General features: G+C 36.3%; 55 protein-coding genes, 1 tRNA gene and 4 pseudogenes. 31 read left to right on the top strand and 29 right to left on the bottom strand.

All coding sequences use genetic code 11. The annotated features are described in order from the left end of the window. Nucleotides 1-125 precede the first annotated feature (125 nt). Nucleotides 126-746 carry a YktB family protein gene (locus ACHABW_RS13570; RefSeq protein WP_435755800.1) on the top strand — a complete coding sequence of 207 codons (621 nt, stop codon included), beginning with the start codon at nucleotides 126-128 and terminating at the stop codon, nucleotides 744-746. Nucleotides 747-966: 220 nt separating this feature from the next. On the opposite strand, the gene ACHABW_RS13565 is transcribed toward ACHABW_RS13570, so the two are convergent. Beyond that, the gene (locus ACHABW_RS13565; protein ID WP_110936494.1) at nucleotides 967-1,245 is read right to left on the bottom strand and encodes a UPF0223 family protein; all 279 of its coding nucleotides are present in this window, start codon (nucleotides 1,243-1,245) and stop codon (nucleotides 967-969) included. 249 nt (nucleotides 1,246-1,494) lie between these two features. Here ACHABW_RS13565 and ACHABW_RS13560 point away from each other — a divergent pair, with 249 nt between their 5' ends. After that, nucleotides 1,495-2,973, top strand: a complete 1,479-nt coding sequence (locus tag ACHABW_RS13560; RefSeq protein WP_435755808.1) for an aminotransferase class I/II-fold pyridoxal phosphate-dependent enzyme — start codon at nucleotides 1,495-1,497, stop codon at nucleotides 2,971-2,973. A gap of 75 nt (nucleotides 2,974-3,048) precedes the next feature. On the opposite strand, the gene ACHABW_RS13555 is transcribed toward ACHABW_RS13560, so the two are convergent. After that, on the bottom strand, nucleotides 3,049-4,194 hold the full coding sequence (locus tag ACHABW_RS13555; protein ID WP_435755799.1) for a M23 family metallopeptidase: 1,146 nt from the start codon (nucleotides 4,192-4,194) through the stop codon (nucleotides 3,049-3,051). Between the two features lie 25 nt (nucleotides 4,195-4,219). Then, the gene (locus tag ACHABW_RS13550) at nucleotides 4,220-5,122 is read right to left on the bottom strand and encodes a polysaccharide deacetylase family protein (RefSeq protein WP_435755798.1); all 903 of its coding nucleotides are present in this window, start codon (nucleotides 5,120-5,122) and stop codon (nucleotides 4,220-4,222) included. A gap of 247 nt (nucleotides 5,123-5,369) precedes the next feature. Between ACHABW_RS13550 and ACHABW_RS13545 the strand changes: the two genes are divergently transcribed. Beyond that, nucleotides 5,370-6,884, top strand: a complete 1,515-nt coding sequence (locus tag ACHABW_RS13545) for a glycine betaine uptake BCCT transporter (protein ID WP_435755797.1) — start codon at nucleotides 5,370-5,372, stop codon at nucleotides 6,882-6,884. A gap of 196 nt (nucleotides 6,885-7,080) precedes the next feature. Then, nucleotides 7,081-7,497: a hypothetical protein gene (locus ACHABW_RS13540; RefSeq protein WP_110936497.1), complete on the top strand. Its 417-nt coding sequence runs from the start codon at nucleotides 7,081-7,083 to the stop codon at nucleotides 7,495-7,497. Nucleotides 7,498-7,783: 286 nt separating this feature from the next. Here the strand turns inward: ACHABW_RS13540 and lpdA are convergent, their stop codons facing one another. The 5 genes from lpdA to ACHABW_RS13515 all read right to left on the bottom strand — a co-directional run bounded on the left by lpdA (nucleotide 7,784) and on the right by ACHABW_RS13515 (nucleotide 13,758). Next, nucleotides 7,784-9,193 (bottom strand): dihydrolipoyl dehydrogenase, encoded by a 1,410-nt coding sequence (lpdA, locus tag ACHABW_RS13535; protein ID WP_110936498.1) that lies wholly within the window; start codon nucleotides 9,191-9,193, stop codon nucleotides 7,784-7,786. Nucleotides 9,194-9,195: 2 nt separating this feature from the next. Next, nucleotides 9,196-10,497, bottom strand: coding sequence for a dihydrolipoamide acetyltransferase family protein (locus tag ACHABW_RS13530; RefSeq protein ID WP_435755796.1), 1,302 nt, complete (start codon nucleotides 10,495-10,497; stop codon nucleotides 9,196-9,198). An 89-nt stretch (nucleotides 10,498-10,586) separates the two neighbouring features. After that, nucleotides 10,587-11,564 (bottom strand): alpha-ketoacid dehydrogenase subunit beta, encoded by a 978-nt coding sequence (locus tag ACHABW_RS13525; RefSeq protein ID WP_110936500.1) that lies wholly within the window; start codon nucleotides 11,562-11,564, stop codon nucleotides 10,587-10,589. A 3-nt stretch (nucleotides 11,565-11,567) separates the two neighbouring features. Next, nucleotides 11,568-12,656 (bottom strand): pyruvate dehydrogenase (acetyl-transferring) E1 component subunit alpha, encoded by a 1,089-nt coding sequence (gene pdhA, locus ACHABW_RS13520; RefSeq protein ID WP_110936501.1) that lies wholly within the window; start codon nucleotides 12,654-12,656, stop codon nucleotides 11,568-11,570. A 448-nt stretch (nucleotides 12,657-13,104) separates the two neighbouring features. Next, nucleotides 13,105-13,758 carry a YkyA family protein gene (locus ACHABW_RS13515; protein WP_435755795.1) on the bottom strand — a complete coding sequence of 218 codons (654 nt, stop codon included), beginning with the start codon at nucleotides 13,756-13,758 and terminating at the stop codon, nucleotides 13,105-13,107. A gap of 234 nt (nucleotides 13,759-13,992) precedes the next feature. Here ACHABW_RS13515 and ACHABW_RS13510 point away from each other — a divergent pair, with 234 nt between their 5' ends. The 5 genes from ACHABW_RS13510 to ACHABW_RS13490 all read left to right on the top strand — a co-directional run bounded on the left by ACHABW_RS13510 (nucleotide 13,993) and on the right by ACHABW_RS13490 (nucleotide 18,442). After that, nucleotides 13,993-14,181, top strand: a complete 189-nt coding sequence (locus tag ACHABW_RS13510; protein ID WP_110936503.1) for a YjcZ family sporulation protein — start codon at nucleotides 13,993-13,995, stop codon at nucleotides 14,179-14,181. Between the two features lie 241 nt (nucleotides 14,182-14,422). After that, a complete protein-coding gene (def, locus tag ACHABW_RS13505) occupies nucleotides 14,423-15,004 on the top strand; it encodes a peptide deformylase (RefSeq protein ID WP_110936504.1) in 582 nt (193 codons plus the stop codon). 419 nt (nucleotides 15,005-15,423) lie between these two features. Next, the gene (locus tag ACHABW_RS13500) at nucleotides 15,424-15,636 is read left to right on the top strand and encodes a DNA-dependent RNA polymerase subunit epsilon (protein WP_110936505.1); all 213 of its coding nucleotides are present in this window, start codon (nucleotides 15,424-15,426) and stop codon (nucleotides 15,634-15,636) included. Nucleotides 15,637-15,639: 3 nt separating this feature from the next. Further along, complete coding sequence (rnjA, locus tag ACHABW_RS13495) at nucleotides 15,640-17,304, top strand: ribonuclease J1 (protein WP_110936506.1); 1,665 nt, start codon at nucleotides 15,640-15,642, stop codon at nucleotides 17,302-17,304. 193 nt (nucleotides 17,305-17,497) lie between these two features. Beyond that, on the top strand, nucleotides 17,498-18,442 hold the full coding sequence (locus ACHABW_RS13490) for a DUF4349 domain-containing protein (protein WP_435755794.1): 945 nt from the start codon (nucleotides 17,498-17,500) through the stop codon (nucleotides 18,440-18,442). A gap of 286 nt (nucleotides 18,443-18,728) precedes the next feature. Here the strand turns inward: ACHABW_RS13490 and ACHABW_RS13485 are convergent, their stop codons facing one another. Continuing rightward, the gene (locus tag ACHABW_RS13485) at nucleotides 18,729-19,397 is read right to left on the bottom strand and encodes a potassium channel family protein (protein ID WP_110936508.1); all 669 of its coding nucleotides are present in this window, start codon (nucleotides 19,395-19,397) and stop codon (nucleotides 18,729-18,731) included. Nucleotides 19,398-19,619: 222 nt separating this feature from the next. Here ACHABW_RS13485 and ACHABW_RS13480 point away from each other — a divergent pair, with 222 nt between their 5' ends. Further along, nucleotides 19,620-20,459, top strand: a complete 840-nt coding sequence (locus ACHABW_RS13480; protein WP_435755793.1) for a mechanosensitive ion channel family protein — start codon at nucleotides 19,620-19,622, stop codon at nucleotides 20,457-20,459. An 86-nt stretch (nucleotides 20,460-20,545) separates the two neighbouring features. Here the strand turns inward: ACHABW_RS13480 and ACHABW_RS13475 are convergent, their stop codons facing one another. The 6 genes from ACHABW_RS13475 to ACHABW_RS13450 all read right to left on the bottom strand — a co-directional run bounded on the left by ACHABW_RS13475 (nucleotide 20,546) and on the right by ACHABW_RS13450 (nucleotide 25,670). After that, nucleotides 20,546-20,788: a YkuS family protein gene (locus ACHABW_RS13475; RefSeq protein ID WP_110936510.1), complete on the bottom strand. Its 243-nt coding sequence runs from the start codon at nucleotides 20,786-20,788 to the stop codon at nucleotides 20,546-20,548. Nucleotides 20,789-21,041: 253 nt separating this feature from the next. Next, nucleotides 21,042-22,184: an N-acetyldiaminopimelate deacetylase gene (locus tag ACHABW_RS13470; RefSeq protein WP_435755792.1), complete on the bottom strand. Its 1,143-nt coding sequence runs from the start codon at nucleotides 22,182-22,184 to the stop codon at nucleotides 21,042-21,044. A gap of 2 nt (nucleotides 22,185-22,186) precedes the next feature. Next, nucleotides 22,187-22,906, bottom strand: a complete 720-nt coding sequence (dapD, locus tag ACHABW_RS13465; RefSeq protein ID WP_435755791.1) for a 2,3,4,5-tetrahydropyridine-2,6-dicarboxylate N-acetyltransferase — start codon at nucleotides 22,904-22,906, stop codon at nucleotides 22,187-22,189. A gap of 104 nt (nucleotides 22,907-23,010) precedes the next feature. Further along, a complete protein-coding gene (locus ACHABW_RS13460; RefSeq protein WP_435755790.1) occupies nucleotides 23,011-24,063 on the bottom strand; it encodes an HD-GYP domain-containing protein in 1,053 nt (350 codons plus the stop codon). A gap of 41 nt (nucleotides 24,064-24,104) precedes the next feature. After that, nucleotides 24,105-25,193 (bottom strand): mechanosensitive ion channel family protein, encoded by a 1,089-nt coding sequence (locus tag ACHABW_RS13455; protein ID WP_435755789.1) that lies wholly within the window; start codon nucleotides 25,191-25,193, stop codon nucleotides 24,105-24,107. 45 nt (nucleotides 25,194-25,238) lie between these two features. Then, nucleotides 25,239-25,670: a universal stress protein gene (locus tag ACHABW_RS13450; protein WP_435755788.1), complete on the bottom strand. Its 432-nt coding sequence runs from the start codon at nucleotides 25,668-25,670 to the stop codon at nucleotides 25,239-25,241. A gap of 121 nt (nucleotides 25,671-25,791) precedes the next feature. Here ACHABW_RS13450 and ACHABW_RS13445 point away from each other — a divergent pair, with 121 nt between their 5' ends. The 6 genes from ACHABW_RS13445 to ACHABW_RS13420 all read left to right on the top strand — a co-directional run bounded on the left by ACHABW_RS13445 (nucleotide 25,792) and on the right by ACHABW_RS13420 (nucleotide 29,827). Next, nucleotides 25,792-26,448, top strand: coding sequence for a potassium channel family protein (locus ACHABW_RS13445; protein ID WP_435755787.1), 657 nt, complete (start codon nucleotides 25,792-25,794; stop codon nucleotides 26,446-26,448). A gap of 16 nt (nucleotides 26,449-26,464) precedes the next feature. After that, a complete protein-coding gene (locus tag ACHABW_RS13440; protein WP_435755786.1) occupies nucleotides 26,465-27,160 on the top strand; it encodes an ATP-binding cassette domain-containing protein in 696 nt (231 codons plus the stop codon). A 434-nt stretch (nucleotides 27,161-27,594) separates the two neighbouring features. Then, the gene (locus tag ACHABW_RS13435) at nucleotides 27,595-28,035 is read left to right on the top strand and encodes an Hsp20/alpha crystallin family protein (RefSeq protein ID WP_435755785.1); all 441 of its coding nucleotides are present in this window, start codon (nucleotides 27,595-27,597) and stop codon (nucleotides 28,033-28,035) included. Nucleotides 28,036-28,039: 4 nt separating this feature from the next. Beyond that, nucleotides 28,040-28,393 (top strand): YppG family protein, encoded by a 354-nt coding sequence (locus ACHABW_RS13430; protein ID WP_435755784.1) that lies wholly within the window; start codon nucleotides 28,040-28,042, stop codon nucleotides 28,391-28,393. A gap of 87 nt (nucleotides 28,394-28,480) precedes the next feature. Further along, the gene (gene nfsA, locus ACHABW_RS13425; RefSeq protein ID WP_435755783.1) at nucleotides 28,481-29,233 is read left to right on the top strand and encodes an oxygen-insensitive NADPH nitroreductase; all 753 of its coding nucleotides are present in this window, start codon (nucleotides 28,481-28,483) and stop codon (nucleotides 29,231-29,233) included. Nucleotides 29,234-29,362: 129 nt separating this feature from the next. Next, on the top strand, nucleotides 29,363-29,827 hold the full coding sequence (locus ACHABW_RS13420) for an S-ribosylhomocysteine lyase (protein WP_183040898.1): 465 nt from the start codon (nucleotides 29,363-29,365) through the stop codon (nucleotides 29,825-29,827). Nucleotides 29,828-29,939: 112 nt separating this feature from the next. Here the strand turns inward: ACHABW_RS13420 and ACHABW_RS13415 are convergent, their stop codons facing one another. Both ACHABW_RS13415 and ACHABW_RS13410 read right to left on the bottom strand, forming a co-directional pair. Continuing rightward, nucleotides 29,940-30,365 carry a GNAT family N-acetyltransferase gene (locus ACHABW_RS13415; RefSeq protein WP_435755782.1) on the bottom strand — a complete coding sequence of 142 codons (426 nt, stop codon included), beginning with the start codon at nucleotides 30,363-30,365 and terminating at the stop codon, nucleotides 29,940-29,942. After that, nucleotides 30,365-30,880 (bottom strand): YjcG family protein, encoded by a 516-nt coding sequence (locus ACHABW_RS13410; protein WP_435755781.1) that lies wholly within the window; start codon nucleotides 30,878-30,880, stop codon nucleotides 30,365-30,367. Before ACHABW_RS13410 ends, ACHABW_RS13415 begins: the two co-directional genes overlap by 1 nt. A gap of 385 nt (nucleotides 30,881-31,265) precedes the next feature. Here ACHABW_RS13410 and ACHABW_RS13405 point away from each other — a divergent pair, with 385 nt between their 5' ends. From ACHABW_RS13405 to ACHABW_RS13390, 4 genes are all read left to right on the top strand, one after another. Next, nucleotides 31,266-31,826, top strand: coding sequence for a phosphatidylglycerophosphatase A family protein (locus tag ACHABW_RS13405; RefSeq protein ID WP_435755780.1), 561 nt, complete (start codon nucleotides 31,266-31,268; stop codon nucleotides 31,824-31,826). A 145-nt stretch (nucleotides 31,827-31,971) separates the two neighbouring features. Then, nucleotides 31,972-32,151 (top strand): hypothetical protein, encoded by a 180-nt coding sequence (locus ACHABW_RS13400; protein WP_110936524.1) that lies wholly within the window; start codon nucleotides 31,972-31,974, stop codon nucleotides 32,149-32,151. 74 nt (nucleotides 32,152-32,225) lie between these two features. Continuing rightward, nucleotides 32,226-32,300 (top strand) — tRNA-Val (locus ACHABW_RS13395). A 129-nt stretch (nucleotides 32,301-32,429) separates the two neighbouring features. Then, on the top strand, nucleotides 32,430-33,350 hold the full coding sequence (locus ACHABW_RS13390; protein ID WP_435755779.1) for a tyrosine-type recombinase/integrase: 921 nt from the start codon (nucleotides 32,430-32,432) through the stop codon (nucleotides 33,348-33,350). A 640-nt stretch (nucleotides 33,351-33,990) separates the two neighbouring features. On the opposite strand, the gene ACHABW_RS13385 is transcribed toward ACHABW_RS13390, so the two are convergent. From ACHABW_RS13385 to ACHABW_RS13360, 6 genes are all read right to left on the bottom strand, one after another. Beyond that, nucleotides 33,991-35,061, bottom strand: coding sequence for a DNA/RNA non-specific endonuclease (locus tag ACHABW_RS13385; protein WP_435755778.1), 1,071 nt, complete (start codon nucleotides 35,059-35,061; stop codon nucleotides 33,991-33,993). A 175-nt stretch (nucleotides 35,062-35,236) separates the two neighbouring features. Beyond that, nucleotides 35,237-36,346 (bottom strand): SAP domain-containing protein, encoded by a 1,110-nt coding sequence (locus ACHABW_RS13380; protein ID WP_435755777.1) that lies wholly within the window; start codon nucleotides 36,344-36,346, stop codon nucleotides 35,237-35,239. Between the two features lie 95 nt (nucleotides 36,347-36,441). Further along, nucleotides 36,442-37,689: an RES family NAD+ phosphorylase gene (locus tag ACHABW_RS13375; RefSeq protein WP_435755776.1), complete on the bottom strand. Its 1,248-nt coding sequence runs from the start codon at nucleotides 37,687-37,689 to the stop codon at nucleotides 36,442-36,444. 652 nt (nucleotides 37,690-38,341) lie between these two features. Continuing rightward, complete coding sequence (locus tag ACHABW_RS13370; protein WP_435755775.1) at nucleotides 38,342-38,926, bottom strand: recombinase family protein; 585 nt, start codon at nucleotides 38,924-38,926, stop codon at nucleotides 38,342-38,344. 621 nt (nucleotides 38,927-39,547) lie between these two features. Beyond that, the gene (locus tag ACHABW_RS13365; RefSeq protein ID WP_435755774.1) at nucleotides 39,548-40,051 is read right to left on the bottom strand and encodes a hypothetical protein; all 504 of its coding nucleotides are present in this window, start codon (nucleotides 40,049-40,051) and stop codon (nucleotides 39,548-39,550) included. A gap of 86 nt (nucleotides 40,052-40,137) precedes the next feature. Then, a complete protein-coding gene (locus ACHABW_RS13360; protein WP_435755773.1) occupies nucleotides 40,138-40,515 on the bottom strand; it encodes a hypothetical protein in 378 nt (125 codons plus the stop codon). Between the two features lie 401 nt (nucleotides 40,516-40,916). Here ACHABW_RS13360 and ACHABW_RS13355 point away from each other — a divergent pair. Further along, nucleotides 40,917-41,168 (top strand): annotated as a pseudogene (locus ACHABW_RS13355) (recombinase family protein); the annotation flags it as partial. 483 nt (nucleotides 41,169-41,651) lie between these two features. Here the strand turns inward: ACHABW_RS13355 and ACHABW_RS13350 are convergent. Then, nucleotides 41,652-42,308 carry a Pycsar system effector family protein gene (locus ACHABW_RS13350; RefSeq protein WP_435755772.1) on the bottom strand — a complete coding sequence of 219 codons (657 nt, stop codon included), beginning with the start codon at nucleotides 42,306-42,308 and terminating at the stop codon, nucleotides 41,652-41,654. Between the two features lie 165 nt (nucleotides 42,309-42,473). Here ACHABW_RS13350 and ACHABW_RS13345 point away from each other — a divergent pair, with 165 nt between their 5' ends. The 3 genes and pseudogenes from ACHABW_RS13345 to ACHABW_RS13335 all read left to right on the top strand — a co-directional run. Next, on the top strand, nucleotides 42,474-43,967 hold the full coding sequence (locus ACHABW_RS13345) for an adenylate/guanylate cyclase domain-containing protein (RefSeq protein WP_435755771.1): 1,494 nt from the start codon (nucleotides 42,474-42,476) through the stop codon (nucleotides 43,965-43,967). Nucleotides 43,968-44,000: 33 nt separating this feature from the next. Next, nucleotides 44,001-44,774: an adenylate/guanylate cyclase domain-containing protein gene (locus ACHABW_RS13340; RefSeq protein ID WP_435755770.1), complete on the top strand. Its 774-nt coding sequence runs from the start codon at nucleotides 44,001-44,003 to the stop codon at nucleotides 44,772-44,774. Between the two features lie 488 nt (nucleotides 44,775-45,262). Continuing rightward, nucleotides 45,263-45,423: pseudogene (locus ACHABW_RS13335) on the top strand (DUF4317 family protein); the annotation flags it as partial. Nucleotides 45,424-45,832: 409 nt separating this feature from the next. Here ACHABW_RS13335 and ACHABW_RS13330 read toward each other — a convergent pair. From ACHABW_RS13330 to ACHABW_RS13310, 5 genes are all read right to left on the bottom strand, one after another. After that, entirely contained in the window at nucleotides 45,833-47,464 is a 1,632-nt protein-coding gene (locus ACHABW_RS13330) for a nucleoside hydrolase-like domain-containing protein (protein WP_435755769.1), read from the bottom strand. 327 nt (nucleotides 47,465-47,791) lie between these two features. Continuing rightward, a complete protein-coding gene (locus ACHABW_RS13325) occupies nucleotides 47,792-48,973 on the bottom strand; it encodes a hypothetical protein (protein WP_435755768.1) in 1,182 nt (393 codons plus the stop codon). Nucleotides 48,974-49,374: 401 nt separating this feature from the next. Further along, a complete protein-coding gene (locus tag ACHABW_RS13320; protein WP_435755767.1) occupies nucleotides 49,375-49,965 on the bottom strand; it encodes a GIY-YIG nuclease family protein in 591 nt (196 codons plus the stop codon). Between the two features lie 612 nt (nucleotides 49,966-50,577). After that, a complete protein-coding gene (locus ACHABW_RS13315; protein WP_435755766.1) occupies nucleotides 50,578-50,823 on the bottom strand; it encodes a hypothetical protein in 246 nt (81 codons plus the stop codon). A gap of 142 nt (nucleotides 50,824-50,965) precedes the next feature. After that, nucleotides 50,966-51,346 carry a hypothetical protein gene (locus ACHABW_RS13310; RefSeq protein ID WP_435755765.1) on the bottom strand — a complete coding sequence of 127 codons (381 nt, stop codon included), beginning with the start codon at nucleotides 51,344-51,346 and terminating at the stop codon, nucleotides 50,966-50,968. Nucleotides 51,347-51,774: 428 nt separating this feature from the next. Here ACHABW_RS13310 and ACHABW_RS13305 point away from each other — a divergent pair, with 428 nt between their 5' ends. The 7 genes and pseudogenes from ACHABW_RS13305 to ACHABW_RS13275 all read left to right on the top strand — a co-directional run bounded on the left by ACHABW_RS13305 (nucleotide 51,775) and on the right by ACHABW_RS13275 (nucleotide 57,628). Then, nucleotides 51,775-52,254 carry a tyrosine-type recombinase/integrase gene (locus ACHABW_RS13305; RefSeq protein WP_435755764.1) on the top strand — a complete coding sequence of 160 codons (480 nt, stop codon included), beginning with the start codon at nucleotides 51,775-51,777 and terminating at the stop codon, nucleotides 52,252-52,254. Nucleotides 52,255-52,263: 9 nt separating this feature from the next. After that, nucleotides 52,264-52,688, top strand: a pseudogene (locus ACHABW_RS13300) (tyrosine-type recombinase/integrase). 14 nt (nucleotides 52,689-52,702) lie between these two features. Further along, entirely contained in the window at nucleotides 52,703-52,828 is a 126-nt protein-coding gene (locus tag ACHABW_RS13295; protein WP_435755763.1) for a hypothetical protein, read from the top strand. Between the two features lie 1,749 nt (nucleotides 52,829-54,577). Then, nucleotides 54,578-56,038, top strand: a complete 1,461-nt coding sequence (locus ACHABW_RS13290; RefSeq protein ID WP_435755762.1) for an MFS transporter — start codon at nucleotides 54,578-54,580, stop codon at nucleotides 56,036-56,038. A 70-nt stretch (nucleotides 56,039-56,108) separates the two neighbouring features. Continuing rightward, nucleotides 56,109-56,204: pseudogene (locus ACHABW_RS13285) on the top strand (Gfo/Idh/MocA family protein); the annotation flags it as partial. A 509-nt stretch (nucleotides 56,205-56,713) separates the two neighbouring features. Then, complete coding sequence (locus ACHABW_RS13280; protein WP_435755761.1) at nucleotides 56,714-57,028, top strand: phage integrase SAM-like domain-containing protein; 315 nt, start codon at nucleotides 56,714-56,716, stop codon at nucleotides 57,026-57,028. Nucleotides 57,029-57,070: 42 nt separating this feature from the next. Next, nucleotides 57,071-57,628 carry a tyrosine-type recombinase/integrase gene (locus ACHABW_RS13275; protein ID WP_435755760.1) on the top strand — a complete coding sequence of 186 codons (558 nt, stop codon included), beginning with the start codon at nucleotides 57,071-57,073 and terminating at the stop codon, nucleotides 57,626-57,628. Nucleotides 57,629-57,671 lie beyond the last annotated feature (43 nt).

Raw genomic sequence — 57,671 nt, 5'->3', positions numbered from 1 at the left:
AAAACATTTTTCTACTGTATTATTACCAAAATAAATGAGGGAATACATTATTACTATCAAAACTAACTAAGGAAAAGGTTATTCCTTCCTAGCTACACCAAATTATATGGAAATGAGGGTATATTATGAGTTTTAAAGGATTTGGTAAAGAGGATTTCACTTCGTTTGAATTTAAAGGCCTTGAAGAACGTATGGCGGCAATTCAGGAAAGAATTCAACCGAAATTCAAAGCAATTGCAGAGGACATAACAGATGATCTATCTTCAAAAGTTGGCCATGACATGTATTTACATATCGCAAGACATGCCAGACGGAAAGTAAATCCCCCAGCTGATACTTGGTCTGCCTATTGTCATAATAAGCGAGGGTATAAACAACATCCGCATTTTCAGATTGGATTATTCGATGATCATGTATTCATCTGGTTGGCTTTTATTTATGAATTACCAAATAAAACAGAAATTGCAACCCGATTTCTAGAAGATATAGAATCAATAACTGAAACGATACCGAAAGATTTTGTTATCTCTGAAGATCATATGAAGAAACATGCAGAGCCATTAGAGACAATTGATCTGGAAAAAACGTTAACTCGTTTTCGTGATGTAAAAAAAGGCGAGTTTTTAATCGGACGTCAAATTGATGCAAATGATTCCCTCCTTGGAAATGGGGAAGAATTTATCAAATGTGTAAAAGATACATTTGATACCTTAACCCCTTTATACAAAATGGCATTACGAGAATAAGCTCTGACCGAGTTTGGAGTTTAGCAGTGTCTGCTTACACGACACTGCACGTACTTTCATATATCGGATAAAGCAAAAATAGAAGTTACTCCTGTAGGTTGGGAGTGACTTCTATTTTTAATGTACTTATTAGACACTGCTGAGCATTGGTTATTTAAGGCCCAGAGCCTGCAGTAAATTCAAGTGCCAGCCCGAAATAACATACGAGTTACCACAGCATTTATTTTAAATTAATAACTTTTAAATCGCTATTTTCTCTAGCCATTTTAATTGTGTGGTAAGCTGATTGACCTGATTGCTCTTGATAATCTTTAAAATGTTGTTTTTCTTCTGACTGAGACGGTACAACTTTTTTATATTTTTGGTATTGATCTAAAAGTATTGATCGGTCTACTCCTTTTGTATAAGCAGCATCAATCAAATCAAAAAAATGTACGACGTCTATTACCTCGTCTTTAGACCAATCAATAGAGATTGGCAAATTAATATCTTTATCCATTCATTCCTACTCCCTTCCAAAGCTTCTGGGTTTCTGATATACTTCATTTTGTTTCTATTTCTTCAATTATCATATAACATAGAAGAAAAATAGTATAATCCTGATAGCTTCAATGCAATATTTTAACAGTAACAAAGGATGATTTAAATGAAAAGAGGTTCTTTACAACAGGGCTGAATTAATACCTTGTAATAGGACAAACCTCTTATCGTAACTTACTTTAAACTTGAGGTGAAAGAAGTGTCATATATTCGTCGACAGCAACAGACTCCACTTTTTCATGGGGTACTTAACCATGCTAAATCTTTACCGGTCCAATTTCACATCCCAGGTCATAAACACGGAACCGGAATGGACCCTGAATTCAAACAATTTATGGGAGATAACGCTTTATCCATTGATTTAATAAATATTTCTCCACTAGATGATCTGCATCATCCTCATGGAATTATAAAAGAAGCGCAAGAACTTGCTGCTGAGGCATTCCATGCAGACCATACATTTTTCTCAGTACAAGGTACAAGTGGTGCGATTATGACTATGATCATGACAGTTTGCAGCCCTGGGGACAAAATAATTGTCCCCCGAAACGTGCATAAATCAATTATGTCCGCAATCATATTTTCTGGAGCTACACCAATTTTTATTCATCCCGAATTGGATGTTACTTTAGGGATTTCGCACGGAATTACAGTATCATCCGTGAAAAAAGCCATCGAGGCAAATCCTGATGCCAAAGGAGTTCTTGTGATAAACCCCACTTATTTTGGCGTAGCTGCAAATTTAGAGGAGATTGTCCGTTCTGCCCATGAATACGATATTCCCGTCCTTGTAGATGAAGCCCACGGTGTCCATATTCATTTTAGTGACAAGCTTCCATTGTCAGCGATGCAGGCTGGTGCCGATATGTCTGCTACGAGCGTTCATAAACTTGGAGGTTCTCTCACTCAAAGCTCTGTTCTAAATATTCGGGGAGATTACATTTCCTCTTCCCGTGTTCAAAGTATCATTAGTATGCTTACGACAACTTCCACTTCCTATATCTTATTATCCTCTCTAGATACCGCCAGAAGACATTTGGCAATAAGAGGGGAAGCTCTATTGGACGAAGCAATAAAACTCGCAGAAGCAGCCAGAGAGGAAATAAATCGGATTCCTGGTATTTACTGTCCGGGTAAAGAAATGCTTGATGATCATGCCATTTATGATCTTGACCCAACTAAATTGATTATCTCAATCAAAGACTTATCTATTAATGGTTACGAAGTGGAAAACTGGCTGAGGGATAAAGCGAATATCGAGGTCGAGCTTTCTGATTTGTATAATATCCTTTGTATCGTGACTATTGGTGAGACTAAAGAAAATATAACCGTTTTAACAGATGCATTAAAAGAATTATCAGTCCAATATTTTGATGCTTCCAACCGTAATTCAGAAAGATCTGATGTTGAAATCCCGAATATTCCAATTCTATCTTTGTCTCCACGTGAAGCATTTTATGCAGATACAGAGTTGGTAAAACTGGACGAATCAGCAGGCCGCATTAGTGCTGAATTTATTATGATCTATCCACCAGGTATCCCAATATTTATTCCTGGTGAAATTATTGAACATGACAATTTACATTATATTTCAGAAAACATTAAAGCAGGGCTGCCAGTGCAAGGACCCGAAGATGCTACTTTAACTTATATTCGAGTCATCAGTGAACGAAAAGCAATTCTATAATTCTTAACTCTTAACAATAAACAGAAAAAACATAGACATCAGAAATTTCTCTGATGTCTATGTTTTTTATATCTTTTAGCGAAACAATTGGCTTAAAATATCATGAGCTTCTTCCAATGAATATGGTTCCCAGAATAACTCTCCATAAATTAGTAAGTCTTGATGTAGGTGGAGTCCACTTCCATCGTCATCCATTGCTCCACTTGTTCCAGAATTCCCAACATACCCAATAACAGTCTCTTCATCGACTTTTTGTCCTAATTCTAACTCCTCAGGTATCGAATCAAGGTGTGCAAAACGACTCATTACACCATCCTCGTATTGCACCCACACTTGTTTTCCTCTTAATCGATCCAGTATATATTCAGGTGTGTATCCTACTTCTCCCGCTACATCTAAATCCTCGTTTCTAATTTCGTGGGAAGGATAATCATCAAAGTCAGCATCTACTCTCACAACCACTCCATCAGCCATTGCACGAATAGGGGTATCTGTAGTTATCTCAGTACCCGTCGAATAACCATACCAGTCAAATCCCTCATGATAGCCATTACGATAAATACGAGGAGCACCAGGAAGATGACTCTCAACTGTACTAACACTGGCATTTTCAATAGGCTCTTGCAGAAATGACAAATATTCGACCATTTCAGACACGGAAAGAGAAGAGATATCTACCTCAGTTTGTCCGGTCGATGCCCAAGCATCTATTACTTCATCTTCCCAAGTAAATGAAAGTAGTTCTTCCTCTTCTTCATACGTATACTCGGTCTCCAAGCCTTGTTCGATAAACCCTTTTGATACATAAGGATCTCCATCTATTTCTTTTAAAGTAATTTCATCTGAAGGGATATATACCCCATCTACTTCCATCACTGGCACTTCGTAAACAAAATAAAATTCTCTTCCCTCTATTTCTAAAGTCAACGATTTATCAGTACTATTATATTCAAAGTCTCCACCGAGATTCTCTGTAATCTCTTCCACTGATAAATAAACTTCCTCATCTCCCTCAATAGAATGAGTCTTAAATTCTTGTTTTCCTTGCTCAACGTTATTACTTTCTTGATTCAAATCTGGAACCTCATTATTCTTTTCATTGTTCGAATTGTTTTGATTAGAAGCCCCATCAGGTATCTCTGTTTGTTCTTCTGGTTGTTCCTGATTTTGACACCCTACTAACGTCGTTACGAAAAATAGGGTAATAAGACATTTCTTCATCGTACTGTAATCCCTCATCTCAACTCTATTTTATAGCGTCAGGGTCTACCATTTCATACCCTTTGTCACGAAGACCTGAAACTATATCTTCTAGCGCATCTTTAGTAAATTCTCGGTCATGCATAAGCAAGTTTGCACCGCTTCTTAATAATTCGGTTTCGACCATTATTTTGGCGATAGCTTCTTTATTCATGTATTCCGCTTCCCAATCATAACCGTAAGACCAGTTCATCGTCTGCATATTTTCTTCTTCCAAAACTTCCATCATATAATCTGTATCGGCTCCATGGGGCGGGCGGAAAAACCTCGGCCTTTCGCCTGTTACTGCCTCAATCTCGTCATTAAGCTGAACAATTTCATCATATTGTTCTTCTTCCGATATATCACGTAAATTTGGATGAGTCATCGTATGATTACCTATCTCAAAACCAAGATCATAGATTTTCTGTAATTGTTCTTTCCCTTCATCAGACTGAATAAAATGACCATTCACAAAAAAGATAGCCGGTGCTTCTAATTCCGCTAATATTTCGGCCATTTCTGCACCATGACTGTCAGGAGCATCATCAATTGTAAGTAAAACAACTTCTTCTGAAGCATCGTCAATTGGTTGAACAGAAAAATCATTTGGATTAATTTCATATTCAGGAACCACTTCTTCCTTCTCAGTGGTGTTATCTTCAGCGGTGCTGTTACTATTACTATTTGTACTGTTTTCTTCAAGGTCAGTGTTTGTGTCATTTAATTCGTCGGAGTTATTACCGTTCGAATCGATTGTTTCCTCGTCACTATCTTCTAGTTCATTCGATTCATTCACTTCAACAGGCTCGTTATTAAGAGATTCCTCATCAACTTCTTCATTGTTTCCGCAAGCCGTTACGACACCAGCCAGCATTAAACTAACACTTATGAATACAAATCGTTTCAATTTTACCCCTCTTTTCAGTATCTCTAAATATCACCTTCAAATTTTACCATAATTCAACACAAAAATGTATCGTTCTTCTAGCACATCTTATCTATACTATATTGTATCAAATTATGAAATATAAATTGATTAATTATGATAACCAGCGGGCACTATAAAGATGGTTAGTATACCTTCACTATGATTCCCATAAATATTCCATTAATAATCAGTCACGAATTTAAAAAATTAATGAAAGGGTGATTACATGAAGAAGCTTACACCAGTGTTCATGATTTCAGTCATCATTTCTCTTGCTTTTATTTTATGGGGAGTGATAAATCCTGAAAATTTAGAAGGTGTAACAGGAGAAATACAAGGTTTTATAACTGATCAATTTGGTTGGTTTTATTTATTAGCAGCAACGGGTTTTCTTGCTTTTGTGATATTTCTAGTTTTTAGCCCGTATGGGAGAATTAAATTAGGAAAACAGGATGAAGAACCCGACTACAACTACATAACTTGGTTTTCCTTCCTTTTTACAGCAGGTATGGGTATAGGTTTAGTTTTTTGGGGTGTATCTGAACCGATGTACCATTTTTACGAGCCTGCACCTTCGGAAAATATTGAAAGTCAATCCATTCAATCTGCGGGATATGCGTTAAGATACGCCTTTTTTCACTGGGGGCTTCATCCATGGGCCATCTATTCTGTCGTCGCTTTAACACTTGCTTACTTTAAATTCAGAAAAGGAACCGCAGGAGTTGTTAGCGCAGCATTTGAACCTCTTCTCGGTGATAGAGTTAATGGTGTCATCGGAACAACTATCAATGTTATTGTTGTTTTCGCTACCGTCTTTGGTGTCGCTACCTCTCTTGGGTTCGGAACGGCTCAAATCGGTGGTGGAATATCAAATTTATTCGGTATTGATAATACCACTGGTTTACAAGTGATCATAATTATTGTTGTAACATTCTTATACATGCTGTCTTCTCAAACGGGTTTAGATATCGGTATACGAATTTTAAGTAAGACTAACATATATTTAGCTATTATTTTGATGTTGTTCTTATTATTCTCCGGACCGACAAACTTCATTATGAATTCATTTACACAGACTTTAGGTGGCTATGCTCAAAGCTTAGTTAGAATGAGTTTCCAATTAGATACATTCAATATGGAATCCACCTGGGTTGAGGATTGGACAATTTTCTACTGGGCTTGGTGGATTGCATGGGCACCTTTTGTTGGAACTTTCATCGCTCGTGTTTCAAGAGGCCGAACAATTCGTGAATTTATCATTGGTGTCATTGCTGTACCAACAATATTTGGAGCACTTTGGTTTTCTGTTTTTGGCGGAACAGCGATCCACCTCGAGTACATTCAAGGAATTGATGTCATGGGTGTGATGGAAGAATCCGGGATGGAAACTGCTCTCTTCTTTGTCTTACAGCAATATAATTTTGGGTGGATAATGTCGTTTGTAGCAGTTTTACTTATCGCATCTTTTTTTATTACATCAGCAGATTCTGCAACTTTTGTATTGGGAATGCAAACAACAAACGGAAGTATGAATCCTGCCAATTCAGTGAAATTTGTTTGGGGCATTATTCAGTCTGCTACTGCCGCAGTCCTTCTTTTGGCTGGTGGATTGGAGGCCTTACAAACCGCTTCAATCATTGCGGCCTTCCCTTTTGCAATCATTATGATCTTCATGATTATCAGTTTGATGAAAGCTTTAAGGAGAGAGACCATACCGGAGAGAAAAAAATACAAAAAATGATTCTTGGTAGAAGATCCAACAAAAGTTCACAAAAAATCTTCAACACAATAGATGGCTAATTTCTATTAGATTACATTATTTGTTCGAGGTATCATTTATATAACATTTTGATTACGACAAAGTATTCATATATTGTATATGGTAATATTAGGGTATCTTAAGTACCAAATCCGTTTTTAATTATTGGAGGCTAATTTTGTTTAAGCGACTTATTCCCTTTATTGCTATTACACTTATGCTGGTTTTTGTTTCAAGTTGTAACCAACAGTCAACAATTAGTACAAGTTATCCTTTCCTGGAAAATTCTAAAGAAGACAATTCTCCGGTGACTATTTTATTTTCTAATGAACATGATGATATAAATTCCGAACATGATTATTACGATGCACTAATTAATTTTCGACAAGATCATCCTAATAAACTTTCTCAACTAAATATTATCTCAAATGATGACGAAGAGATTGTAAATTACTTTGATATCAAATCGTTTCCAACATTATTAATAGTTGATGATTTAGAGGTAATCATGCAAATAGATGGACAACATGATTTCCAGTCTATCTATAACAAATTGAAAGTAAACCTATTAAGCCTTAAAGAACGAGCCTCTTAACTTTAATTTCCGCACGCCTGATAAGACGTTCCTAATAGACTTCAAAAAACTGCGCTCATTTGCTCTGCACAAGCAATAACTGTAGACCCACCACACTGGGAAGAGCGTTACTTTACGGAGGAGGAGACGTGTTATTTTCCCGAAGAGGCCTGACATTGCTTCAGGAAAGCAATCGTCTGGAGCATCTCTGTTCGATGGAAAACAACAAATCTCTTATAAACCGGTAATTTTATAAATTCCTGACTTATTAAAAATGCCACCCAAATTGGGTGGCATTTTTTTACTTTTATTTTACTATATGAATTGGCATTCCTAATGCTACTTCAGCAGTTTCCATCGTGATTTCTCCTAGTGATGGGTGTGCATGAATTGTCAAAGCAATATCTTCAGCAGTCATTCCTGCTTCTATTGCTAAACACGCTTCAGAAATCATATCAGAAGCATTTGTACCTGCAATCTGAACCCCTAATACTAAACCATCTTCTTTTCTAGTGATCATTTTCAGGAATCCTTCAGATTGATTTAAAGATAATGCTCTTCCATTTGCTTGGAAAGGGAATTTTGAAGCTACATAGTCATATCCCTCTTCTTTAGCTTGTTTCTCATTAAGACCAACACTAGCAAGTTCTGGACCTGAGAAAACAACTTCAGGAATCGCAGTATAATCGATCTCTGCTGGTTCTCCAGCGATTGCTTCAGCAGCGACTTTAGCTTCATAAGAAGCTTTGTGCGCTAATGCCGGACCATGTGTAATGTCACCAATTGCATAAATATGAGAAGAAGAAGTACGGCATTGCTTATCAATTTTGACTAAGCCTTTTTCATCTAGTTCAACACCAGCTTGTTCTAAACCAAGCTCGTCTGTATTAGGCTTTCTGCCGACTGTAACTAGAAGATAATCACCTTCAAATTCTTCTTCTTTTCCGTTAATTTCTGCTTTAACTTTAATACCTGTATCTGTTTCTTCCATTTCTTTTGCCATTGCTTCTGTTTTAATCGTCACACCTGCTTTTTTCAAGCGTTTAACAACAAGTTGACTCATTTGTTTTTCAAATGTAGGTAAGACTGATTTTGTACCTTCAAGAATGGTTACTTCAGAACCTAGATTAGCATATGCTGAACCTAGCTCAATTCCAATATAGCCTCCGCCAATGACAATAAGCTTCTTAGGAACCTCGTCCAAAGCCAATGCACCTGTGGAAGAAACGACACGTTTACTCCACTTAAATGCAGGAATTTCAATCGGAGTAGAACCAGTTGCTACAATACAATCATTAAACTTATATGTTTGAGAACTTTTCTCGTCCATAATTTTAACTGTACTATCGTCAACAAAGTATGCTTCCCCACGAACTACTTCTACTTTATTTCCTTTAAGTAAGCTTTCCACGCCCCCAGTCAACTTGTCGACTACAGAACCTTTCCAGGCTTGTACTTTTGAAAAGTCTAACTTTGCTTCTCCAACAGTAATTCCCATATCTTCTGAGTTTCCTGCGTCGTGGTAACGATGTCCTGCTTCGATCAAGGCTTTAGATGGGATACAACCTACATTTAAACAAACGCCACCTATTGTCCCTTTCTCAACAATTGTTACCTTTTTCCCTAATTGTGCTGCGCGAATGGCAGCCACATATCCCCCTGGCCCAGAGCCAATGACGAGCGTATCTACTTCTACCGGAAAATCTCCTACTACCATGTTTACCCCTCCATTACAAGTAATTGTGGATCGTTTAACAAACGCTTTATATGGTTCAACGCATGCTGAGCTGTTGCACCATCAATGATACGATGATCAAAGCTTAATGACAAGGCTAACACTGGAGCAACGACTACTTCTCCATCTTTAACCACAGCTTTTTCAGCGATGCGACCAAGCCCAAGAATTGCTACTTCCGGATGGTTGATGACTGGTGTAAACCATTGACCACCTGCGGATCCGATATTTGTAATTGTTGTAGAAGCACCTTTCATTTCTGCAGATGATAAAGAGCCTTCTCTTGCTTTAGTAGCAAGCTGATTAATTTCATCAGAAATACTGAAAATATTTTTTCGGTCTGTATCTTTTACTACAGGAACCATTAATCCTTTTTCAGTGTCTGCAGCAATTCCAATATTGTAATAATGTTTATGAACAATTTCTTCTGTAGCATCATCTAGAGAAGTGTTTAACATTGGGAACTCACGAATAGCAGAAGTTAATGCTTTCACCACATAAGGTAAATACGTTAACTTAATACCTTTTTCTTGTGCTACTGGCTTGAATTGCTTACGATGAGCAACTAAATTTGTTACTTCAATTTCATCCATTAAAGTAACGTGAGGCGCAGTGTGCTTGGAATTAACCATAGCTTTAGAGATAGCTTTTCTAATTCCGGACATCTTCTCACGCGTTTCAAGTTCTCCATTCTCAGGCTTGTATGCAGAGACTGATTTCTTCTCAGATTTCGCTGTATCAGCTGATTCCTCAACTGTTTCAGGCTGAGAATCCCCAGAAAGGTATGACTCGATATCATCTTTTAACACACGTCCGTTTTTACCCGAGCCGTTTACTTTACGGATGTTTACTTCTTTTTCACGAGCAAATTTACGGACTGACGGCATTGCAATTACTCTTGCACTTTCGTCAATTTCTTCTTCGTTTGCTGCTTTTTCTTTCGGAGCTTCTTCTTTCTTTTCCTCTTTAGAAGAAGTATTTTCCTCGGATTTCTCCTCAGCTTTCTCTTCCTCTTCATCTCCACCATGCGCTTCTGCCGGTTGCTCCGCATCTGTTTCAAATGTAATAATTACGGTTCCAACAGTTGTAACAACACCCTCTTCAACATGGAGCTTTTGAACAACACCATCTACAGGAGAAGGAATTTCTACAACAGCTTTATCGTTTTGTACTTCACATAAAACGTCGTCCTCTTTAACTTCATCGCCTTCTTTTACCTGCCACTTAACGACTTCACCTTCGACAATACCTTCCCCGATATCAGGAAGTTTAAATTCATATGCCATTATTTTTTGCCTCCAATTCTTTCTTATCTTTTCATACAGAACAAGGAGGAACAAATTTCTTCTTCCTCCCTTTTGAAAAATATATCTATTTAAAATTCAATAATGTATTTTGCTTTTTTAATCACATCTTTATGATTAGGTAACCAAGTATCTTCAGCTGATGCAAATGGGAACACAGTATCTGGTGACGTTAACCGAAGGACCGGCGCTTCCAAACTAAGGATTGCTCGCTCATTTATCTCTGCGACTACTTGTGCAGCAATTCCTGCTTGCTTCTGCGCTTCTTGAACTACCATTGCCCGATTTGTTTTTTCCACAGATTTGATAACTGTCTCAATATCAATTGGGCTTACTGTACGTAAATCAATTACCTCCGCTGAAATACCATCCTTTTCAAGCTCTTCCGCTGCTTTAAGAGAAGTATGAACCATCGCACCATATGTAATAATAGTGATATCTGTCCCTTCTCTTTTCACATCTGCTTTGCCTAAAGGAATAGAGTAATCATCTTCTGGAACCTCTTCCCGGAACGATCGGTAAAGTTTCATATGTTCTAAAAACACAACTGGATCATTACTGCGAATAGAAGAGATCAATAATCCTTTCGCATCATAAGGTGTAGAAGGAATAACTACCGTAATCCCAGGTGACTGAGCCATTAAACCTTCCAAACTATCTGCATGAAGCTCAGGTGTCTTTACGCCACCACCGAAAGGAGAACGAATTGTAACCGGAGAATGATACGTTCCACCAGAACGATAACGCATGCGTGCAAGTTGGGCGACAATGGCATCGAATGCTTCGAAAACGAAACCGAAGAATTGAAGCTCCATTACAGGACGAAAACCAGTTACACTTAAACCTACTGCTAATCCACCGATTCCAGATTCAGCTAGAGGCGTATCAAATACACGATCTTCCCCATATTCTTTTTGTAGTCCTTCTGTAGCTCGGAAAACTCCTCCGTTTTGCCCTACATCTTCCCCGAAAACGAGTACTTTCTCATCGTTTTTCAGTTCGACTCGCATTGCATCAGTTATTGCTTGAATCATAGTCATTTGCGCCATAGCTTACTTCGACTCCTTTTCTTTATATTCGTTCATTTGCTCCTCTAAATTTGCTGGAAGATCTTCTCCCATAATTCCAATTAAGTCCGTAACTTTTTGTTTCGGAGCACTATCTGCTTCTTTAATAGCTGCTTTTATATCTTCTTTAGCCTGATCGACTACTTTGTTTTCATCATCTTCCGACCATAGATCTTTCCCTTCCAAATACTTTCGGAAACGGACAAGAGGATCTTTCTTTTCCCACGCATCATCTAACTCAGAAGTACGGTATCTAGTTGGGTCGTCTCCTGCCATTGTATGAGGTCCATAACGGTAAGTCAGAGTTTCAATTAGTGTTGGACCATTATCTTCCAATCCACGTTTTCGAGCTTCTTTTGTTGCTGCATAAACTGCAAGTATGTCCATTCCGTCAACTTGTACTCCATGAATACCTGCTGCTACTGCTTTTTGTGCAATAGTTTTTGCAGCAGATTGTTTTTCAACAGGCACTGATATGGCAAAACGGTTATTCTGCACAATAAAAATTGCAGGAGAATTAAACGCACCAGCAAAGTTCATTCCTTCGTAGAAGTCGCCTTGTGAAGCCCCACCATCACCCGTGTAAGTAACAGCAACTGCATCTTCTTTATTCTTTTTAAGACCCATTGCTACACCAGCAGTTTGCGTGATTTGTGCACCGATAATAATTTGAGGCATCATTACTCTCACGCCTTCTGGCATTTGACCACCCATAAAATGACCACGAGACCATAAAAATGCTTGTGCTAAAGGAACACCATGAAAGTGAATTTGTGGGATGTCACGATATCCTGGTAAAATCCAATCATTCTCCTCTAAAGCAAACTGCGATCCAATCATTGAAGCTTCTTGACCGGCTACTGGAGCATAGAAACCTAAGCGCCCTTGACGATTAAGTGAAATCGCTCTCTGATCCCATATACGTGTATATACCATTCTTGTCATTAATTCCTTAAGCTCGTCATCAGAAAGCTCAGGCATTGCTTCTTCATTAACTACTTTCCCTTCCTCATCGAGGATTTGGAAAGTTTGGAATTGATCCTCTACTTGTTGTAGTTCTTTCGTTTTTTCCATGAATCTTTTCACCTCATCCTTTCTAATCTTAGAAATATCTTTTAAAATAAGTCTCTTGAATCACTACTAACTAAGATACCCAAATTCAATTAAACCATGTGATACGAAACCGATAATTAAATATATAGTGGTTGTATACCCTTTTTCAGAGGTATTAATCCATTGTCTTTACGACAATTCCACACCTTCTGTAATAGTTTCATTTTTAAATTTATGATACAACCCTCTATTTACAATTTAAAGTTTACACAAGTTAATTTGATTCGTCAACGCTTTTGAACTAGCTTTCATTGAATTTTATCGCTTAATATTATAATTTTTTTCAGTTACATTGTTTAAACTGTTATAGAATTATTAGTAGGTCTGTTATATATCATTAACTTGTTCAATTCATCACAAGTTGATATAAAAAAAGATGACTTTCGTCATCTCAAAAAAAGTAACTTTATTATTCAAAATTAATATCTAAGTCAGATGCTTCATAGAAAGCAACTTTTGCTTCATTATAGGAAGAAGTCAATTCATTAAATTGATCATTTAAAGAAGTGATTTGAGAATAAGATTCATTTACGATCTCATGCTGTGCCTGAAGGTCTTCCACTTCTACATCTTCAGTCTTCGCCATCTCATATAATGTAATATCATCTTCAATGGAAGCCATATACACTTCATGTAATTCTTGATAAACATCATATCTTTCATCCATAACCTGAATTAATTCTTCTCCATGAGTTTTTTGCTCAGCTTCTTCTTCATCAATTTCTTCAACATGTGGTTCAATTTCTTGAAAAACCGTGTAAGATTCTTCAATCAACTCATATTCCTCTTCCATTATCGTTCTTCTTGATTCAGCAGAGGCAATAGCTTCATCTGCTAATAGCTCAATTTCTTCAACTGACGAGAGAGTTAACATTTCTGTATATAGTTCAGCTTCATTTTGTTCAGCTTCAGTTAAAGGTCCTTGCTTGGTCTCGATGTCTTGTTCTATTTGAACTGACTCTTCTAAGGGTTCAAACATTAATTCTGCCGGTTGTTCATTCGTACAACCAGATAGAATTATTAAGGTGACTACCATCACCAAAACGATATATAAATTTTTCAAAAAAAGCCCCTCCTAAAAATAATCAAACGAAATTGTCATCCATTTATCAAGCTACCCTATTTTCTCTATTTTGACAAGATATTTTTTGAAGCTGGGTATAATATCCTGTTTTTCATTCCTTGATGAAGAATCCTCTTTTTCTAGGCATATATCCATTCCATCTCTGGTCTAATGCATACCATGTTATTACGCCGCTCAACAAAGACGGCTGACGATTAAAAAGGAGGATTTATTATGTATGGATACGATGGTTGTTGCGACCCTTGCGGATATGGATCACAAGTTGCTGGTGCTGGGTATGGTCATCCAGGTGCAGTTGCTGGTGCCTATGCCCCGGCTGCAGGCGCAGGAAAAGGCTTTGCTCTAATTGTGGTGCTTTTTATCCTATTAATTATTGTAGGAGCATCTCATTTCCACTGCTAAATCGCATATTCTGGAGAAAGCGAGTTAAAATGACTCGCTTTCTCTTTTCTTTCGCTTGAAAACTGGGTATGATAGGAGAAGAGGAGTAAATGGAACTCTTATCAGGTTTAGTCGAAGCAAGATTACTCCTTTAATTAGTGAAAATACTCCTCTAGCCAGTATTTTATCTATTTTAATTAAATAATACATAATTGGTATTATGTTATTATCATATTTTTTAAGTGTATAGGAGGACACAAATATGTTGACAATGGAAGATATCATAAGAGAAGGACATGCAACATTGCGGCAAGTTGCAGAGCCAACGGATATACCACCTAACGAAGAAGATAAGAAAACATTGCAAAGCATGATGGACTTCTTACTACATAGTCAAGATCCTGAAATTGCTGAGGAATATAACTTAAGACCTGGAGTAGGGATTGCTGCACCACAAATAAACATTCCCAAAAGAATGATCGCTGTCAGAACAACGAATCATAAAGATGAATTAGAAGAATATGGGTTATTTAATCCTAAAATTATCAGTCATTCAGCAGAAACAACGTTTCTTGAGAGTGGTGAAGGCTGTCTTTCTGTTGATCGTGAAATAACCGGAACAGTTCCGAGGTACTCACGGATCAAAGTAGAGGGCTACGATTTAAATGGAGAAAAAGTTGTGAAGAGATTTCGGGGATTCTTGGCAATTGTGTTCCAACACGAAATTGATCATTTAAATGGGATTATGTTCTATGACCGAATCGATGAAGATGATCCTTACAAGGAAACTCTTCCTCCAAAGGAAGTCATTAATAGAACTGAACATGAAGAGCCCCTTTCTTAAAGTAAAGGAAGGGTTTTTTTATGGAAGCCATTAAATCTTTGGTTTATATTATTCATAGCTATTAGCCATATAACCTTTAGATTAGGGCGAATTATTCTATTTTAAGAGTAAATACTGCCGTCTAATTAGACATCAAACTTGAATTGCAAGGGAACAGGGTTTAAAATGTTGAAAAGGTGGAGAGAACGATTATTGAAAAGTTACGAAGGGTTTATTTATTAGCTGATTCTACTATTTATTTCATCTTTTTTCAGATCGGAACTGAAAAAAGGAGGAAAATTTTGAAATCCTATCTAATTCATCGGTAACTCGGCATATATTCAACGCTTTCATAGGATCACTGAGCTTGAAAACGTATGAAGAAAAGTTAAAAGAGTCCTATACTATAAATTTATTAATATGAAAAAGGAGAGGATCTAATGATCTTTAAAGTGTTTTATCAGGATACATTAAACGAAGTACCTGTAAGAGAGAGAACAAATTCATTATATTTAGAAGCAGCATCGGAAGAGGAAGTACGTAAAAAGTTAACAGGTAAGGAATATAATATTGAATTTGTGACCCCGTTATCAGAAGAATCACTCGCATACGAAAAAGAAAACAATCTTGATTTTAAATTGGAGAATTTTTAAGGCATGAAAGCAAAAAATCATCAAGTTGCAATATTTGCCCTAGGGGGTCTGGGTGAAATTGGAAAAAATATGTATGCTGTCCAATTCCAAGATGAAATTATTATTATTGATTCTGGAATCAAATTTCCGGAAGACGAATTATTAGGAATTGATTATGTTATTCCTGATTATACGTACTTAGTTAAAAATGTAGACAAAATAAAAGGTTTATTTATTACTCATGGTCATGAGGATCATATCGGTGGAGTCCCATATCTTCTTAAAGAGATTAATGTGCCAATTTACGGTGGTAAACTTGCTTTAGCATTAATTCGAAATAAATTAGAAGAGCATGGACTGCTTCGTACAGCCCAATTACATGAAGTTGCAGAGGAAGACATCATTAAATTCCAAAAAACTTCTGTATCATTTTTCAGAACAACGCATAGTATTCCTGATTCATTCGGAATAGTTGTAAAAACACCATCAGGAAATATCGTTCAAACTGGTGATTTTAAATTCGATTTTACGCCTGTTGGCGAACCTGCTAACCTTTCTAAGATGGCAAAGATTGGTGAAGAAGGTGTTTTATGTCTTTTATCAGATAGTACAAACAGTGAAGTACCTGGTTTCACAATGTCAGAAAGAAAAGTAGGAGAAAGCATCGATGCAATATTCCGGAAAGTAGACGGTAGAATTATATTCGCTACGTTTGCCTCAAATATGTATCGGCTGCAACAAGCAGTAGAATCTGCCGTCAAATACCAACGAAAAGTTGCTGTATTCGGGCGCAGTATGGAGTCAGCTATTAGAATTGGCCGTGAGCTTGGTTATATCAAAGCTCCAGAAAGTACATTTATTGAGACCTCCCAGCTAAATAAAATTCCAGCGGAACAGGTTTTAATTTTGTGTACTGGAAGTCAAGGGGAACCTATGGCTGCTCTATCAAGAATCGCGCACGGGACTCACCGTCAAATTCAAATCATCCCCGGCGATACTGTTGTATTCTCTTCCTCACCTATTCCGGGAAACACACTTAGTGTGAGCAAGATCATCAACCAACTATTCAGAGCAGGTGCTGAAGTTATACATGGTTCCCTTAATGACATCCACACTTCTGGTCATGGAGGGCAAGAAGAACAAAAACTGATGCTTCGTTTAATGAAACCGAAATACTTTATGCCAATTCACGGGGAGTATCGCATGTTAAAAATGCACACGAAACTCGCACAGGATTGTGGTGTTCAAGAAGAAAACTGTTTTGTAATGGACATTGGAGATGTACTAGCCCTTGATAAGAACGAGGCTAATCTTGCTGGTAAAATTCCTTCCGGTTCAATTTATGTTGACGGTAGTGGTATTGGAGATATTGGTAACATTGTTCTAAGAGATCGTCGTATTTTATCAGAAGAAGGGTTAGTTGTTGTGGTTGTAACCTTGAACATGAAGGAATTCAAAGTAGCTTCTGGTCCTGATATTATTTCTCGCGGGTTTGTATATATGCGAGAGTCAGGTGATCTAATTAATGAAGCCCAGAAAAAACTTGCTGTTCACTTAAATAACATGATGGGAAATAAAACAACGCAGTGGTCTGAAATTAAAAATGAAGTGACAGATACTTTAGGACCTTTCCTATATGAAAAAACAAAACGTAAACCTATGATTTTACCAATTATTATGGAAGTTTAATCTAATTCAAATGGGACAAGTATCCCATTCATACGAATACGGCATGAACTCGAATACTCGAGAATTTGTGCCGTATTTTTAAGTTTATCGCTTTCCCCCTCCCTTCCATTACCTTTTATTCCCTTCGAATTGTAACTTTCTCGCCTTACTTACGACTATATATAGAAATAGTGAATGAGGAGGCGAATGAATCGTGACTAAGCTAGAATCACTGCGCAAATCTCTCTTTATTTTTTCATTACTACTTCTGTTCCTCTCTGCTTGTTCCAATGAAGGCTCTGAAACTAGTGCAAACGAAGCAGCAGATTCGGAAAGTCAAAATGTCGGTCTAGATAATTTCGACGACAATTCATCAGTAAGTATGGAAGAATCGGAGACTGGCACTCAAGATCAAGATACGGATAGAGTATTGAATACGGAAACATCACAAAATTTCGATCAAATGATCATTTACACTGGAGAACTATCAATAATCGTCGATAATTATACAGACACACAATCACTTATCGAAGAGGAAATTGCTCAATATGGTGGATTTATCGCGGAAACTTCGGTTTACCAACACGGTGAAAATGAAAGTCAATCTGGGTATATAACTGTAAGAATTCCACAAAAGTATTTCTACCCATTTTTAAATGAATTAGAAGCAAATAGCATAGAAGTATTAGAGAAATCAACGAACGGAAACGATGTTACCGAAGAATTTGTAGATTTAGATTCGCGGTTAAAATCTAAAGAAATAGTTGAAGAACGTCTAACATCCTTTTTAGAAAATGCTGAAAATACCGAAGACTTACTAGTAATTTCACAAGATTTATCTGAGGTTCAAGAGGAGATAGAACAGTTAGTAGGTAGAATGAATTATCTGGAGGATCGAGTATCCCTCTCAACTGTTACTGTTCATATGGAAGAAAGAGCCGTGAATGTTTCTTCACTGCATGATCGTGAAACATTAAACACACTAGAGCGTGCCCAAAGTTTATTTATGGACACGATAAATACACTTATAACAATTTTTTCACGACTATTCGTATTTGTAATTGGTCTTTCCCCTATCATCGTTCCTTTAATTATTGTGGGATTCGGGGTCTTTTTGTTAAAAAAGAGGCAAAAGAAAAATAAAACTGATCAAATATAACCTCTCTAAATGTATCTTCGCAGTATTTTATAAATTATGATGTATGTAAAGTAAAAAAGTGTGGAAGTTTCGCTCATTGCATCAAAAGGGCACTGAAATCGCAAAATAGACTTTTCAGTGCTCTTGGTGTACTTCCTAAGGAGACTCAAGCATTGCCCGGGGAAGCGAACGCCTATAGCGTATTCGAGCACTCCTGAAAGAAATAAAACAACACTCTTGAGAAAACAGACTTACTAAAAAATAGCTATCTATTTGTATTTTTTATTGAGCTTAACTTACTAAATGATTAATCCTCATCATCAAACAGATCTTCTTCCATCCGATTAATATCCTCATCGGCTCCAATAACGATAATAATATCACCCTTGCGTAAGTCTTGAGTCGCATCAGGAGAAACATTTATTTCTTCATCTCTTTTTATCGCCATGATATTACATCCATATTTAGCTCGAATATTCAAGTCAATCAAGGATTTCCCATGAACAGACTGTCCTGCCATTAATTCAACAATACTATATTCATCGGATAACTCTAAATAATCCAGAACGTTTTTAGAAACAATATTGTGAGCAATTCTTATTCCCATATCTCTTTCTGGATGGACCACTTTATGTGCTCCAATTTTGTTAAGCACTTTTTCATGGTAATCATTTTGAGCCTTTACAGTTATGTGTTTCACACCTGCCTCAACTAACATGAGGGTTGTTAAAATACTTGATTGAATATTATCTCCTATTGCAACAATCACATGGTCAAAGTTACGTATACCTAAACTCTTTAGTGTGTTCTCTTCCGTTGTATCAGCTACAACAGCGTGGGTAGCTATGTTTGCAAATTCATTTACTTTGTCTTCATTCAAATCAATCGCTAATACTTCCATCCCCTGCTCACTTAAAGACTGACATATACTCCCACCAAATCTCCCTAAACCTATAACAGCAAATTGTTTTTTCATTCTCTTCCTCAGCCCTTCTCTTTACTTCTATTTATATCATAACCGAGAATTACCACTCGTTTCAATGAACTTATCTCATAGAAATATATGCCGGTTACGCCACCCTATAAATTCCTGTTTAAAACAACAAAATTTAGCGTTAAATCAAAAATGTTTAACGAGTATTCCCATTGTGGTAAACTGTAACATGCAAACTATAGAGAATACGAAAGGAGAATACATATGTCGGAATGGATTGAAGCAATTAATTGGACAACCATAGGCACGAAAGCTTTAATAGTCTCTTTACAGTTAATCGGGATTCTTATCGTCTTTTTCATTGTACGTGCAATTGGGAACAAATTTATTTCCTCAAGTTTCACCAAAATGAGTACACAACGAAATATCTCAGGAGGTCGCGCTAAAACTCTTGAAAAACTAACTAGTAATGCTTTTTCTTATGTTCTTGTATTCATACTCATTACTCTAATTGTAGGTATTTTTGAATATGATGTGACAGCACTCATTGCAGGTGCTGGTATTGTTGGTCTTGCAATTGGTTTTGGAGCCCAAGGACTTGTCAGTGATGTCGTTACTGGTTTTTTCATCTTGCTTGAAAAGCAGATTGAAGTAGAAGAATATGTCACTGCAGCAGGACTTGATGGTATTGTAGAAGAAGTCGGACTAAGAACTACTAGGATTCGTGGATTTGATGGCACTGTTCACTATATTCCTAACCGTGAAATAGGCAGCATCAGCAACCACTCACGGTCTAATATGAGAGCCTTAGTAGATATTGGCATTGGATACAGTGAAAATATTGACGAAGCCATTGTCGTCCTTCAAGCAGCTTGTGACCGTGTGGCAGCAGAAGACGAACTTATTTTAGAAGGTCCAAATGTTCTTGGTGTGAATAGCTTAGGCGACAGTGATGTCGTTATAAGAATTCTTGCCAAAACCGCTAATATGGAACAATGGGGTGTCGAACGTAAATTACGCAAAGCAATGAAAGAGGCACTAGACGCAAATAATATTGAAATTCCATTTCCACATCAAGTCAATGTGCAAAAAGAAGAAAAGTAAGATAAAAAGGGTCAAACACTTTTTAGATGTTTGACCCTTTTTCTTTAGGGATGATGTATAAAATTTTTGTTTCATGCTGTCTGATACTATTTTACTTTACTCTCTACAAGCTCACACACTTCATCCGCCGTTAGACCTTCTGCTGAAATTACAGATGCTTGTGTTTTAGTATCTGCCATCCCCATCATGTTATCGTGCTGACCAGAAACTACACAACAATCACAATTCGCGGCGTCCTGATCACTGTGAAGGGCAACTACCTGGTGTCCTCGTGCTTGTAAAGCCTGTTCTACATCTGTTAAAGATTCTTCTACTCCAACCTTCGCCATAATAATTCCTCCTTTATTTTACATAACGTAGTATGTCTCTATCAATCATTCTTATACGATGATAGCTAAAAGGTTAAAGGAAAAGGCTGTTTCTTTTAGATTGTTGTTTTAATTAGTGCAGTGTAGCGCTCGAATTCGCTAAAACCGATGCTATGTTTCTTCCATTGCCAGCAGAAGTAACCATCTTTCGCTTCTTCGTTAACTTCTATGAAAACAACCAAGGTGAAACATAAACCTTTACAAAGTAACTCAATTAATTGGATGTTCGAGATTCAAGAAAGTCCACCATGTAATTCACAGCGATTGATAAAGAAGCTTCGTCTGCATTCAGTTTAGAAGAATGTAAACCATGTTCACTATTTACCCCCAGCCAAAACATTAATCCTGGAATTTCTTCTAGGAAATAACCAAAGTCTTCTCCAGTCATCGCCTTATCGCATCGTTTAAACGTAATCGGCGAATAGTTTTCTGCAAATGAAATGAACGAATCAGTTAATGTATGGTCATTGTAAACCTGACAATAATTGGACCCGTAATCAATAGTTGTCTTACACCTGAATGCAACTTCTAATCCTTTCGCTAATCCTTCAATTCTCGCTTTAATATCTTTCATCGATTCTAAAGATAATGTCCGAATTGTTCCTTCGATTCGCGCATTTTCAGCGATGATATTTTGCTTAGTCCCGGCTTCAACCTTACCGATTGTGACAACGGCAGAGTCAAGAGGTGAGATGTTCCGTGCAACAATTGATTGAAGCTGAGTAACAAAATGACTTGCGGCCACAACCATATCTTCCGTCTTATGCGGGTAAGCAGCATGCCCGCCCTTTCCTTTGAAATCAATAAACAATTCACTTGTATTAGCAAACAAAATCCCCGGTTTTGTAGCAATAGTTCCTACTGGTAGTTCTGGTGCGATATGTAGAGCGTAAATTTCATCCGGTTTCCAAATCCTGAATTGTTCTGAAGCCAAAATCGGCTTTGCCCCTCCTGGACCTTCTTCTGCAGGTTGAAAAATAAATACAAGATTTTGCGCAGGTTGATTTCGAGAAAAATGTTCCACTAGAGCCAAAGCGATAGTCATATGAAGGTCATGACCACATGCATGCATTCGCCCTTCATGTTGAGAGGAAAACGTTGAAGATGTCTCTTCAATTATTGGTAATCCGTCTATATCAGTACGGTAACCTATTGTCTTTGATGGATCTATTCCATCTATTTTTACGAGTACACCAGTTTCCCATGTCTGAGTGTGCAGAAACTTTTGCGGACATTTTTCTAACACCTGCAAAATAAACTGTTGTGTTTTAAATTCTTGAAAACCAAGCTCTGGAATTTGATGAAGCGCTCGGCGGCGGGCCACCAAGCGCTCTTCTAATGCTTTATCATAACTCATGTTTATTCCTTATTTAACTTTCTAAGCTCTTGTTTAATTTCAGTTTTTCCCTTCGTACGATCATCAATTTCTTTTATAACACGTGCTGGAGTTCCGGCAACAACAGTATTAGGTGGTACGTCCTCTGTAACAATTGCACCTGCTGCTACTACAGCACCTTTACCTACTGTGACACCTTCAAGAACTACTGCATTAGCTCCTACAACAACGCCATCTTCAATAATTACAGGTTTTGCAGAAGGTGGTTCAATCACACCAGCAAGAACTGCGCCAGCTCCGATGTGACAATTCTTTCCTACCGTTGCTCGTCCTCCAAGTACAGCGTTCATATCAATCATAGTGCCTTCTCCAACTACAGCACCAATATTGATTGAAGCACCCATCATAATAACGGCAGAATCTCCAATCTCAACTTGTTCACGAATAAGCGCACCTGGTTCAATACGGGCATGAATATTTTTCATATCCAATAATGGAATCGCTGAATTACGTCGATCATTCTCTACGACAAAATCTTCAATTTTTGATTCATTGGTTTTAAGCGATTCTTGAATCTCTTTCCATTCACCAAAAAGAACACCAGTATTTCCTTGGATAAATGATTTTGTTTCCTTACCAAAATCAATACCCTCTAAATCTCCTTTAATATGTACTTTCACAGGTGTTTTTTTCTCACTATTAGAGATAAAACTAATAATTTCATTTGCATCCATTTGTTTCATTGATTATTCCTCCTCAGTATATCTGCATTCTTTTTCATCATAGACATTTCAGCCACAAAATGCAATTCATTAGCAATATGTAAAAAAGTTCCAAATAATTTTACTTATGTAAATACTTTTGTAATGAATGTTGTGGTTTGTTTCGCTAAATCAACCTCTTTAAAACTGAAATCATCTCCATCCGATCGATATGTCCTGACAATTGGCCGCTGCGGTAGTCCTTTATGTTGTCCAATTACTACTCCTATAGAGCCATCATTTAATTTCACTTGGATACCCGTTGGATAAAAAGCGACACATCTTAAAAACTTCCACACTACCTGGTGATCATATCGTATATTCGTGAGACCCATAATACGTTCACACGCTTCATGTGGAAACAAAGACATACCATCCTCCCCGTTAGAAATCAGATGATCGTAATCGTTAGCAACGGCTACTATTTTAGATAAGAAGTTAATGTCTTTTCCCTCCATACCTCTCGGTTCACCACTTCCATCTACATTTTCATGATGTGTGAGAGCTATGTGTGCAGATACAGTGCTTATTTCCTGGACTTTTCGCAAGGTATTAAATCCTTTCCAAGAATGGTGCTTCATTAATTCATCTTCAGAAGAATACCCCACAGGGATATCTCTTTTTTTCACTTTCCCTTGCGTTTTTCCAATATCATGAAGTAATGCACCTACCGCGAGATCCTGAATACGCGCCTTAGCTAGACCAATCTGAACACCTACCATAACTGAGATGATGCAGACATTCACTAGGTGGACAAAAAGATTATTATCTTTTGTTCGAATATCTGTTAAATGAAGAAGAACATCAGAGTTTAACATGACCTCATCAATCATTTTCCCAACAATTAAACTGATTTCTTTTCCATTTATCTCTTTGTCGGCTTGGATAAACTGGATGGTTTCCGCTAATGCTGTGATTGCTTGTCTTTTTGTTGTTTCAGAAACAACTTCTTCTATTTCAATATTTTCAAACCTATCATCTTGCACAAAAACCGAGGATACACCCATTAAACGCAATTTTGATAAAAGTCCTATTGTCAATGTTACTCCTTCACTCAATAGAATTCTTCCGTCATCTGCAAATATATGCTTCCCAAGCTTTTCACCTTGTTCAATTTTATTTATGGACGCATACCTCATAGCAGATCCCCCTCTTGCACTAATCTTTTATCAGCTTCAAATTACATTTGATTTTCTTCTTCATCTTTATTATTTTCTGATTGCATTGATTGCATATAAATACTTCTGCTTGGAAAAGCAACAGAAACTCCTTCGTCCTCTAATATTGCCATAATCTCTAAATTAATATTTTCTTTCACTTCCATATGTTCTAGCCAAGCTGTAGTCTTCGTGAAAAAGTAAATCATAATATCCAAGCTACTATCATTAAACTCATTAAACCTGACAATAATCGTTTCCTGGTCAATATCATCTCTCACTTTAAGCAGATTATCAATTCTCTCTGTACACCTTTTCACTTTATTTCTCGGCGTAGAATACATAATACCCAAATCAAAGCTAACTTGCCGTTTTCTCATAGAAGACCAGTTTTGAATCGCTTCGTTCGCTAAAGTGGAATTAGGTACCACGATGATCGTATCCGCAAATGTTCTAATATTTGTACTTCTAAAGTTAATATCTTCGACTATTCCCTCCACAGTTGGGGTGCTAATCCAATCCCCTAACGTGAAAGGTTTCTCCGTGATAATTATAACGCCACCAAAGAAATTACCGATAGAATCCTGTGCTGCCAATGCAAATGCCAATCCACCAAGACCAAGTCCAGCAACAAATCCATTCACATTATAGCCCCACACATCAGCGATAATACTAATTGCCATCGCGATCACAGCAAAGCGGACAAGCTTTGACAAAAAAGGTAAAACGATCTGATCAAATTTTATATCGAGTCGCGCACCTACTCTTGTAAAAATAGTAGAGGATGAAGCGGAAATATTATAGATGCCCCAAGCAATATGACCAATAATAAGTGTACGAAAAACCCTATAAATAGTGTAATCAAAAGTTTCAGGAGTAGGCAGGTAATAAAAAGCCGTAAATAAACCAATCGCTACAAAAAATGATCTCAAAGGTCGTTCGAATGCCAGTAATCCACTTGTCAGAATGTCTGTTGGCGCTTTCTTGGAAAAAGCCAAAATTAATTTAAATATGTAGGTCGTAAAAAGCTTCCTAAACAGCAAAAATAAAAAGAAAATTCCTATTGCAATAGAAATCTCCTGCCACGTTAACGCTAAAAACCAATAATTCATCTGCTTACTCCTTTAGTTGCGATAATCCTATACAAGATACATTTATTATAATGAATCCTTTCTATCTGGCACAATTGTAACTGGACAAGGTGACAAGTGAAGAACACCGTAGGTGACACTTCCTAGTATGGCACTTACTGCAGGTCCATTGCCCCTAGATCCCATAATAATTGTAGTTGCTCGTTTTTCTTTTGCCAGTGTCGTAATTTCAATGGAAGGGATACCCACTCTAATTATTGTTTCAAATGGTATCTTACCTTCAATAATTCTGATCGCCTCACTTAATTGTTGCTTCCCTAAGGTAAGTTTCTCTTCTGTCCATCTATCCATACCAATACCCTCAGAGAAAGATTGTCCATCATTCTTAGGTTGTACATTTAATAATAATAATTCTTCTTTTAAACTCAAAGCAATAGTAACGGCATAGTCTAAGGCGTGATGTGAATGCTGAGACCCATCTATCGGAACAATTATCATTTCGTACCCCTCTTCTTCATATAGTTAATACTAATACCTAAATATTAACTTGAAACGTTTAGACTGTAAATGATATACTTTTACCTCATTGATATAAACGAATGATGAAGAGGGAAAACTAATGAAAAAACAATTTGCCATTATAGGATTAGGAAGATTTGGAACCAGTATCTGTAAAGAACTCTATCACTTAGGCCATGAGGTTTTAGCCATCGATAAGAATCAAAAAAAATTGGACGAAGTAAAGGGTTTTGCTACACACACATTGAATGTAGATGGTACAGATGAAAGTGCATTACAGAAAGTTGGAATACGCAACTTTGAACACGTCATTGTAGCAATTGGTGAGGACATCCAAGCCAGTATTTTGTGCACCCTTCATTTAAAAGACTTAGACGTCAGAAAAGTATGGGCCAAAGCGCAAAATGATTATCATCATAAAGTACTTGAAAAAATTGGCGCCGATCGTATTTTCCATCCAGAGAAAGACATGGGAAACCGTATTGCTGAATTCTTAACATCCGAAAAAGTAATTGATTACATTGATCTCTCTGCCGAATACAGCATTGTCGAAATACTTGCAACGAATAAAGTCAATGGAAAAACGATTGTCGATTTAGATGTCCGCGCAAAATATGGCTGTACAATCATTGCTATAAAACAAAAAGGAAAAGTTGATGTTACACCTAACCCTATGGATCCTTTGTACGCTGGTGATATCATTGTTGTTATAGGAAATAAACGGGATCTAAGACGTTTCCAAGTTAACGCGTTATAACTTTTAGGAGGGATTCATGATGATTGCTATTAAATTAACCAACATTTTAAAGCGATTTATACACGGGTCCGAGACGACATTATTGTTCAAGGACTTAAACTTATCCGTAAACGAAGGTGAACTAGTCGTCATTTCAGGTGATGAAGGTACAGGAAAATCAACTTTACTCCGAATGATAGCAGCAATGACTCCCGCTAATAAAGGAATCGTGCAAGTTTTTGGAGAAGATGTCGTAACAATAAAGAAACGAAGCGATTGGCGAATGAAAAACATAGGTTATATTAATGATGAAGGGCTCTTAACGCCTTTTCTGACAGCCAAACAAAATTTACTAATGGATATTAAGGAAGACTCTCCTGAGTATAAAGATCAAGAGCAAAAAGCTATAAACATATTAACTCAACTTGGTTTTTCAACAGAAAACTTTAATGATACTATTGAAGGTCTTGATGATAAACATCAGGTCCTTGCTATAATTGCACGTATATTGATGACAGGTCCAAAGTTAATCTTAGCTGATGAGCCTTTGAAGTCGCTAGAGGGATCCGAAGGCGCTGGCATTTTAGAAGAATTACTTACATTTGCGAAACAAGAGCAGACTACCGTAATTATTTGTACAGATGATCCGGCCATATCTTCCAAAGCAGATCGTCATTATAGGATTGAAAGCAACAAGCTTGTAGAAAAGAGTAAACAAGAGCCGGTACTTTAATTACATTACTAAGAAGCCCACTAACTAACGGTGGGCTTCTTTTTAGCTACCACTATAAAAAATAGCAAGTATAGTAAATATTGTATAAGAAATTACCACTACACCCGCACCTATTAACAGTACAATGATAATCCCCTTTTTCAGTTTTTCCAATCTCATCCACACCCTTTTTATTCCCTTTGGTTTTCCTAGTTCTCTCTCCATTATGCCAACATTTGAACAAAAAAGAAAGAAAAGAGACAAGCATATGAAACGGGCTTTCAAACTCTCGGACTTTAGCGTAAATCTAGATCATAAAGAAACCACATTCAATGCTCTTTTACTCTAAAAATCCCTTCCATGAATTCACCGTAAATTAAGTTTATTGCCCACTCTTTTTTGGTTGGTCTTGCATATTGTATCAGAGGAGAAACCGCTAAGTGAGGTGAAAGAGAATGAGTAAAGATAAGAAAGATTTTAATAAACCTATTCAAGAGCAAGCATTCGGAGATATTTTAAACTCCATGGATTCTTTTTTTAATCAAGCAATAAATCATTTTCAAACATCGCGACCAATTGCTGTTCATCAATATGAGACTGCAGATAATTTCATTATTGAAGCAGAGTTACCAGGAATTAAAAAAGAACAAGTACAATTAGATATTTTTCAAAATAATATTAAAATTAGCATTCACGATGAAGAAGCACGGGAAAGACAGGACAAAACAAACAACATTTCTCAACAAGCTTTTAGATACCAGCGCTCAGATCGTATCATATCGCTGCCATTTGCAATCAACGAAACGGATCTAAAAGCAAACTTATCGCAGGGATTATTAACGATTAAAATACAAAAAAAGCGTAAACGAATTCAAATTGATTCAAAGGAGGTATAATCCAATGTTTTTCCCAAAGCAATCTTACCCACCTTATCATCAGCATAACTTCTATCGACCACATCCCTATCACCAAATGAATAATGCCCCTCCTGCTTATCAACAACCTCCACCGCAGTTCTATCAAGCAGGTCCAAGTGGTCGATGGGGATACAATGCTCAAATCGGGAATTATTCGGGCTATCCCCCTCAGCCTCAGCAAGTGAGTAAGACAGCAAAACTCATGAAAGCATTTCAAACAGCAGAAGGGAAATTTGATTATCAAAAAGCTTGGACGACAATGGACCAGGTAGTGAAAACTGCTAACCAAGTCAGCCCCATCGTAAAACAAGTTGGCAGCTTTTTCACCCGTCCATAGAACAGGAGGCAAAAGCCTTCTGTTTTTGCATTAATGGAGGTAGATAATCATTATGTGCTAAAATAATATCGAAGGAGTTGATAAAGTTTGTTAAATGACACGATTAAAACGATATTAAGTCACCGCTCGATACGAAAATTTACGGATGAATCCTTAAGTGATGAACAGATCAAACTACTCGTTGAATCTGCTCAGATGGCTTCCACCTCGAGCTTTATTCAAGCCTATACGATCATTGGCGTGGAAGACCATTCTAAGAAAAGGAAACTTTCAGAGCTAGCAGGTAATCAGCCTTATGTGGAAACTAATGGGCACTTTTTTGTATTTTGTGCTGACTTATACCGACACCGTGTCGGTTCTGAACTAGAAGAGACGAACGTAGAAGATTCTTTGGAATCGACGGAGAAATTCATGGTATCCCTTATCGATGCTTCACTAGCTGCTCAAAATGCTGCTATTGCTGCTGAGTCCATGGGTCTTGGAATTTGCTACATAGGCGGATTAAGAAACGATATTACAAAAGTTTCGGAACTTCTAAATCTACCTGACTATGTCATCCCATTGTTTGGACTGGCTGTTGGAGTACCAGCAACTAAATCAGATCAAAAACCGCGCTTACCTATCGAAAATATTTATTATAAAGATGCTTATCCTTCAAATAAAGACGCAGTTACAGAGGGCCTTCATCATTATAATGATATAATATCCGATTATTATCATAACCGCACCAGTGGAAAAAGAAGTGATCGGTGGACAGAGCAAGTATCACAAATGCTAAGTCAGCCATCACGTCCAGATATGAAAGACTTTGTTAATAAAAAAGGGTTTATGAAATCATAGAATTCTGATAAACTCATTAGAACCTGGCTTTCAATATTGAACTGATATTTAAAAACCTCATTTCATGATTAAACCGCTTGATAATGAGTAAAAATATTACACGATACTATTTTGAGGAGGAATACACACATGGTTAAAAAAATGAATGTTGAAAGTTTTAATCTTGATCACACAAAGGTGAAAGCACCTTATATTCGATTGGCTGGTACCACAGAAGGGGCAAATGGAGATACAATCTATAAATATGACTTGCGTTTTTGCCAACCTAACCAAGACCACATGGATATGCCTGGACTTCACTCTTTAGAGCATATGATGGCAGAGTTAAGTCGTAATCATCATGATCAAATAGTGGATATAAGTCCAATGGGATGTCAAACAGGCTTCTATTTATCAATCATTAATGACAGCAGTTACGAGAATATCCTTTCACTTCTCGACAAAACATTAAACGATGTTTTAGTTGCTACAGAAGTGCCTGCGTGTAATGAAGTACAATGCGGTTGGGCTGCTTCTCATTCTCTAGAAGGAGCAAAAGAAATCGCTCAAAAAATGCTCGACAGAAAAAATGAATGGACCGAGGTTTTTGCTTAATACACGATGCTGTTAACCAATTAATATCAACATACAGAATTTATAATGAAGTCTTATTAATTAAAAAGAGATGTACTAAGTTCATTGAACTCGTTACATCTCTTTTTTATAGTTATAACTTCTTCTCCATTGTCACATGTAAAATACCTGCATCATAAAATGTATCAGAAACGGTGGCATATCCAATTCCTTTATAGAACGATTCTGCGTGAGTTTGGGCGTTTAATTTTAACTTATCCATCCCGTGCTCCCGAGCAACTTGCTCCATTTCTTTCATTAATGCAGCACCAAGGCCTTTCCCTCTCATCTCAGATAATATACAGACTCGTTCAGCCTTACCGTAATTCTCTTCCAATCTTAAGCGTCCTGCTCCTATCGGTTGGTTATCATGATAGGCAACAAGATGAATTGACTCTTTTTCTTTCTCGTCCACTTCAATTTCTGCGGGTACTCCTTGCTCTTCTATAAATACTTGTCTGCGAACATCATAAACGTCCCTTAACTCTTCTACTGTTCTTGCTACTAATACTTGAACCATTATTGACTTTTTCCTAACACAAACGTTTCATGGACACTCCATGCCCCATTCTCAAGCTGATACATTAATGAAAATCGATCAACTGTTTCTTCATGATGAATTGTCTCTAACTTTAAACGCCCGTACACGTCAGATAACTCGTCATAATTCATTTCTTGGCCAATCGTAATATGTGGAACATAAGGGTGTTCCACATCAATGGTTAAGTCACCTTCATTCAATTTTGCATGTAATGCAAACAAATCCTCGTTCTCCGTTACTTTCATATAAATTGTATTCGTCACAGGATGAAATGTACTGTACTTACCTATCTTTAACGTAAAAGGATTCGAAGTACTAGCGATTTCTCTTAGTTGCTTAATCATATCATCTTCTTCGTCTTCGTTAAGCTCAAAAGCAGCTTTTAAAGTAAGATGCGGAGGTACTTTTGCATATTTTGGATCATAACGTTTTCGATAGGAATTAGCAATATCCTGGAGATCTTTTGATGGAAAAACTGCAATACCGTACTTCATAGTTAGTCCTCCTTGTTACATAAAACATTATATGTTCTATGAGTATAGTTTTGTAACTCTTCTTCAAGAAAATGACCATAAGAAAAACGCTTAGTGTCTTTTGTTAAACTTTAATGACCTTGGTTGGAAAAAACTTGTTATTCCCATGGGGCAACCCCTTTAACCAATGCATAGGCTAAATTGCAAAAAGCCTGTCATCATACGTGCCTTTGTAATTTAATCTGTCTATATCATAGTACAATTCGCGTTAGAATTCAAAATATCCTTTTAATTATTCCTATTTCCTTTTTTCCTATAATAAGTTAACTGAAAAGAATGAATTTTATAAATATGGTAGAATGTAAAATATACACAGTGACTTAACTAACATAAAGGAGAGGATTTCATGACAAACAAACAACCAGTGCATTGTCATGTTGTAGAAAATGCAGCAAGACAATTATTAACAGAGCGAGGAGTCTCCATTGAGTCCATTGCCAAGATAGTTTATGATTTACAAGTTAAATATACTGATTCTCTAGATATGAAAGATTGTATTGATAGTGTAAATGCTGTACTTGAGAAGCGAGAGATACAACACGCACTTTTAGTCGGTATTGAATTAGACAAACTGGCAGAACAAAAGAAACTCTCAGAGCCTTTGCAGTCAATTGTTGAAATGGACGAAGGATTATTTGGGGTTGATGAAACGATCGCAATAGGTTCCGTATTTGGTTACGGTAGCATCGCGGTTACAACATTTGGCTTTTTGGACAAAGAAAAAGTTGGTATTATCAAAGAATTAGATTCAAAGGAAGGCAGTCACGTTCATACCTTTTTAGATGACCTTGTAGCAAGCGTTGCTGCGAATGCTTCGAGCAGACTTGCCCATCGCATTCGTGATCGTGAAGAGAAGCTTCGTCAAGATGAAATTGATCGTAAAGACGAGGAAGAAAGAATTGGATAATAACCTTGAGGAAGGCTCAAAAGGTCAAAAACCTTTTGAGTCATTTTTGTTTATTGCTCAAATACTCGTCCTAAACTTGATGTAAAAGCTTTGAAGTGCTATTATCTTAAACAATGATGCCAATATATTAATGAGGTGAGACCTTATGATAAAGAAACCTAGATGGATTTATTGGAAACAAATATTCACTTCAAAATTTCAAGCTAATTGCTTAAAAGCGAAAATAGAAGATAATTGGGTAAATGGATACGAAGTTGGGCCGTTAGTAGAGATAAGGAAAATAAAAAATGACAAATATGTTGTTCGTTACACTTATGACGAATAATATCCACCAAATCTATTGACTTCCGGCCTCTTTTCTTATATATTAGTAATTGTCGTATTATTAATTTACATAACGATCCGTTAGCTCAGCGGGAGAGCACTTGCTTGACAGGCAAGGGGTCACTGGTTCAAATCCAGTACGGGTCACCATATTATACATATCAACGGTTACAGCCGTTTAGAAACGTTTTGTAGTTAAGTGGTCGCACCGAGACACTTTTCTTACAACCTAAACCACTTCCTTTCTGAGAGGTAAATTCAGAGTAGGAGTGGTTTTTTATGTTATTAAAATTTGCAATACAGGACTTCAAGGATGATCGAGAGTTTAAGAATATGTCTCCTGTTACCATTGATTCGTACATGTTCACGTTTAAAGATTTTCAAGGATTTTGTGCGAAGAGAGAGATACTTAATGTAGAAGAAGTATCAGCAAGTACCATCAAGAGTTTTCTTATTCATTGTCAAAAGGATAGAAAAAACAATCCTGTAACAATCAACACTAAAATTAAAAATCTTAGAGCATTGTTTAATTATTTGGTTCAAGGTGAGGTCATAAACGAGAGATTCAATCCCATGAACAAAATTGATAAGATTAAAACAGATGTCAAGATTGAAGTATTCTCTGATGATCAAATCCAACAAATGTTAGCGTATTACAGAAGATTAAAAACGAGAGACAAATCCTTTTACGCTTACAGAGATTATACGATGATACTCTCTCTTCTTGGAACAGGAATGAGAGTAGGAGAATTATGTAATTTAGCGTGGCATGAGATTGATTTAATTAATGGAACAATGATTGTATTTGGAAAGAATCGTCAACAAGCAAGTATCCCATTGACAGATAAAATCGTCAAAGAATTAAGTGAATATAGAATCTTTTGTGATAATCACTTTTCTCAACTATCCGATTACGTTTTTGTTGATAAGAAAAATAAACCACTCACATCGAATGCAGTTAAATGTATTTTCAAACGACTAAAAACAATTATGAATTTCAAAAATGTACGACTGTCAGCACACACCTTCCGCCACACATTTGCACATCGTTGTTTGATTGCAGGAATGGACGTTTTCACATTGCAAAAGATGTTGCGACATAGCAATCTTCGAATGACTGAGAAATATTTAGCGTTATGGGGAACTGCTTTAAAAGAACAAAATGATAAATTTAATCCTTTGAATAACATAGATTTCTAAAATTATCGAAGCATCAGTTCCATATAAGGGCACTGATGCTTTTTAAGTAGCGCTATTATTTATACCTAATACTATCCACTGTAGTAATGATACTCATCCAGAATCTTACTATAAAATAAAATTTTTACTACTACATATATATGGTACTTATATAATGGTATAGTTAGACTGTAAAAAGTTGAACTAATTTAAAGGAGGCTGTTATTATGTTAGAAAATTATAATATATATGGATTTATGGGGTCTATATTGTCGTTCTTAATTGGTTCTGTATTTTTGAGCATGGGATTTTACCAATGGTTAGCAAATCACGATATAGGTCTCCTAATGGCATATTCCATAATAGCATTAATTTTTGTCTTGTTTGGATCCGTTTTGCTCTTAATAAAGTTCATGATTACATTGGAAGAGTCTAGGAAGAGTTAGAGTCTAGCAATCTAGGAAGAGGTTCAGAGGAGTCTGAGGAAGCGGCTTGCGTTTCGGATGTAATGATAGTGCAGTAATGTGTTAAAAGATTTTATAATGAGACTCTGAAAGTAGCTCCAATTTAGTTATTAGCTCTTCATTCGCAAATTGTTATAAACTGTCCAACGAGGAAAATGTTCTTTCATTCATTTATTTTGTCTCAAAGTTCTAAAGGCTTACTCTCCAACCATCCCATCTCCATCATTATCTCGCATATAGGGGTATAACCAATGATCACTCATTATTGGCATACTGAAACCAGCTGCTTTTGCTTCACTAATTGTCACCTGACCATTACCGTTAGTATCAACGCTAGAAATATCACTGTTTGTGTTTGAGTTAGTTGAATCGGAAGGCTCACTGTCCGTTAAACCGAGTGATTCATTTACTTCATCAGGATTCACATTGTCAAATGTATCAACGATTTCGTTCCCCATTAAAGTATAGGTATACTGATAACTTGAAGGAATCTGCGTTTCCGTATTCGGATATGTGATAACTGCTTCAAAATTTGTTGCACCACCTGCGTTACGCATTGCATTCTCCATGTATGCTTGGTCACCATGTCGGTTAAGTGTACTTTCTTGTGGGGTAATATTATAAGCATTTGATACCCCTCCTAAAGAGTCAGCAATAACATGACCCTCATCTAACACATCACTTTCGACACCTGGAACTTTAGCCTCGTCAGAGAAGTATCTACCACTTGATAGGACTGGTTCTGTACTATCATCTTGTAGAATAATTTCTTCAGCAACGACTCTCACTAACTGACCATAATCATTAGTGAATGCCCAATACTCCCTGTCACCAAAACCAATGTCAACGACGACGTTAGATTCACGATATCCAGACAAATCACCACCATCAACTTCAATAAGTTTGTACCCTGAGAACAGGTCATCATTTGTTTCGGCTGGTGTTTCCTTTACTACTGGTTCATCAACAACCTTAGTGGTAGCTTCTTCCTTTTCACTATTGTTATTTGTATTAGCTGTGGTTACTTCTTGTGGATCTGTTTCTCCATCTAGTTCTCCATCTGTTTCACTATTGTTATTTGTATTAGCTGTGGTTACTTCTTGTAGATCTGTTTCTCCATCTGTTTCACTATTGTTATTTGTATTAACTGTGGTTACTTCTTGTAGATCTGTTTCTCCATCTGTATTGGATGCATCTTCTACGTTGGTACAACCAAACATAAAGATGGTCGTTAAAAGTAAGATTAAATAGTTCATTTTCTTTTTCATGTTAGGACTCTCCTATAATAGTTTCATATTGTTCATTCTAAAAATCTCGGAAGGTTAACATAAGTTAACCTATTGATACTTCCAATTACTTTACGAACATCAGCATTATCAAATTTATCCCCCTTTACCGCCGTAACAGTATCAAAGGCTTCTTCAACTAACGCTACTCCTATAGTTAAGGATCATCACTCGGGAACTCGAGTCCATATTTATTGGAAAAGGAATTTTCCTGCATTGTTTTATTCAATCGATCGTATGCGTTAAACAACGCCTTTTCTACTTTATCATCCTCATCTTTTAATGAGTAAGTAAGACAACGGAAACATTCTTCTGACGTTAGATAGTGATACTTTAAACCTGGTCTAGTTTTATCCCATGTATCAACAAAAAAGTCTTGTAGATCCGCATCATCGTATTCTAAAACCTCAAGTAACTTTTTAATTTTATGCTTCGAAGGTACCTCGTACATCATCAATTTTGGGTGATCTAAACGAGGAGTATTACTCAATCCGCTTAAGTCGATTATGTATACTCTTAGATAATGAAATAACGAGTCCTTATATTTTCTCTCGCTTTCTAACTGGGCTGCCATATTACGAATATCATTACACATTAGACCATATTTAAATTCTTCCGAATGATTCATATACGCTTCTTGAAATAAAGCCCACGAAACATCACCGTTATTCGGTTTATAGTTAAATTTGTTGACGTGTCTAATCGAACTCGCTACATTATATACTCCGTCTTTTGAGTCGTTTCGATGTGCAGGAACGATATAATAATACTCCTCCAAGACTTTATCACCTTTATTGGTTACTTCTAACATTCGACTATCTATAAACGATTCTACTTCTTCATTTGTGCAGTTCTCTCCTATTCTCGATATTAAATCAGCTTTCTTCCCGCTTACTTTTAACTCTTTCGATTTCAAAATTTCTTTTAATTCGGGAAGCTTTAATGAAGATAGTGAATCAATAGCCGACGCTTCTACTACATACCCTTCTTTTAATAACTTATTTAACGAAATTTGAGCGTTGATTCCATATGTAGTTTCGAAATATCGTGGAAACTGAACGTTACTAATTTTTCCTGTCATCCAATTAATTAACAGTACTTCTCCTGGTAATAGCCCGTTAGGAAACTTTTTTGTTAGAATTGGGTCAATGTTGTAAGAATATGAAACTTTTGAAGATATTTTCACAGACGCATCCTTGAAACTTTTTTTGCTCTGCTGCGAATCATTCCTAGAAATGAATCTCTTAATAAAATTTAAGAAACCCATGAAATCACTCCTTAATATTTCCTGAATATGTAACAAAATTATATCATACTGTCTGTTTAGTATAATAAAAAAAAGATCGTTATAAAACATACTTTCTACACTTTTAATGAATGTGAAATGCCTATTTCAAAATCTATAGTTTTAAACCACCTTTGTTCGTAATCAAAGAATACGTAATTTAATGCTTCAGGGTTTTCAACACTCTTATATACAATACCGTATACACCATGATATCTTGCACATTGTGCCAGAAAATTAGGGAATATATACTCCTGACCATTCTGCGTTGAATGTTCAAAGCTGCAGTATTGAACTAATGGAGAATCGGAATCTGATAAATCTAATATTTTTACTGGTTGTTGAAGCTTCCATTCAATAATGTCATATTTTAAATTTGAATTATCCGAAGTAATTTCACTTAGAGCTACAGCCTTAATATCACAAGTATATAATTCACCTTGACCTGAAACATTATATCTTCCCTGCCTAGACAGCCCATGTGGCGCTGTAAACATCTCAATATCTGTAAATGGTAATTCCCTTTCTCTACTTCTTGCACGGAATAAGTTCAACTCTTTAACTACAATTAAGTTCATGTTAATTTCATTAAAAATCTGTCTACCTACTGAATGTTCTAAACCTAGCATTGGATATTCTACTAAATGTCTGTATAAACTTAGAACATCTTTAGAACTAATACTTTTTAAAATATCTGTAACTGCCAGCACCTGTGATATGTCTCTTACGGGAATAGAATTATTATTTTCTTTGTTTTTGAGAACAAACTCCAATTCTTGATCTACGTCATTAAAGCTCTGATCCAATTGGTAGTCCTTTTTTGAAATCTTACTAAATATGTATCTAGACTCTCTCTCCTTATTGTTTAAAGCCATTTGATTAATCACAGATCCCGATAAGATCCAATTAGAACTTAGTCCTGTCAACGATGCCTTTGCCCCTTCTAACACACTACTATTTACTTTTGACTGCAGATTTACTGGTCCTATCATCTTGCTCATATCCAGTCCTGTCAACGATGCCTTTGCCCCTTCTAACACACTACTATTTACTTTTGACTGCAGATTTACTGGTCCTATCATCTTGCTCATATCCAGTCCTGTCAACGATGCCTTTGCCCCTTCTAACACACTACTATTTACTTTTGACTGCAGATTTACTGGTCCTATCATCTTGCTCATATCCAGTCCTGTCAACGATGCCTTTGCCCCTTCTAACGCACTACTATTTACTTTTGACTGCTTGGATGAAGATTCTAATTTGTAAGTAGAACAGATTTTTGAAGTATCAACAATCCTATTTTTTCCTTTCTTTTTTTTCTTCATTAGCAATCCCTCCCTATTAAATATGTGAACAAGCTGCCATCCTGTTACTTTCTTGAAATATACTTTCCCCTATCCTCAATTCCAAATAGAAAGATCTTCCTACCAATTCTAGATTCGACAAAAGGAGGCATTCCCCTGTAATAAAAGTAAAATTATCACAAAGTGTGCTCATTTAAGTAAGTGAAATATAGAGAATTAAACAATCTGTGGTGTGTAGATCAACCTACTTCTCACTTGCTCATCTAATAGGTACTCAAAAAAAGTGGTAAATAGCCCCCTGCACCAGTGTATAAATTACTTAAGACCCTCTTGATGTTGTTCAATCGTTCCTTTAGTTGTTCATTTAACTTACAATCAGATTATTGCAGTTATAACGACTATTTATCCTTCAATACTAACGATTCTATATTAAATCCTATATATAATATATTCTTCTGTTACTAATTTACCTTCTCTTTCTGTTATAAAAATACTGTTATGTGTAATAATAGCGAAGACCTTCAGAAGGTTTATATCCAGGCTACCATTTAAGATCTATCTATGTTCATTTAATTGATTTTCTAATGTTTGTTGGCTATTTACCTATCCCTTACTGGTCTTTCTCCATAGTATCTATCTCCATATAAACTAAAGTCTTATTCTTGTAGTGTAGTCACCGTATGCCTTCACGATCTAGCAACCTATATAACGTTCCAGTACCAATTGATAAAGTCTTACAAATAGCTCTCACAGACTTACCTTCTTTATACCATTCTATTGCTTGTGAAGCTTTCGCAGATTTCTTACCACCTAATGTAACCTCCAATTTTCTCCCCTTGAATTTGCCTTCTTTTTTTGCAATCTCAATACCTTCACGTTGGCGTTGCAAGGTCAAACCACGTTCTAATTGAGCTAAACTTCCGAATACATTTAATAAGAACTCATTCATAGGATTGTCATTAGTTGTGTCTAACCATGATTCATTTAGTGATTTTAGAGAAGCTCCTCTCTCTTTAATATCCTCTACAATAACTAATAAGTCTTTTACCGAGCGTGATAGTCGGGATATTTCATGAACAATTACTATATCCCCTTCATTTAAATCTGAGAGCATTCGCTTTAATTCTGGACGATCTGTATTCTTGCCGCTCAACTTCTCTTCATAGAACAACTTACAACCTGCTTCTTTAAGCGCTTTGCGTTGACGTGCTGTATTCTGTTTTTCCGACGATACTCTTATGTACGCTAAACTTCTCATATTTAATCACACCGATCCATTTGATAGTATAATTATACGTTTTATTTCAGTAACAGTCAAACGGTAACAAAATAAGTACTTAGAAACCCTTGTATGACTGTGTTTGTAAATTAGTTCCAACCGTTACCGTATAAGTACAGTCTATCAGGTACACTAAGTGCTTACACTACGTAAAAAGACAGCGAGTTGGTCTATACCTACTCACTGCCTTTAACTATTTAAAGTTTGAATATTTAATTAAATTAATAAATAAGACACAGAAGGTACATTTGATTGTTATATGTTTAAAGTATATACTCAACCGTAAAATACGATTGCTTGCTACCTATTACTAACCTGAGGTACTGCTAATTTCCTATCAAGACGTACAAATGACCTTGTCATCTCATCTAGAACAATTGCTTCTTCTCTTTGGATACTAGGGGGTTTCGTGCTACCATGCTAGCAGGTCAATGGGCTATTTCCAATCAAATGAAGCTTCTTTCTAAACGGAGTGAACCAACTACCATCCTAAGGCGTGACAAGTGGTCAAAGTATGATGAATCCACTCCTAGATAAAATGCCTAGACTCACAAATAGGCTACATTATTAATTATCAAATACTTTAAGCTTATTATTGAATTAATCCTTGTAGATAATCTGATAATCATGTTCTAACATGTCTATCTTTACAATAGCAAAATCTTCGTACCAATTACCTTCATTTATTATCAATTTAATCGTTTCAACGTAAAAATATTCAGAGAAGGATGGGTGGTAATTACCTTCTTCCCAACTTTTTTTAAGTTCTTTTATATATGTTTCGGCATGTTCTGGCGTACTTTCCCAAAACTTTCTAACATTTTTTTCAATATGGTTCTCTACATAATTTTCTCTATCTTCTTCCTTCATTCTTTGTATTCTTTCTGGATACTCTCCAGTATAATCATCGTGAAAATGTCCATGTTCATCTCTATAAAATTTTTCAAGAAGACTGGCATTAACAATGAATGAATCAATTTCTTCTCTCAACGTTTCATCGTCAATTTGGCTTTTAGCAAATATATTAAACGCTTCTTGTTCTGACTTAGCCTTAACTAGTGCATAAATTGATGAACCACCGTGAACACCATATAAATTAGACATGTTTATCCCCCTGTTAACGATTAATTAAATCTTTTTATTGTTCATGACTGTATCCAATCACAAACAGTCAGTACCTAAAATCAGAGTCATGGTAGTCTATATAATTCTAGGTTCATACACTTCTCAGTTAATTTGAAATGTCTCACATCAAAAAAATCTAAATCTATATAACCCATTGCGTAACATTTCAAAATTCCATACTCTAACGTTTCTTTAGCTTCTTCGTCATCCTCATGTGTATATTTAGAAATCTCACTCAAGACTACCCAGTTTTTTGTATCATAGATTTCATGGATATCGCCTTTTATTTCAGCTTCTCTATAAGTCCTAATAAGCTTCAATAACGTGAAATCCACAAGTAACTCCCCACGATATTCACCTTCCAAGTTCGAAGTTGCAGGCATTGGAGAATGCAACTTACCATTAATATTTAATCTTTCGTACAACTTAACTGCACTGATCATTTCAATATTCCTCCCACACATAAATTCCGTTTATCTTCATAGCACTTGTTACATTGCATCACCTCTGATTCTTTTATAATAATATATCAAATGTCTTCTTATTTTACAAATAATGGTATTAAGCAAAAGTATTAACATTGACCCTCATTAAAACATTCAAACCAATGTATCTTTTCAATTGTAATGATGTAATTAACAGCCGCTTCTTGATACTTACAATACAATGAAGCGGGCTAATATATTATTAGGTTTATTCAATAACAATCAACTTCAACGAAACTCTTCGAATAGGATGGACTGTATGAAGTATTGTGCTAATTGACCTACTATGTATTGTATCCATAGAAAGAACCTATTAAATGTGAAAACCATACCCCAAAACAACCAAGGCGGAATTAACAATGGATAACAAAGAATTTGGATATGTACGAGTAAGCAGTAAAGACCAAAATGAATCACGACAAATAGATAGCATGTATGCTCAGGGAATTGATGAACTTGATATCCATATTGATAAGCAAAGTGGTAAGGACTTCAATAGACCTCAATACCAAGCATTGAAAATGCGTTTGCGTAGTGGAGATACATTATACATTCATTCATTAGATAGACTAGGTCGTAACAAAGAGATGATTCTAAACGAGTGGAACGATAGATAGTGTAAGACCATACAAAACTCCTATTTATACTTCCTTCCCGAAAGAATACTCTTAGATGCTCATCAAATACTTCTGTAAATTGTTGATGTTTCAAAGCGCCAATATCTTCCCAACAATGTATATCCCTTCGTCTTCTTTAACATCTGGATAATACATATTTGAAGTACTTGTGAGAGCGGCAGTAGATAAATAGCTATACCCCGACTTCAGTTCATAGTGTATCGTGTTCATCACTATTACTGATTCAGATAGTCAGACATTTGCCTCACCAATATAATTCCAATCGTGATCTTTTGGATATCCCTGCTCTTAAAGAGAAGGATTGGACATCTCCCCGCCGGACTAGGCGTGAGCTTGGAAGACCCACCCTTGAAATAAAGCAGAACACACCCGTAAAAAGGTGTGTTTTTTGTTAAACCCTATTTATCTGAACGGGACTGAGGTAGCCTTCAAAACCTTTAGAAGAATTAAGGAATCTTATCGAATGAATAAGAACAGTGTGTTCAAGATGATGAACGTAACCGTCGAAAAGATTAGGTAGGTAACCCCTTCGTTGTAGAGATTGAATTTCTGTTGGCAAATCTTCGAATTGATGTAGATTTGGGATAAATAATCGTTCTGAATCTCTACCGGCGTTTGTGCTTCAATCGCATCTTTGAAATCGCCGAAGGACTTGCTCTGAATGCTTCCAAAAAACAGATTCGAATTCGTCGTCAGCTTGGACTGCTGGTAGACTGTGGGGTCAATTGAACCCTTAATACCCCGGAATAGATAGGTTATGCTCACAATCATTAAGATGACAAAAATGATGAGTACAAGGGTCGTGAACTCGATGTGCAGCATTTCCCACTGATTCTCGATATCATTGATTTTGATGAGTTTATCTATCAATTTCGTGAGCGAGCCAGTAATGATGCTGCTGGAGAAGAAGCCTCCTAATAAAATGCCGGCAAACGCTAACGAAAAGGAAATCTTGGTATCACAATTCGAAATCCAGAAATTTATGCGTTCAAGCGTCTTTAATGACTCCTCTTTTTGTTCCGCATGACTTAATACGGGTGTCGGCTGGGCGTTCTGAGAATCTTCAGCACCTGGAGCGGGTTGTGGTTGTGAATTATTAGTGCTGTCTGGCATCAGTCATTCCTCCTTATAACGCCTATTTGGGCTACTTCCTTTATAAGCCTTTCTGACCAGGAATACAAGAGAAAACAAATGTGGAAAATACATGTTTTCGTTAGCGATATTGGCTCCCAGGTCTTATAATAAGAATATTCGTTCATAAGAAAGTGGGGTCAGAACATGCCGAGTGTCAGCAAGGCGAAATTCAATGAAATCGAAACACGGATTGAGCGCATCTTTACAACCGATATGGAAGTCAATGATTTTACTGGAGATGTCGTTCCTTCTACACAGGATTTGCCGGATAAGAACCGTGGGCTGATTATTACGAATTGTACCATCCTGTTCGTGGACATCAGAAGCTCTACGAAACTATCGGACAAATCCCAAGCGAGGAATATGGCGAAAATCTACCGAGCCTTTGCCAGAGCCATGTCTATGTGCGTGTATGAAACCGGTGGTCGAGTTCGTCAAATCGCCGGTGACCGAGTGATGGGTGTTTTTGTAGATGATGCCGAAGAAAGCTCTGTGCATAAAGCCATGATTGCCGCACAAGCCATCTTAACCGTGGTTGAATATCTCTTCAATCCCTTGTGCCGAAAAAATGTCAACAACAAAGAAATTGGTTGTGGAATAGGACTGGATACCGGACGAGTCTTAACCACTTCGATTGGGATGAAACATCAAGGAGAAGATTCCCGGGATTTGGTATGGGCAGGGAAGACCGCTAATGTTGCGAGCAAGCACACCGATTTGGCAGAAGCCAACGAAGTCTTCGTGACCAAACGCTTTTATGACAAACTTCCTCAACAATTGAAAACCGATACGGAAGGCAACCCCATTTGGAAAAAAGGATACCGTGTAAAAGGCGACAGTCTCTTTGAAGGGTATGGTATCCATGAGTTTTACCTGAAAGAGCTAGTAGAAGAGCTTGGGGAGGAAACTGCAGAGAAACGGGCAACAGCTTCTTCATCTGAGGGCTCTACGGAATCAGAAGGCATTGATAAGGCTCAAATCATTACAGACATTGTTCAGGGTGTGGAATCAAAAGTCGGCGGGTTATTAAGCCATTTTGAACAGGTCGTTCTCCGGGAAGTGACAGTGTCCGCCAAAGAAAGACAAGCCGAGCAAAAGCTAAAAGAACTCAGTCACCGGGAAGAAGCCGTGAAGAAAAAAGAAGAAGAATTAAAAAGGAAAGAACAGGAAATCGAAAACATCATTGCTTACAAGAAAAAAGAGGTCGTCTATGATGTTCGGGTGAAAGCTCTCAGAGAGCAAACCGACCATATGAAACTTCCGGATTTTCTGGTTGAACTAAAAGAAGTTCAAAATCTAGGAGCGGAAATTGGCAAGAAAGCGGGAACTGTCGATTTCGATGTCTCCGTATGGCAAATTGTGACGTATTTACATGGGAAGGATGAGTCCGAGTTAGCTTTTCAAATTCTTGTGGGACAGTTGACGCAAGATTTGCCTTCGGCTTATATCCCAATAACGTCGAACTCGGTGCCGATTATCAAAAAAGTGGGAAAAGAGCGTGAGTATTTGAAGGCGGCTCTCTATTACATCGAAATTAAGAAGCCGGACATGGAGAAAATTCTTAAAATTCGAAGTGTCCTCAAGGAGTTAGGAATGGAACATAAAATTGTGCATCACCCTGGTTTTTTAATAGAATAGATAGATAGATAGATAGAGAGGAATCATCCAACTATGCGAGGTAATTACCAGAAGTTTATTTTTGACAACAGCTTGAACCGAATCGACGATATCTTGACAAGCTCCGCCACTTACGAAGAAGCAGATGACATTCCTAAAAAGGATGATTTGACGTATAAGAGCGGTAAATATGTGCAATGTGCTTCCTTATTTATCGACTTAAGAGGTTCTACGGACTTAATAAAGACGCAAGGAAGACAATCGAAGACCCTAGCACGCATCTACCGAGCGTATATCAGTGAGATTGTTGCCATCGTCAACAGTTTCCAAACGTGTAAGGAAATCAACATCGTGGGTGATTGTGTCTCTGCGATGTTCGCAGGAAAAGAAGATACTAGTCAATCAGCAGTCATCGAAGCCCTCCAAGCCGCTTCCATGTGCAATGGCATGATGCAAGTACTGAACGTGAAGTTCAAGCAAAAATGGGATGGCTTCCAAGAGTTAAAAGCAGGAATCGGGATAGCCCTCGGAAGAGCTTTGGTTATCAAAGCCGGATTCAGCGGAAGTGCCATTAACGATTTGATATACATGGGAGATGTGGTAAACCGAGCATCGAAAATGTGTGGATTGGCTCATAAAGACTTTGATTATCCGATTTGCGTCACAGAAGCAGTTTTTTTAAGAGCGGGTAGCTACATTGCCAACGCTGACGAACAGCAGACCTACCAAGATTTCCTTACCCTACGTAATCATTCAAAACACGGATCAGTCTACACCGGTAACTTTCACCGAGTAGAATTTGGTGATTGGGCATCTGAAAACGAATAGTAAGATAGAACGAAGTTCACGTGTGTGAGCTTCTTTTTTGGGGTATATATTGACTATAGTCAATAATTAGCTACTCATTGCAAATGGTAAACATTTTGACAGAAGGATTAATTGTATAAGAAGAGAAATTCCCACAGTTTCGTTTTCAAGATATTTTAACTCAAGCACTTATAGACTTCATAAAAAAGTATAAGTGAATTTCAGGCTTCCATCATTCTTGGTTTGATGGAGCCTATTTCAATTATTATGTAGGTAATTTCAGTTAATTTTCAACATCAGTAACACATTTTATACTACCCGTCTTAACCAAATAATTAACAAAATTGCATAACTATATTATCGTTGTCAAGCTGATAACTCTTGAGTTATCACTCCGAATTCAGAGTGCTAGGAACGTTGTTACAGACAATATAAAAGACGGGTTTTATTAGAATATATTGGAACTATGTCATGAATTGCGACCTACATTCAATCACCCGCTCCAATACACAAAAATTGCAAACATTTCAATCAGTCCACAAGATTTAAGGTATGTAAAACAAGTTACTTAAACAACAAACGTTACATGATGATCGAAGTTGAGGAAGATACTGTTATTGAAGGATTTACGATGATTCCAGAGGCTTTTGGTGTGGAGTCAGGGGAGTAACTTGCCGTGGTTCTGAAAGTGCCTTTTCGTTAGGAGGACTGACTGTTCTGGACCTTTTTTTTGTGTGTGACAACCCTTATACCATCCGTTGAGTCTTTCTCAAAATATTATCAAGTAAAAGAATCTTCTCACAAGTTTAATAAACTTGTGAGAAGCCTCTTTTATGCTTAAAAATTTGGCTATCACTTTTTAAGTTTAAGCATCTCCTATTAACTTTGATTTAAAAATCGAATCTTAAATTATTTGTTAGATCACTCAGGATTAGTAATTAATCCAATCTATAGAAGATGAACGAATAACAAATTATTAGGTAAATATTTAAGAGAGTATTACTGGTTTAAATCAAAAGGTATCTGTGATAGTATCAGCCATTGCTTGACTTAAAAGTCCACAAACGATTTTTTGTTCTTTATTTTACTGTTAATATCACACGTTGATACTGCTTTAATCCATGTGCACCGTCATCTTCTACTTCTGCAATAATATGAATCGTGTCCCCAGTATTAGCATCTTCAGGTACAGTAAAGGTCACCGTGTCTGTATCGCTTCCTGAAAGCTCAATTGTGTTCGTAACTTCACCCTCGGCTAAGTTACGGTGAAGGCCTAATTGTAGGTCACCTGCCATTTCTTTTTCAACTTCTAATGGCTCTACATTTGAATCTTCATACGTATCTGCTTCAAAATATCTCCACCAGCTATAAGTTAAGTTGTCACCATCTGGGTCAGTAGCGTTTGCATGAAGCGTTATTTCTTGCCCTTTTTCCACTTCTAAATCTAATCCTTCTTCCACTGTAAGTGTAGGATTATGGTTCGCATCTGCATAGTCAGACTCGATTACCCAGTCTGCACGTGCTGCAAAATCATCTTGAATATCGTCAAACCAGCGCATTAATGAATACTCTGCCTCATAGCGCTCTGTGTAAGGATTATAATCTAACACCGTATTTTTAAATAGTTTGTCACTTTCTGCACCAAATCGGCCGCCCCATCCTCCGTATGAAGGATTTTCTAAGCTTCTCAATCCGTTATCGATTAAATAGAAGAATGATGGTGAGTCACCTTCAGAAATGAAATCATAACGATTATATTGTGGATTGTTTTCAAGATATTCTTCACTACCACGTTGTTCCTCTGGTAATTCTCCTTCGATGATGTTGCCATCGCCCATTAACGCATACATATCTAATAACTTTCCATGACCTTTAATATGCTCGTTATTCCAATCACCTTGTAGTCTGCTATTTACTTCTTCTGTATGAAATTGCCAAGCATAAGCAAAATGCCAGAAGTTAGATCGGTCATTAATAATTCTAATCTCCGGCCACTCTTTTGCAATATAAGATCCATAGCTATCATCCTGATCTAATATGATATATAAAATTAACTTATCACTAACTGCTTGTTTAATTTCTTTCCAATTTTCCATACCTTCATATTTATCTTGGATAGATTTCAAAGCTCTCGCAGTAGTATTTGTTCCACCCCATGTTTGAACATATAAATCGCTTTCATCCTCATTTAAGAATAATTCTTTTAGGAACTCCGATCCTTCTGTTATTTCTTCCATTTCACCTACATTAGAAATGTTACCTATTTTTGTATTTTCTCGTAAGAATTCAGGTTCAGGATAACCTTCTGCATGTGTTGTTAAGTTAGGATATGCTTCTTCATAAGCATCAATCATTTCGAATAACCAATCTGTTCCTGTCCATCTGAACGGATCGATTCCTTGCTCTTCATCACCAGCATAATGATACATGGAGCTAGTAAGAACAATACCTTCTAATTCCATTTCATTCGCATACAAAAGATAACGAAGGACAGAGTTCATATCGTCCACTTCTCCATCTGTTGTAATAACCGTACGAGCCTTAGCATTTAAAGTCTCCTCCGTTCCTTCCGTATCCTTATTCACTTCCCCATTTTCAATGTTACCGCTTTCTTCATTGGTAGCCGTATCTGTTTCACTGTTACTATTACAACCTGTAATGAAAAATACGCTAAGTAGCAACATTAGTAAAAGCTGAGTACTTTTCTTCATCTTGTTCTTCCTTTCTATTTCATAAATTTAATATAGAAGTAGCGAATCAAGACATAAAAAAAACCTAAACCAAGGCAAATTTTACATTTGCCTTGGTTTAGGTTATGCCCGTTCGGTAACATTCCTATATCATGTTGATATTATACCAGACTTTAAAAGCGGTTACAAACATTATAATAGACTTCTATTACAGTCTTGAACTAAATCATAAAAAAAATAAATGTAAAAATACAAGATAATTGTAAATCAACAGAACTCCTTTCTAAACTGTCTCGTTAGTAGAATAACTTCTATATAAAAGGGCGTTAATCCTTCTTGACACCACCTTTAGTTTAAGTACATTTTCGCTGATCCATTGGAAACTTCAAATTCAACCCCATCAATATTAACAATAGTAGCTTCTTCAATTTTTACTGCAGATGGATTTGATTTCATACTACTCATGCACCTGAAGTACTTCAATAACAGTTCCCACATTGGAGCATATTGTTTCAAAATCTTTATGCTCCTGATTCTATCTGACTCAAACCTGTTAGTGGTGTTCTTTTCTCGTCCTAATGCAAGTTCCAATGAATGTTCACTATACTTGTCCTTGTAGACCTGAGTCATGGTAAAAACAAATTCTTCGGTTAAACCAAATGTGAAATCCAAATCTCCTTTTTCACGTAATCTATGCAGGTAGTCTCTTACTCCTAAGTCACTATCCTGTATTACACAAAAGTGAGCGTCATAATCGAATTTCAAATCCAACTGTTTACTTAATTGTTTTTCGAATTCGACCTTGAAAGCTTTAACTTCTTTTTTATTAGACTTAAACAGGTCGTTTCCTTTAAGTCCATAATCATTGAGTAATGCTCTTCTAATACTAGCTATCTCTTTAATCTCATTTTGTTTAAGTTTCCTATAATTGTTCTTGGTCGTACATCCCCATCTCTCTTTTTGATGGATTATTACGTTAGCCTTGGCTAATTTGTTAAACACTGATACAATGCTGGATCTCAAGCTTTTCATAAACACTTTAAGAAACTCATCAAGCATATCAATATCTGAATCATCCTTGGTGTAATCTTCAATCCCCTTGTAGAACTGCTCTTGAAGATTCTCCAGATGTATTCCTCTAGTACCATATAACGAACCAATTAGCTTTTTATCAACAATACCTAGCTGAGATATCCATCTATTTGTACTCATAGGACTTACTTTATTATCATTCTGAATCAGATAGTTCACCACAAGCGAGTTCAATTCAAACTCACCAATTAACTGCCCCTGACCATTGTTAGAACGCTTATCAACCCGTTCAGTTTTTTTTGACCGTTTTCCACTGCATGTGATAATCCGCTTTGAGCCTCTACCTTCAAATTCACAGGATTCCCAGTCAGTCTCAGCTGATTTGAGGAGAAGGGTAAATTCTTTTCCTGTAAGATTCCCCATCTTCTTTAATGTTTGCTTTTGTGCTTTGCTCCCATACTCCTTTACCAGTTCTGCTAATGTAAATTCTTTTTTCAAAATAATTCCCTTTTCTCATGACTAAGATTCGCTATTTTTAGCAGCCATGTAATTCACTCCTCCTTTCAAATTTAAGATTCAAAATTGAACGCTTCTATGCTCAAATTAGTTTTACTTTTATTGATGTTTTAGGCTATGAATTTCTGTACCGAATCGACCTCCTAATATATAAATATTAGTATCCCGATTCGGTACAGTTTTTTTGCCTTTGATTAGATTGATTTTTATTGATGATTAATAGCATTAGCCTCTTCAAAAACATGCTATAAAACTCAGCTCTTACTTAAAAGATCAAGAACATTCGCTTCGCTCACAAAGATTTAGGTCAGTCGCAAAGCTCCTTCGTTCCCTTCGGTCACTCGCCACCTAAAGGTGACGACCTTATATACTCATTCCTTTGCTTACGCTGTTTTCTTATCCTTAAGATTGAGCGTCTTCTGCTTTTGACTCGTTTTACAATATCTCGATAGATGATTTTGCTTATTTGCAAGAGCCTCATCAATCTGCTCATAGGATACATTTCCCTTCCATTTACGGAATAGATACTCCCTCATCTGGTTAAACGTTACTTCTCGATTGGCTTTCGATACAACTTGTCCTATTACTTTTTGAATCGGATGGATTAGACGTCTTGGATTCTCTTCAATATTGAACAACGGTATCCAATCTTGAATGAACTTTGCTTCCTCTTTCTTCAGATGTCTCTTTTGTTCAATCTTATCCAGGCCATGAGTATCGATTGGTTGAAATGCTATCATAATACTGTCTGGTTCAGCCTCAATCAAATCTAGTATACTTTGATTATTCTTTCCTTCTCGCTTATCTTTTTGATACTGCTTGAATCGCCTCAATAGGTCGGTTGTTTCCCCTACATATAGCAGTTCTTGCGGATTATATGTTAGATACCAATAATACAAACCGCTTACTTCTTTTAGTTGTGATTGATATTCTTCGATTTCATTCCACTTACATTTGAATACTTGATTAGACAATGATATCTAAAGCTAGTGTAAGCCCTCACTCTCGACAATATATTATTGCCCGACACTACGATTTTCAGCAACTTCATCACCCCGCTTTCTATTTTTGAATTTGATTTAGTATTGTTTTAGATTACTTATTTTAGCTACAACTTAAACAACACAAAAAAGGAGTGAACCACACACAATCCACCCTGCAGAAGACACACTTAACCCTGTAAATAATAGACCAATATTAGTCTATCCCTAAAACTAAATCATAGGTATACAGTATAAGTGCGCCTTCATAGAAGGCGGTTTGCATGTAGTTCACTCCTCACATATTTTTTTAATTCTATTATGTTTAAGTATACTATTAAAAATAAATTATTGCAATAGATTATTTTAAAGCTAACACAACCTAATATCTAGAATTTACTATTAGTTACGGATGCTCCATTCCAACAACTTTGTCTTTTTCTGGTGTCAAAATTTCTAACAACTCTCATATAGGAGACGTCTCGACATTCACTTTATAGATACTTATAGTTAAAGTATTTTCTATGCTCAAAAGGAACTATATATCTTTCTCGTCTCGACGAAGTCTCTAAATAATACTACGTGAACTTAGCAGTACATACATTCTTAATTTTCATTAATAAACTTCTCTATTTCACACTCTATTTCTAAAATCTTTTGTTTAGCTGCCTCTACTGTAATTCCATAGCGCTCCGCAACCTTTTGAAATGGCGGGATCTCTTGATTAACCTCAATATTGGAATTGATGAAAAAATCATATATTTGTTTTTCTATTTTAGGTAAACTCCCTCTTGCTACACAACGTTTTCTATCTCTAAATATTTCCTCACAATCTATTAAATTATTTTTCATAGATAGTCCTCCCTAAACATATTTAGAATTGTTAAATGTTAAGAATTATCATTACATACAGTCTCTTTTCAGCAGAATTTTGTACTAATTAAATATCACAGAAGTTCTTCAAGCACTTGTCGACTTACAAATAAGGTTGTTTTCAGGTTAGAACCTCATGTCTCCGCTTTTGATCGCTACACTTTTTTTGTTTAACAATATGGCAACATTTTATCAACAAATCATATTCTTCTGTGGTAATAACTTTCATGTGGGCAATATCATTACGGATGGGCCTTAGATTGAGAAGAAGAATAATTTCCTCGTTGTCGAAGTAGTTCTTAAAAAGAGGGTGTTCTAGATATAAGGTGAGGACATCACGGAAAAACATTATCTCCAGTGGTTTTTTAAAGGTAACAAATTCTTCCCACCTCAAACCGTGTCTTTTATAAAAGGTAGAATGGATATTGTACTTTAGAAGGGTTTCAATTTCATAGAGAACTTTATATGCCGAGGTCATGTAATCAATATCATTATCATGCATGAGCGTGGCTCCTTTCGAGGTTAGTGTGAGTAAAGCGAGGTAAATCTTGAAATTATTATATAACATAATAATCTAAAAGTGTATATAATTTTACAATTCTGTTATAAAAAAATTGTAAATTAATCCATATTGGAGAGGTCTGTCCATGACTACTTGACTTCGTCTTGCGACCACTTTATAATAAGAAAATACCATCATGAAGGCAAGTGGTCAAGGTCGTTTAGAACGCTTCAAACCGTTGATATAGAAGGATTCGGGAGAGCACTTGCTTGACAGGCAAGGGGTCACTGGTTCAAATCCAGTACGGGTCACCAATCCTTACACATCAACGGTTATAGCCGTTTAGAAACGAATAAAAAGAAAGTGGTCGCACTCGCAACCTATTTCTACAGCAATAACCATTTCACGGAAAACGTGAGGTGGTTTTTTTGTTATTAAAATTTGCAATTCAAGATTTTTTGGATGATCGGGAGTTTAAGAATGTCACAAAGGCAACATTAGATACTTACAAAGTGATCATGAGACAATTTGTAAACTATTTAACTGATCAAGAAGTTATGAATGTGGAGGATATTACTCCTAATGTGTTGAAAAAGTATCTTCTCTATTGTAGTAAAGATTTAGGTAATAACGTTGTATCGGTTAATGCAAAGATTAGACGAGTAAAAGCCTTTTTAAATTACATGGTGGAGGAAGAAGTTATTAGTAAAAGTCCGATGGCTAAAATTAGTCAAAGTAAAGAAGATATTCGTATTAACGTGTTTACCGATTATCACGTTAAGCAAATGTTAAATTACTACAGAAAAATACAACAACGAGAAAAAGAGTTTTGGGCATACCGAGACTACACTATTATCTTATTTCTATTAGGAACAGGTGTTCGACTAGGTGAAATGTGTAATACATAGTGGTCAGATATTGACTTTAAAGAATATCAACTTACCGTCTTTGGTAAATCACGACAAACACAAATGATTCCAATGGCTGATAAAATTGCAAAAGAATTATCTGCATACAAGCATTACTGCGAAAAGCATTTTGACAATCCAAGTGAATATGTTTTTACTAATTTGAAAAATGAACGAATGACAGAAAACGCAGTTCAAAATGTGTTCAAACGATTGAAAGCAATTATGAATTTTAGAGATGTAAGGTTATCGGCTCACCGTTTCGGCATACATTCGCTCACCGTTGTCTGATGGCAGGAATTGATGTATTTACTCTACAGAAACTTATGAGACACAATAGTTTGCACACCACTCAAAAGTATTTAGCACTATGGGGTCAAGACTTGAAAGAACAAGGCGAAAAGTACAATCCACTGAATAACATGGATATTTAATTGGAGGAATATAAATGAATAAATTACAAAAGTCTGATGTACAAAGTATCGAAATGGATATTGTTAGTTTTCGTCATAATGGCATGAGTGATGTTCATAAAAAGAAAAAGTTACTTGAGAAATTAGAAGATTTTAAATAAAGACTACTAGCAGAAATTAAATCTAAATGATTCAAAGGAGGGCTTACTGTCCCTCCTCTTTATTTTGTAATATTCTACATTAAACTATCGATTAGAAGACTTAACATGCCTAGAGGGTAAATATACCACCTAAGCATTACACTCTCTCAGATGATAGTTTAGTGTACGATATTTACCTTAGAATTGATTCTAGTTAAATTCTTTCGGCAGTCCATCCATATAAATAAACCAACTTTTGTTTTATCTACATCGATAATAGTCCACTGGTTACCCATTACCTCAAATGTACTGTTTCATATTCCGCAGTTTCTTATTAACTTGTGCTTGTGCACTAGTAGCAGAAAACTTACGAGTATCAACAATGATGGGTACTGATTACGACCATAAGAATGACCACTTCAGTCATATTTTTTACCAGCTATCGCCACTTGATTTACCACTTATCGCCAATGCATTTACCAATGGATGATGTTAGTGTTGACAACGTTAAGGATTTTGAAAGATAAAAAAGCCTAATTCCTCCGCATTTTTAGCGAGGAATTAGGCTTTTCATCTTCCACAAACGCACCTGATTGTTTAATCCTTTTTCTGCTGAACAGTATCCTTTTACTCTGCAGCAATTTTCATTGTATTTAGTGATTCTCATAGGGAATATGCACCCGCTTTATAATAATCAATCAAATTAATAACATGACAGAATGAGATAATATAGTTTTTAAAATAACACCTTATTTACTCAACAATTTAATAATTTCTTCGTTCTGTCTTTCGATCCTGTCAATTTTATCTTTAATCTCCGTTTCATTATTGACTTTACTTTTATTTAGATACTCTTTAAAAAGTGAAGTAATAGCAACATTAAGACTAAAAATAGTATATATCAGTGCTAAAAGAGTAACATAAAAATAAGTAATATCAACAACATCTTTAAATATAAAAAAAAAATTCCCTTCTGTGATAACTGAAAATTCAATAAGACTCTTTGCTATTCCGGAAATTAAAACCACTATTATTATAAGCTACAGTTTACCAGGAGTCATGTATTTAAAATAATAGTAATAGTTCTTTGAAATAAATAGTTGGAATTGAATCAACTTATTTTTCATTTATTAGCCTTTAGGTTCAAAAAAGTCTCTAAATAGTTCCCTATAAAACGCTCCCAGCTCGTCAATTTTCTCATCTATTTCATTTTTATCCTTTGCTTTTCTGAATGTTAAATTCACAAAAAATGTAATCCAAAAATAATAACTTATAATAACGGAAAAAATAATTAGATTAAAAAAAATTTTAAAATAAATACTACAGCCCCAAGAAAACCAAATAATAGAGCTAGAAGAAATGTTTTCAATAGGACTTCCCCCTTCTCAATTTAACATTTACAACAGGCTATATTGAAAGCACTTTCAGTCAATTTTCAGGTTGAAAGTGAACAGTTTAGGCTAATGAATTTTATAAGTTATTTGTATATTATATAAGTGGCTTCTTAGAATAGTCAAAAATATGGAAGCGATTCCCTTTTTGGTGTTAGTTAAGGGAGGAGGAGGCGTATTAGTTGGGGAAATGAATGAGTCATGTATGTTATGTCAAGTTAGTTTGTATACAAAACAAATTAACTTTTTTAGGATGGAACCTTGAAACGGATGTTATAGCTGAAAGCAACAGTAGTTAGTGATAGCAGCTGATTTATTGTTTTTATTCTTATTTTGAAAACGTTTTCCGATAAGAGAGTAATTTTAAGGGGGATTTACGATGAGTAGCAAAACGATCGATATGGAACAAAGCAGGTATCACACAGCAAAGTTATGGCAAATTGGCCTTTTTACTTTTAACAATACAGCGACGAACATTTATATGTTTGCAATGATGTTTATTACGTATTACGCCACAGGAGTTGCTGGTCTAGCTGTTGTCGTTGTAAGTACTATTTTAACGGCTATGCGTGCATTTGATGGCGTAACAGATCCGATTATTGGTTTCATTATTGATAAAACAGAAACGAAATTCGGCAAATTCCGTCCGGTTATGGTGATTGGTAACATTATATTAGCACTCTCGTTCGTTTTAATGTACAACATGCACCATATTCCTGAGGGAGGACTATTAATTTACTTTATTGTGACACATGCCATTTATATTGTTGGGTATACGATGCAAACAGCTGTTACAAGAGCAGCACAAACAGTGTTGACGAATCATCCGAAACAACGTCCGTTATTTACTATATTTGATTCTGTTTATAACATTAGTCTGTTTACATTGGGTCAAATTTTTGTTGCATCCTTTCTAGTAGAAAAACACGGTGGTTTTACAATGCCATTGTTTGTAGAATTAAATACGATTGCGGTTATTCTTTCAGGTGTATTGACAGTATTAGCGTTTTTTGCGATTTGGCAGAAAGACCGTAAAGAATTCTATGGTTTAGCAGAACTAACTACAAAAACAAAGTTTCGAGATTACTGGCCTGTATTAAAAGGGAACCGTCCAATGCAAATGCTCGTTATTTCAGCTTCGACTGACAAGTTAGCGTCGTCTGTTATGATGCAACAACCGGTGATGGTCATGCTTTTCGGTATCTTATTAGGGAACTTTGCATTAAGTGGAACGGTATCCCTAATTATCATTGTTCCAAGTCTTATAATCACATTTTTAGGTGTTAAGTATGCTGGAAAAGCGGGTATGAAAAAAACATTAGTCAATGCTTCGTGGCTTGGCGCTATCTCTTTTGTTGCTCTAGCTGCCTTTTTCTTAATAGTAGATGACCCAAGTATCGCAAATTTTGAAAGTTATGGCTTTGCGACTATTACCTTCCTAGTACTTTACAGTATTGGCAGAGGGGTAGGAACACTGACACCATCTATTGTTATCCCGATGATAGCTGATGCCTCCGATTATGAAACGTATCGAACAGGACGATATATTCCTGGAATGATGTCAGCTATTTTCTCTTTTGTGGATAAATTAGTTTCATCTTTAGCACCAGCTCTAGTTGGTTTCCTTGTTGCAATCATTGGTTATACAGAGGAGTTTCCGCAAATTGGCGATCCGCTAACAGACGCTTTATTATATATAACTTTAATTATATCATTTGGTATTCCGGTGATTGGTTGGCTGATCTCGATTATTGCGATGAAGTTCTATCAATTGGACGCTGAGAAAATGCAGGAGATTCAAGAAAAGATTGCGGAGGAAAAAGAAAAAGCTGCAAATTAATACGGCTTGATTAGCGTGTAATAGAGCTTCATAAAATTGAAACAGTACTTTCAGTCAATTTTGTGAATTAACGGGTGTATTTGTTACATGTACACATGATGTGATGGGAACAGATCACTTTGAAATTTTAGGGTATAAAGGAAAGATTGTTGTAGATGATAGTAAACCTTTTAATGAGGAATGCGACACGAAACCCAAATTCATCCCACGGTTTCTACATGAAGAAAGGCTAGACTTAGAATATGATAGTAGGAATTTATGGAGAAATGACATTCCAAAGGACGTGGATGTTAACTTACTTGTGATGTACGTTGCAGAATATATTCCTATTGAAAATATTGATAAATTAAATAAAGGGATGAAGAAACTTTTTAAGCTTTTTGTACCCAAGAGAATGAACACTAATGATATATCTAATATTGACGCAATGTTCACACTAAAAAATACTGTGTTGGTTACATAAGGAACTTTTGCATTGTATGATTGGATTACCCGACTTGAGAGTTTGCAAGTGCCTTGACAGGCAAGGGGTCACTGGTTCAAATCCAGTACGGGTCACCAATCCTTACATATCAACGGTTACAGCCGTTTAGCAACGAATAAAAAGAAACTGGTCGCACTTGCAACCTATTTCTACAGCAGCAACCATTTCACGGAAAACGTGAGGTGGTTTTTTTGTTATTAAAATTTGCAGTTGAGGATTTTTTGAATGATAGAGAATTTAAGAATGTAACAAAATCAACGCTAGACGGTTACATGGTAATGATGCGTGAACTATTCAATTATCTCTCTGAACAAGGTGTAGTCAATGTAGAAGATGTGACACCAAACACCATGAAAAAGTATTTCCTCTATTGTAGTAAGGAACTAGGAAACAATGTCGTGTCTGTTAATGCAAAAATCCAACGGACAAAAGCATTCTTCAACTACATGCTAGAATCGGAAATTCTTACTAAAAGTTCATTAGTCAAAATCAAAAAAAGTAAATAGGACATTCAAATTAATGTCTTTAAAGACTATCACATCAAGCAAATGCTAAATTATTACAGAAAGATACAGCAACGCGAAAAAGAGTTCTGGGCTTATCGTGACCATACTATTATTTTCTTCCTTTTAGGGACAGGCATTCGACTCGGTGAAATGTGTAATACAAAATGGTCAGACATCGACTTTAAAGAGTATCAATTGACTGTGTTTGGGAAAGCACGACAATCGCAAACCATTCCACTAACAGAAAGAGTGGTGAAAGAACTATCTGCCTACAAACTGTATTGTGAGATGTATTTTGATAACCCGAGTGAATGTGTTTTTACAAACATAAGAAACGAGCGAATGACAGAGGATGCAGTTAAAAATGTATTCAAGCGACTTAAAAAAATCATGAATTTCAGAGACGTTCGTTTATCTGCTCATACATTCAGACATACTTTTGCTCACCGCTGTCTTATGGCAGGAATGGACGTGTTTACACTTCAAAAACTTATGAGACACTCCAGTTTGCATACGACACAGAAGTATTTGGCTCTATGGGGTCATGATTTAAAACAACAATCAGAAAAGTACAACCCACTTAATACGATGGATATATAGATTCTTTACACCAGTAATTTTTAAGCATAGAAAAGACCACATT

Source organism: Salipaludibacillus sp. CF4.18 (genome assembly GCF_051262595.1).
GTDB classification, from domain to species: domain Bacteria; phylum Bacillota; class Bacilli; order Bacillales; family Salisediminibacteriaceae; genus Salipaludibacillus; species Salipaludibacillus neizhouensis.
This window is presented reverse-complemented; position numbering and strand designations above follow the sequence as displayed.

Coding starts and splice junctions, on each gene's coding strand:
- ACHABW_RS13570 (WP_435755800.1), top strand. CDS start 126: ATGAGTTTTAAAGGATTTGGTAAAGAGGATTTCACTTCGTTTGAATTT.
- ACHABW_RS13565 (WP_110936494.1), bottom strand. CDS start 1,245: ATGGATAAAGATATTAATTTGCCAATCTCTATTGATTGGTCTAAAGAC.
- ACHABW_RS13555 (WP_435755799.1), bottom strand. CDS start 4,194: ATGAAGAAATGTCTTATTACCCTATTTTTCGTAACGACGTTAGTAGGG.
- ACHABW_RS13545 (WP_435755797.1), top strand. CDS start 5,370: ATGAAGAAGCTTACACCAGTGTTCATGATTTCAGTCATCATTTCTCTT.
- lpdA (WP_110936498.1), bottom strand. CDS start 9,193: ATGGTAGTAGGAGATTTTCCGGTAGAAGTAGATACGCTCGTCATTGGC.
- ACHABW_RS13530 (WP_435755796.1), bottom strand. CDS start 10,497: ATGGCATATGAATTTAAACTTCCTGATATCGGGGAAGGTATTGTCGAA.
- ACHABW_RS13525 (WP_110936500.1), bottom strand. CDS start 11,564: ATGGCGCAAATGACTATGATTCAAGCAATAACTGATGCAATGCGAGTC.
- pdhA (WP_110936501.1), bottom strand. CDS start 12,656: ATGGAAAAAACGAAAGAACTACAACAAGTAGAGGATCAATTCCAAACT.
- ACHABW_RS13510 (WP_110936503.1), top strand. CDS start 13,993: ATGTATGGATACGATGGTTGTTGCGACCCTTGCGGATATGGATCACAA.
- def (WP_110936504.1), top strand. CDS start 14,423: ATGTTGACAATGGAAGATATCATAAGAGAAGGACATGCAACATTGCGG.
- ACHABW_RS13500 (WP_110936505.1), top strand. CDS start 15,424: ATGATCTTTAAAGTGTTTTATCAGGATACATTAAACGAAGTACCTGTA.
- rnjA (WP_110936506.1), top strand. CDS start 15,640: ATGAAAGCAAAAAATCATCAAGTTGCAATATTTGCCCTAGGGGGTCTG.
- ACHABW_RS13485 (WP_110936508.1), bottom strand. CDS start 19,397: ATGAAAAAACAATTTGCTGTTATAGGTTTAGGGAGATTTGGTGGGAGT.
- ACHABW_RS13480 (WP_435755793.1), top strand. CDS start 19,620: ATGTCGGAATGGATTGAAGCAATTAATTGGACAACCATAGGCACGAAA.
- ACHABW_RS13475 (WP_110936510.1), bottom strand. CDS start 20,788: ATGGCGAAGGTTGGAGTAGAAGAATCTTTAACAGATGTAGAACAGGCT.
- ACHABW_RS13470 (WP_435755792.1), bottom strand. CDS start 22,184: ATGAGTTATGATAAAGCATTAGAAGAGCGCTTGGTGGCCCGCCGCCGA.
- dapD (WP_435755791.1), bottom strand. CDS start 22,906: ATGAAACAAATGGATGCAAATGAAATTATTAGTTTTATCTCTAATAGT.
- ACHABW_RS13460 (WP_435755790.1), bottom strand. CDS start 24,063: ATGAGGTATGCGTCCATAAATAAAATTGAACAAGGTGAAAAGCTTGGG.
- ACHABW_RS13455 (WP_435755789.1), bottom strand. CDS start 25,193: ATGAATTATTGGTTTTTAGCGTTAACGTGGCAGGAGATTTCTATTGCA.
- ACHABW_RS13450 (WP_435755788.1), bottom strand. CDS start 25,670: ATGATAATTGTTCCGATAGATGGGTCTCAGCATTCACATCACGCCTTA.
- ACHABW_RS13445 (WP_435755787.1), top strand. CDS start 25,792: ATGAAAAAACAATTTGCCATTATAGGATTAGGAAGATTTGGAACCAGT.
- ACHABW_RS13440 (WP_435755786.1), top strand. CDS start 26,465: ATGATGATTGCTATTAAATTAACCAACATTTTAAAGCGATTTATACAC.
- ACHABW_RS13435 (WP_435755785.1), top strand. CDS start 27,595: ATGAGTAAAGATAAGAAAGATTTTAATAAACCTATTCAAGAGCAAGCA.
- ACHABW_RS13430 (WP_435755784.1), top strand. CDS start 28,040: ATGTTTTTCCCAAAGCAATCTTACCCACCTTATCATCAGCATAACTTC.
- ACHABW_RS13420 (WP_183040898.1), top strand. CDS start 29,363: ATGGTTAAAAAAATGAATGTTGAAAGTTTTAATCTTGATCACACAAAG.
- ACHABW_RS13415 (WP_435755782.1), bottom strand. CDS start 30,365: ATGGTTCAAGTATTAGTAGCAAGAACAGTAGAAGAGTTAAGGGACGTT.
- ACHABW_RS13410 (WP_435755781.1), bottom strand. CDS start 30,880: ATGAAGTACGGTATTGCAGTTTTTCCATCAAAAGATCTCCAGGATATT.
- ACHABW_RS13405 (WP_435755780.1), top strand. CDS start 31,266: ATGACAAACAAACAACCAGTGCATTGTCATGTTGTAGAAAATGCAGCA.
- ACHABW_RS13400 (WP_110936524.1), top strand. CDS start 31,972: ATGATAAAGAAACCTAGATGGATTTATTGGAAACAAATATTCACTTCA.
- ACHABW_RS13390 (WP_435755779.1), top strand. CDS start 32,430: ATGTTATTAAAATTTGCAATACAGGACTTCAAGGATGATCGAGAGTTT.
- ACHABW_RS13385 (WP_435755778.1), bottom strand. CDS start 35,061: ATGAAAAAGAAAATGAACTATTTAATCTTACTTTTAACGACCATCTTT.
- ACHABW_RS13380 (WP_435755777.1), bottom strand. CDS start 36,346: ATGGGTTTCTTAAATTTTATTAAGAGATTCATTTCTAGGAATGATTCG.
- ACHABW_RS13375 (WP_435755776.1), bottom strand. CDS start 37,689: ATGAAGAAAAAAAAGAAAGGAAAAAATAGGATTGTTGATACTTCAAAA.
- ACHABW_RS13370 (WP_435755775.1), bottom strand. CDS start 38,926: ATGAGAAGTTTAGCGTACATAAGAGTATCGTCGGAAAAACAGAATACA.
- ACHABW_RS13365 (WP_435755774.1), bottom strand. CDS start 40,051: ATGTCTAATTTATATGGTGTTCACGGTGGTTCATCAATTTATGCACTA.
- ACHABW_RS13360 (WP_435755773.1), bottom strand. CDS start 40,515: ATGATCAGTGCAGTTAAGTTGTACGAAAGATTAAATATTAATGGTAAG.
- ACHABW_RS13350 (WP_435755772.1), bottom strand. CDS start 42,308: ATGCCAGACAGCACTAATAATTCACAACCACAACCCGCTCCAGGTGCT.
- ACHABW_RS13345 (WP_435755771.1), top strand. CDS start 42,474: ATGCCGAGTGTCAGCAAGGCGAAATTCAATGAAATCGAAACACGGATT.
- ACHABW_RS13340 (WP_435755770.1), top strand. CDS start 44,001: ATGCGAGGTAATTACCAGAAGTTTATTTTTGACAACAGCTTGAACCGA.
- ACHABW_RS13330 (WP_435755769.1), bottom strand. CDS start 47,464: ATGAAGAAAAGTACTCAGCTTTTACTAATGTTGCTACTTAGCGTATTT.
- ACHABW_RS13315 (WP_435755766.1), bottom strand. CDS start 50,823: ATGAAAAATAATTTAATAGATTGTGAGGAAATATTTAGAGATAGAAAA.
- ACHABW_RS13310 (WP_435755765.1), bottom strand. CDS start 51,346: ATGCATGATAATGATATTGATTACATGACCTCGGCATATAAAGTTCTC.
- ACHABW_RS13295 (WP_435755763.1), top strand. CDS start 52,703: ATGAATAAATTACAAAAGTCTGATGTACAAAGTATCGAAATGGATATT.
- ACHABW_RS13290 (WP_435755762.1), top strand. CDS start 54,578: ATGAGTAGCAAAACGATCGATATGGAACAAAGCAGGTATCACACAGCA.
- ACHABW_RS13275 (WP_435755760.1), top strand. CDS start 57,071: ATGCTAAATTATTACAGAAAGATACAGCAACGCGAAAAAGAGTTCTGG.